Source organism: Pseudomonas sp. 43A, assembly GCF_013363935.1.
GTDB lineage: Bacteria > Pseudomonadota > Gammaproteobacteria > Pseudomonadales > Pseudomonadaceae > Aquipseudomonas > Aquipseudomonas crudilactis.
Map to the genome: position 1 here is coordinate 1,940,413 of NZ_CP054880.1, position 54,451 is coordinate 1,994,863.

General features: G+C 58.9%; 57 protein-coding genes and 3 pseudogenes (2 of these 60 running past the window's edge). 34 read left to right on the forward strand and 26 right to left on the reverse strand.

Going from position 1 to position 54,451, the window contains the following annotated elements; all coding sequences use genetic code 11:
* Together HUW52_RS08520 and HUW52_RS08525 are read left to right on the forward strand one after the other, a co-directional pair.
* On the forward strand, positions 1–928 hold the 3' portion of the coding sequence (locus tag HUW52_RS08520; RefSeq protein ID WP_016983697.1) for a carbohydrate porin. Its footprint begins 422 nt before the window's first position; the window shows 928 of its 1,350 coding nt (coding positions 423–1,350); the start codon falls outside the window, past its left edge; its stop codon occupies positions 926–928.
* A 113-nt stretch (positions 929–1,041) separates the two neighbouring features.
* Positions 1,042–1,896, forward strand: a complete 855-nt coding sequence (locus tag HUW52_RS08525) for a D-hexose-6-phosphate mutarotase (RefSeq protein WP_175553397.1) — start codon at positions 1,042–1,044, stop codon at positions 1,894–1,896.
* A gap of 208 nt (positions 1,897–2,104) precedes the next feature.
* Here HUW52_RS08525 and HUW52_RS08530 read toward each other — a convergent pair whose 3' ends face one another.
* Positions 2,105–2,965, reverse strand: a complete 861-nt coding sequence (locus HUW52_RS08530; RefSeq protein ID WP_171057240.1) for a MurR/RpiR family transcriptional regulator — start codon at positions 2,963–2,965, stop codon at positions 2,105–2,107.
* 226 nt (positions 2,966–3,191) lie between these two features.
* Here HUW52_RS08530 and zwf point away from each other — a divergent pair, with 226 nt between their 5' ends.
* The 4 genes from zwf to HUW52_RS08550 all read left to right on the forward strand — a co-directional run bounded on the left by zwf (position 3,192) and on the right by HUW52_RS08550 (position 6,788).
* Complete coding sequence (gene zwf / locus HUW52_RS08535) at positions 3,192–4,658, forward strand: glucose-6-phosphate dehydrogenase (protein WP_175553398.1); 1,467 nt, start codon at positions 3,192–3,194, stop codon at positions 4,656–4,658.
* Positions 4,645–5,358: a 6-phosphogluconolactonase gene (gene pgl, locus HUW52_RS08540; RefSeq protein WP_016983694.1), complete on the forward strand. Its 714-nt coding sequence runs from the start codon at positions 4,645–4,647 to the stop codon at positions 5,356–5,358. The genes zwf and pgl overlap by 14 nt, the downstream gene beginning before the upstream one ends.
* 17 nt (positions 5,359–5,375) lie before the next feature.
* Positions 5,376–6,041, forward strand: coding sequence for a bifunctional 4-hydroxy-2-oxoglutarate aldolase/2-dehydro-3-deoxy-phosphogluconate aldolase (locus tag HUW52_RS08545; RefSeq protein WP_008082815.1), 666 nt, complete (start codon positions 5,376–5,378; stop codon positions 6,039–6,041).
* 171 nt (positions 6,042–6,212) lie between these two features.
* Positions 6,213–6,788: a hypothetical protein gene (locus HUW52_RS08550; protein ID WP_175553399.1), complete on the forward strand. Its 576-nt coding sequence runs from the start codon at positions 6,213–6,215 to the stop codon at positions 6,786–6,788.
* Here the strand turns inward: HUW52_RS08550 and HUW52_RS08555 are convergent.
* Together HUW52_RS08555 and HUW52_RS08560 are read right to left on the reverse strand one after the other, a co-directional pair.
* Entirely contained in the window at positions 6,785–7,966 is a 1,182-nt protein-coding gene (locus tag HUW52_RS08555) for an aminotransferase class V-fold PLP-dependent enzyme (RefSeq protein ID WP_175553400.1), read from the reverse strand. The two genes, HUW52_RS08550 and HUW52_RS08555, sit on opposite strands and share 4 nt — an antisense overlap.
* 29 nt (positions 7,967–7,995) lie before the next feature.
* A complete protein-coding gene (locus HUW52_RS08560) occupies positions 7,996–8,232 on the reverse strand; it encodes a DUF3820 family protein (protein WP_003227425.1) in 237 nt (78 codons plus the stop codon).
* A 205-nt stretch (positions 8,233–8,437) separates the two neighbouring features.
* On the opposite strand from HUW52_RS08560, the gene HUW52_RS08565 reads away from it, so the two are divergent.
* The gene (locus tag HUW52_RS08565; RefSeq protein ID WP_016983691.1) at positions 8,438–8,905 is read left to right on the forward strand and encodes a PA2169 family four-helix-bundle protein; all 468 of its coding nucleotides are present in this window, start codon (positions 8,438–8,440) and stop codon (positions 8,903–8,905) included.
* Between the two features lie 236 nt (positions 8,906–9,141).
* On the opposite strand, the gene HUW52_RS08570 is transcribed toward HUW52_RS08565, so the two are convergent.
* Together HUW52_RS08570 and HUW52_RS08575 are read right to left on the reverse strand one after the other, a co-directional pair.
* A complete protein-coding gene (locus HUW52_RS08570; RefSeq protein ID WP_016983690.1) occupies positions 9,142–9,612 on the reverse strand; it encodes a MaoC family dehydratase in 471 nt (156 codons plus the stop codon).
* A 42-nt stretch (positions 9,613–9,654) separates the two neighbouring features.
* Complete coding sequence (locus HUW52_RS08575) at positions 9,655–10,599, reverse strand: alpha/beta hydrolase (RefSeq protein WP_175553401.1); 945 nt, start codon at positions 10,597–10,599, stop codon at positions 9,655–9,657.
* 199 nt (positions 10,600–10,798) lie between these two features.
* Between HUW52_RS08575 and fadD2 the strand changes: the two genes are divergently transcribed.
* Both fadD2 and fadD1 read left to right on the forward strand, forming a co-directional pair.
* Positions 10,799–12,487 (forward strand): long-chain-fatty-acid--CoA ligase FadD2, encoded by a 1,689-nt coding sequence (fadD2, locus tag HUW52_RS08580; RefSeq protein WP_175553402.1) that lies wholly within the window; start codon positions 10,799–10,801, stop codon positions 12,485–12,487.
* 354 nt (positions 12,488–12,841) lie between these two features.
* Positions 12,842–14,539 (forward strand): long-chain-fatty-acid--CoA ligase FadD1, encoded by a 1,698-nt coding sequence (gene fadD1 / locus HUW52_RS08585; protein ID WP_016983687.1) that lies wholly within the window; start codon positions 12,842–12,844, stop codon positions 14,537–14,539.
* A 233-nt stretch (positions 14,540–14,772) separates the two neighbouring features.
* Here the strand turns inward: fadD1 and HUW52_RS08590 are convergent, their stop codons facing one another.
* Positions 14,773–15,150 (reverse strand): hypothetical protein, encoded by a 378-nt coding sequence (locus tag HUW52_RS08590; protein WP_007917843.1) that lies wholly within the window; start codon positions 15,148–15,150, stop codon positions 14,773–14,775.
* 197 nt (positions 15,151–15,347) lie between these two features.
* On the opposite strand from HUW52_RS08590, the gene HUW52_RS08595 reads away from it, so the two are divergent.
* The 3 genes from HUW52_RS08595 (at position 15,348) to def (ending at position 17,196) form a co-directional block, all read left to right on the forward strand.
* On the forward strand, positions 15,348–15,539 hold the full coding sequence (locus HUW52_RS08595; protein ID WP_008082339.1) for a CsbD family protein: 192 nt from the start codon (positions 15,348–15,350) through the stop codon (positions 15,537–15,539).
* A gap of 164 nt (positions 15,540–15,703) precedes the next feature.
* Positions 15,704–16,654: a YihY/virulence factor BrkB family protein gene (locus HUW52_RS08600; protein ID WP_016983686.1), complete on the forward strand. Its 951-nt coding sequence runs from the start codon at positions 15,704–15,706 to the stop codon at positions 16,652–16,654.
* A gap of 2 nt (positions 16,655–16,656) precedes the next feature.
* Complete coding sequence (gene def / locus HUW52_RS08605; RefSeq protein ID WP_016983685.1) at positions 16,657–17,196, forward strand: peptide deformylase; 540 nt, start codon at positions 16,657–16,659, stop codon at positions 17,194–17,196.
* Positions 17,197–17,223: 27 nt separating this feature from the next.
* Here def and HUW52_RS08610 read toward each other — a convergent pair whose 3' ends face one another.
* Positions 17,224–17,640, reverse strand: coding sequence for a GNAT family N-acetyltransferase (locus HUW52_RS08610; RefSeq protein ID WP_175553403.1), 417 nt, complete (start codon positions 17,638–17,640; stop codon positions 17,224–17,226).
* A 324-nt stretch (positions 17,641–17,964) separates the two neighbouring features.
* On the opposite strand from HUW52_RS08610, the gene HUW52_RS08615 reads away from it, so the two are divergent.
* The 6 genes and pseudogenes from HUW52_RS08615 to HUW52_RS30715 all read left to right on the forward strand — a co-directional run.
* Positions 17,965–18,906 (forward strand): fatty acid desaturase, encoded by a 942-nt coding sequence (locus HUW52_RS08615; protein ID WP_016983683.1) that lies wholly within the window; start codon positions 17,965–17,967, stop codon positions 18,904–18,906.
* Positions 18,907–19,046: 140 nt separating this feature from the next.
* Positions 19,047–19,838, forward strand: coding sequence for a phosphate/phosphite/phosphonate ABC transporter substrate-binding protein (locus tag HUW52_RS08620; RefSeq protein ID WP_175553404.1), 792 nt, complete (start codon positions 19,047–19,049; stop codon positions 19,836–19,838).
* A 189-nt stretch (positions 19,839–20,027) separates the two neighbouring features.
* Positions 20,028–20,555 (forward strand): sigma-70 family RNA polymerase sigma factor, encoded by a 528-nt coding sequence (locus HUW52_RS08625; RefSeq protein ID WP_175553405.1) that lies wholly within the window; start codon positions 20,028–20,030, stop codon positions 20,553–20,555.
* Positions 20,552–21,565, forward strand: coding sequence for an ABC transporter substrate-binding protein (locus tag HUW52_RS08630; RefSeq protein ID WP_175553406.1), 1,014 nt, complete (start codon positions 20,552–20,554; stop codon positions 21,563–21,565). Before HUW52_RS08625 ends, HUW52_RS08630 begins: the two co-directional genes overlap by 4 nt.
* Positions 21,566–22,131: 566 nt before the next feature.
* Positions 22,132–22,908 (forward strand): annotated as a pseudogene (locus HUW52_RS30710) (PAS domain-containing protein); the annotation flags it as partial.
* 117 nt (positions 22,909–23,025) lie between these two features.
* Positions 23,026–23,451: pseudogene (locus HUW52_RS30715) on the forward strand (methyl-accepting chemotaxis protein); the annotation flags it as partial.
* A 135-nt stretch (positions 23,452–23,586) separates the two neighbouring features.
* Here HUW52_RS30715 and HUW52_RS08640 read toward each other — a convergent pair.
* From HUW52_RS08640 to HUW52_RS08650, 3 genes are all read right to left on the reverse strand, one after another.
* A complete protein-coding gene (locus HUW52_RS08640; RefSeq protein ID WP_175553408.1) occupies positions 23,587–24,132 on the reverse strand; it encodes a hypothetical protein in 546 nt (181 codons plus the stop codon).
* 155 nt (positions 24,133–24,287) lie between these two features.
* Entirely contained in the window at positions 24,288–25,712 is a 1,425-nt protein-coding gene (locus tag HUW52_RS08645) for an MFS transporter (protein ID WP_175553409.1), read from the reverse strand.
* Between the two features lie 125 nt (positions 25,713–25,837).
* On the reverse strand, positions 25,838–26,278 hold the full coding sequence (locus HUW52_RS08650) for a PACE efflux transporter (RefSeq protein ID WP_016983676.1): 441 nt from the start codon (positions 26,276–26,278) through the stop codon (positions 25,838–25,840).
* Positions 26,279–26,399: 121 nt separating this feature from the next.
* On the opposite strand from HUW52_RS08650, the gene HUW52_RS08655 reads away from it, so the two are divergent.
* Complete coding sequence (locus HUW52_RS08655; RefSeq protein ID WP_175553410.1) at positions 26,400–27,272, forward strand: LysR family transcriptional regulator; 873 nt, start codon at positions 26,400–26,402, stop codon at positions 27,270–27,272.
* Between the two features lie 250 nt (positions 27,273–27,522).
* Here HUW52_RS08655 and HUW52_RS08660 read toward each other — a convergent pair whose 3' ends face one another.
* Positions 27,523–28,554 carry a LacI family DNA-binding transcriptional regulator gene (locus HUW52_RS08660; protein WP_016983674.1) on the reverse strand — a complete coding sequence of 344 codons (1,032 nt, stop codon included), beginning with the start codon at positions 28,552–28,554 and terminating at the stop codon, positions 27,523–27,525.
* 215 nt (positions 28,555–28,769) lie between these two features.
* Between HUW52_RS08660 and HUW52_RS08665 the strand changes: the two genes are divergently transcribed.
* Positions 28,770–29,303 (forward strand): gluconokinase, encoded by a 534-nt coding sequence (locus HUW52_RS08665; protein ID WP_007917804.1) that lies wholly within the window; start codon positions 28,770–28,772, stop codon positions 29,301–29,303.
* Between the two features lie 82 nt (positions 29,304–29,385).
* Entirely contained in the window at positions 29,386–30,741 is a 1,356-nt protein-coding gene (locus HUW52_RS08670; protein WP_175553411.1) for a GntP family permease, read from the forward strand.
* 181 nt (positions 30,742–30,922) lie between these two features.
* Here HUW52_RS08670 and alaC read toward each other — a convergent pair whose 3' ends face one another.
* Positions 30,923–32,140 carry an alanine transaminase gene (gene alaC, locus HUW52_RS08675; RefSeq protein WP_127929470.1) on the reverse strand — a complete coding sequence of 406 codons (1,218 nt, stop codon included), beginning with the start codon at positions 32,138–32,140 and terminating at the stop codon, positions 30,923–30,925.
* Positions 32,141–32,279: 139 nt separating this feature from the next.
* On the opposite strand from alaC, the gene HUW52_RS08680 reads away from it, so the two are divergent.
* The 3 genes from HUW52_RS08680 to HUW52_RS08690 all read left to right on the forward strand — a co-directional run bounded on the left by HUW52_RS08680 (position 32,280) and on the right by HUW52_RS08690 (position 34,318).
* Positions 32,280–32,942: a LysE family translocator gene (locus HUW52_RS08680; protein ID WP_175553412.1), complete on the forward strand. Its 663-nt coding sequence runs from the start codon at positions 32,280–32,282 to the stop codon at positions 32,940–32,942.
* 67 nt (positions 32,943–33,009) lie between these two features.
* On the forward strand, positions 33,010–33,504 hold the full coding sequence (locus tag HUW52_RS08685) for a GyrI-like domain-containing protein (RefSeq protein ID WP_016984181.1): 495 nt from the start codon (positions 33,010–33,012) through the stop codon (positions 33,502–33,504).
* A 325-nt stretch (positions 33,505–33,829) separates the two neighbouring features.
* On the forward strand, positions 33,830–34,318 hold the full coding sequence (locus HUW52_RS08690; protein ID WP_175553413.1) for a GNAT family N-acetyltransferase: 489 nt from the start codon (positions 33,830–33,832) through the stop codon (positions 34,316–34,318).
* A 121-nt stretch (positions 34,319–34,439) separates the two neighbouring features.
* On the opposite strand, the gene HUW52_RS08695 is transcribed toward HUW52_RS08690, so the two are convergent.
* The gene (locus tag HUW52_RS08695; protein WP_175553414.1) at positions 34,440–35,045 is read right to left on the reverse strand and encodes a pyridoxamine 5'-phosphate oxidase family protein; all 606 of its coding nucleotides are present in this window, start codon (positions 35,043–35,045) and stop codon (positions 34,440–34,442) included.
* Positions 35,046–35,063: 18 nt separating this feature from the next.
* On the reverse strand, positions 35,064–35,549 hold the full coding sequence (locus HUW52_RS08700; protein ID WP_016984185.1) for a GNAT family N-acetyltransferase: 486 nt from the start codon (positions 35,547–35,549) through the stop codon (positions 35,064–35,066).
* A 141-nt stretch (positions 35,550–35,690) separates the two neighbouring features.
* On the opposite strand from HUW52_RS08700, the gene HUW52_RS08705 reads away from it, so the two are divergent.
* Genes HUW52_RS08705 through HUW52_RS08715 form a run of 3 tightly spaced genes read left to right on the forward strand, consistent with a single transcriptional unit; the run spans position 35,691 to position 37,735 of the window.
* Positions 35,691–36,116 carry a nuclear transport factor 2 family protein gene (locus HUW52_RS08705; protein WP_016984186.1) on the forward strand — a complete coding sequence of 142 codons (426 nt, stop codon included), beginning with the start codon at positions 35,691–35,693 and terminating at the stop codon, positions 36,114–36,116.
* A 40-nt stretch (positions 36,117–36,156) separates the two neighbouring features.
* A complete protein-coding gene (locus HUW52_RS08710; protein ID WP_008081988.1) occupies positions 36,157–36,501 on the forward strand; it encodes a YciI family protein in 345 nt (114 codons plus the stop codon).
* Positions 36,494–37,735 carry an RNA polymerase sigma factor gene (locus HUW52_RS08715; protein WP_175553415.1) on the forward strand — a complete coding sequence of 414 codons (1,242 nt, stop codon included), beginning with the start codon at positions 36,494–36,496 and terminating at the stop codon, positions 37,733–37,735. The genes HUW52_RS08710 and HUW52_RS08715 overlap by 8 nt, the downstream gene beginning before the upstream one ends.
* Positions 37,736–37,963: 228 nt before the next feature.
* Here the strand turns inward: HUW52_RS08715 and HUW52_RS08720 are convergent, their stop codons facing one another.
* On the reverse strand, positions 37,964–38,818 hold the full coding sequence (locus HUW52_RS08720) for a LysR family transcriptional regulator (RefSeq protein ID WP_016984800.1): 855 nt from the start codon (positions 38,816–38,818) through the stop codon (positions 37,964–37,966).
* A gap of 89 nt (positions 38,819–38,907) precedes the next feature.
* Between HUW52_RS08720 and HUW52_RS08725 the strand changes: the two genes are divergently transcribed.
* A complete protein-coding gene (locus tag HUW52_RS08725) occupies positions 38,908–39,345 on the forward strand; it encodes a multidrug/biocide efflux PACE transporter (protein WP_175553416.1) in 438 nt (145 codons plus the stop codon).
* Positions 39,346–39,392: 47 nt separating this feature from the next.
* Here HUW52_RS08725 and HUW52_RS08730 read toward each other — a convergent pair whose 3' ends face one another.
* Positions 39,393–40,151, reverse strand: coding sequence for an SDR family NAD(P)-dependent oxidoreductase (locus tag HUW52_RS08730; protein WP_175553417.1), 759 nt, complete (start codon positions 40,149–40,151; stop codon positions 39,393–39,395).
* Positions 40,152–40,271: 120 nt separating this feature from the next.
* Here HUW52_RS08730 and HUW52_RS08735 point away from each other — a divergent pair, with 120 nt between their 5' ends.
* Positions 40,272–41,168 (forward strand): LysR family transcriptional regulator, encoded by an 897-nt coding sequence (locus HUW52_RS08735; RefSeq protein ID WP_175553418.1) that lies wholly within the window; start codon positions 40,272–40,274, stop codon positions 41,166–41,168.
* A gap of 122 nt (positions 41,169–41,290) precedes the next feature.
* Here HUW52_RS08735 and HUW52_RS08740 read toward each other — a convergent pair whose 3' ends face one another.
* Both HUW52_RS08740 and HUW52_RS08745 read right to left on the reverse strand, forming a co-directional pair.
* Positions 41,291–42,904, reverse strand: a complete 1,614-nt coding sequence (locus HUW52_RS08740) for an inorganic phosphate transporter (RefSeq protein ID WP_175553419.1) — start codon at positions 42,902–42,904, stop codon at positions 41,291–41,293.
* 248 nt (positions 42,905–43,152) lie between these two features.
* Complete coding sequence (locus HUW52_RS08745) at positions 43,153–44,175, reverse strand: transporter (RefSeq protein WP_007917764.1); 1,023 nt, start codon at positions 44,173–44,175, stop codon at positions 43,153–43,155.
* Positions 44,176–44,452: 277 nt separating this feature from the next.
* Between HUW52_RS08745 and HUW52_RS08750 the strand changes: the two genes are divergently transcribed.
* Both HUW52_RS08750 and HUW52_RS08755 read left to right on the forward strand, forming a co-directional pair.
* Entirely contained in the window at positions 44,453–46,075 is a 1,623-nt protein-coding gene (locus HUW52_RS08750; protein ID WP_175553420.1) for a methyl-accepting chemotaxis protein, read from the forward strand.
* 110 nt (positions 46,076–46,185) lie between these two features.
* Entirely contained in the window at positions 46,186–46,632 is a 447-nt protein-coding gene (locus HUW52_RS08755; RefSeq protein WP_175553421.1) for a hypothetical protein, read from the forward strand.
* 266 nt (positions 46,633–46,898) lie between these two features.
* On the opposite strand, the gene HUW52_RS08760 is transcribed toward HUW52_RS08755, so the two are convergent.
* Positions 46,899–47,204 carry a PepSY domain-containing protein gene (locus tag HUW52_RS08760; RefSeq protein ID WP_007917758.1) on the reverse strand — a complete coding sequence of 102 codons (306 nt, stop codon included), beginning with the start codon at positions 47,202–47,204 and terminating at the stop codon, positions 46,899–46,901.
* Between the two features lie 162 nt (positions 47,205–47,366).
* A complete protein-coding gene (locus HUW52_RS08765; protein WP_175553422.1) occupies positions 47,367–48,494 on the reverse strand; it encodes a glycerophosphodiester phosphodiesterase in 1,128 nt (375 codons plus the stop codon).
* Positions 48,495–48,715: 221 nt separating this feature from the next.
* On the opposite strand from HUW52_RS08765, the gene HUW52_RS08770 reads away from it, so the two are divergent.
* The gene (locus HUW52_RS08770) at positions 48,716–49,042 is read left to right on the forward strand and encodes a DUF2025 family protein (RefSeq protein WP_016984808.1); all 327 of its coding nucleotides are present in this window, start codon (positions 48,716–48,718) and stop codon (positions 49,040–49,042) included.
* A gap of 124 nt (positions 49,043–49,166) precedes the next feature.
* On the opposite strand, the gene HUW52_RS08775 is transcribed toward HUW52_RS08770, so the two are convergent.
* Positions 49,167–49,472 carry an antibiotic biosynthesis monooxygenase gene (locus HUW52_RS08775; protein ID WP_016984809.1) on the reverse strand — a complete coding sequence of 102 codons (306 nt, stop codon included), beginning with the start codon at positions 49,470–49,472 and terminating at the stop codon, positions 49,167–49,169.
* Entirely contained in the window at positions 49,472–50,176 is a 705-nt protein-coding gene (locus HUW52_RS08780) for a CTP synthase (protein ID WP_175553423.1), read from the reverse strand. The genes HUW52_RS08775 and HUW52_RS08780 overlap by 1 nt, the downstream gene beginning before the upstream one ends.
* 15 nt (positions 50,177–50,191) lie before the next feature.
* Between HUW52_RS08780 and HUW52_RS08785 the strand changes: the two genes are divergently transcribed.
* Entirely contained in the window at positions 50,192–51,133 is a 942-nt protein-coding gene (locus tag HUW52_RS08785) for a LysR family transcriptional regulator (protein ID WP_175553424.1), read from the forward strand.
* Here the strand turns inward: HUW52_RS08785 and HUW52_RS08790 are convergent, their stop codons facing one another.
* The 4 genes and pseudogenes from HUW52_RS08790 to HUW52_RS08800 all read right to left on the reverse strand — a co-directional run bounded on the left by HUW52_RS08790 (position 51,134) and on the right by HUW52_RS08800 (position 54,183).
* On the reverse strand, positions 51,134–51,667 hold the full coding sequence (locus HUW52_RS08790) for a DUF1003 domain-containing protein (RefSeq protein ID WP_016984812.1): 534 nt from the start codon (positions 51,665–51,667) through the stop codon (positions 51,134–51,136).
* A 107-nt stretch (positions 51,668–51,774) separates the two neighbouring features.
* The gene (locus HUW52_RS30720; protein ID WP_371929257.1) at positions 51,775–52,335 is read right to left on the reverse strand and encodes a methyl-accepting chemotaxis protein; all 561 of its coding nucleotides are present in this window, start codon (positions 52,333–52,335) and stop codon (positions 51,775–51,777) included.
* Positions 52,321–53,094 (reverse strand): annotated as a pseudogene (locus tag HUW52_RS30725) (PAS domain-containing protein); the annotation flags it as partial. The gene HUW52_RS30720 and the pseudogene HUW52_RS30725, both read right to left, overlap by 15 nt.
* 480 nt (positions 53,095–53,574) lie before the next feature.
* On the reverse strand, positions 53,575–54,183 hold the full coding sequence (locus HUW52_RS08800) for a TetR/AcrR family transcriptional regulator (RefSeq protein WP_175553426.1): 609 nt from the start codon (positions 54,181–54,183) through the stop codon (positions 53,575–53,577).
* A gap of 216 nt (positions 54,184–54,399) precedes the next feature.
* Here HUW52_RS08800 and HUW52_RS08805 point away from each other — a divergent pair, with 216 nt between their 5' ends.
* Positions 54,400–54,451: the start of an MBL fold metallo-hydrolase gene (locus HUW52_RS08805; protein ID WP_175555655.1), read on the forward strand. Its footprint extends 1,004 nt past the window's final position; 52 of the gene's 1,056 nt are visible here — the first part of the coding sequence; the start codon lies at positions 54,400–54,402; its stop codon lies beyond the right edge, outside the window.

The window sequence follows — 54,451 nt, forward strand, 5'->3', positions numbered from 1 at the left end:
GGTGCGTCTGACCCAGTTGTGGATTCAGCACCAGTTCTTCGACAACAAACTCGACGTCAAGGCCGGTTACTTCGGTGAAGGCGAAGACTTCAACACCTTCCCGTGCGACTTCCAGAACCTCGCGTTCTGCGGCTCCCAAGTGGGTAACTGGGCGACCAACATCTGGTACAACTGGCCGGTCAGCCAGGCCGCGATCCGCGTGAAGTACAACATCAACGACGAGCTCTACGCGCAAATCGGTGCGTACAACCAGAACCCGTCGCAGCTGGAACACGGCAACGGCTTCAAACTCAGCGGCAGCGGCACCAAAGGTACTGTGTTGCCGGTTGAGCTGGTCTGGTCGCCGAAGGTCAACAGCCTGCCGGGCGAATACCGCGTCGGTTACTACAAGAGCACGGCCGATGCCGACGACGTTCGTGAAGACGTCAACGGTTTTGACGCAGCCACCACTGGCGACGCGTACAAAACCCACAGCAGCAAAAGCGGCTACTGGTTTGTGGCGCAACAGCAGCTCACCAGCCACAACGGTGATGCTTCTCGCGGTCTGAACATCGCGGCCAACGCCACGTTCCACGACAAAGACACCAACTTCATCGACAACTATCAGTCGGTGATGTTTGTCTACAAAGGCCCGTTCGACGCGCGTCCGAAGGATGACGTCGGTATCGGCGCGGCGCGTATCCACGTCAACGATGACGTGAAGAAAAACGCCGAGCTGCTGAACGCTTCCAACGGTGTTTCGGACTACGACAATCCGGTGTTCTCGCCGATTCGTGAAACCGAATACAACTACGAGATCAACTACGGCTTCCACGTCACCAACTGGCTGACCGTACGTCCCAACCTGCAGTACATCACTCACCCGGGTGGTGTGGATGAAGTGGACAACGCATTGGTCGCTGGCCTGAAAATTCAGTCTACGTTCTGACGCGTCTGCGATAAGCTCCTCTCTATGTGCGCATATTTGCGGACAGCCAAGGCTGTCCGCTTTTTTTTGGGGCTGGCGCCGCCCGGTGAAAGTCGAGTTCAGGATCGTGGCAAATGCATGAGCATCCGCTGCAACGCTTCTTCAAATCCCTGCGTGAACAACCGGTGTTCGCCTGGGAGCGCTATCAGATGCGCGATGTGTTGGTGATCGATCATCCGCTGTGTCAGGCGGTGTTCAGTCGTCAGGGCGCGCAGTTGCTGCACTTTCAACCGCGCGGGCAAAAGCCGTGGTTGTGGTGTGCGGCGAAGTGGCCGCATGTCGGCGCTATTCGCGGTGGTGTGCCGGTGTGCTGGCCGTGGTATGGCCGTCATCCGAGCGAAAACGCCTGGCCGTCGCATGGTTGGGCGCGTTTGCTCGACTGGAAGTTGCTCGACAGCAGCAGCGCCGACGACGGCGTGCGCCTGCACTGGCAATTGCAGCTGTGCGACTGGCAAGTTGACCTGCATGCCCATCTGGGCGAACGCATGGAACTGCGCCTGAGCACCGAGCATCAGGACGACATGCCGTGCCAGTTGAGCCAGGCTTTGCACGCTTACTGGCGTATTGGCGATGTTGGTGAGATAGCGCTGTCTGGGCTTGAAGGTGCGCAGGGTTATGACCAGTTGAATCGGCAGGTTTGCCAGCAGGAAGGTGAGTTGCGGGTGGATGGCGGCTGTCAGCGGGTGTTCCAGCATGACGGCGAATTGCAGCTGAAAGATCACGCTTGGCAACGCGAGTTGTGCATCGATACCGGGGACAGTGCCGACACGGTGGTGTGGCATCCCGGGGCGCGGCCGTTGTTGGGCGTGACGTGGGATGAGATTTCGGAGTTTGTCTGTGTGGAAGCGGCGGCGGGCGGGACGGACAGTCTGCATCTGGCGCCGGGGGAGAAGGCGCATTTGAGTTTGCAGGCGTGGGCGGCGGCTTGAGTTTGTCAAGTACACCGCTACCCTCACCCTAGCCCTTTCCCGGAGGGAGAGGGGACCGAATCGGGGATATTCGAGAGATTCACCGACCTGAACGAATGTCGGTGAATCCATAATCGACTCGGTGTTTCAGGTCGATGTACCGCGCAAGACACCTCGGTCGGCTCCCTCTCCCTCCGGGAGAGGGCTGGGGTGAGGGTGCTTCTGATCTTTAGTTGAATTCATCCCCAACCGGATACCGGCTGGCATTCAAGCTCTCTTTGATCTTGCGCAAATGCGGCTGGAAGTCCACGCCACGACGCAACGTCATTCCCGTCGCCAGCACATCCAGCACCGTCAACTGAATGATCCGCGAAGTCATCGGCATATAAATGTCGGTGTCTTCCGGCAACGGAATGTTCAGGCTCAGCGTACTCGCCTTGGCCAGCGGCGAATTCTCCGCCGTCAAACCCAACACCGAAGCACCGTTCTCACGAGCAATACGTGCCACCTCGACCAACTCGCGGGTGCGGCCGGTGTAGGAAATGATCACGAACAACTCACCGGTGTGCGCCACCGACGCAATCATCCGCTGCATCAGCACATCCGCGTGCGCGGTGACGGCGAGGTTGAAACGGAAGAACTTGTGCTGCGCATCCAGTGCCACCGGTGCCGAAGCGCCGAGGCCGAAGAAGTGAATCTGCCGCGCCTGAATCAACAGGTCGACGGCGCGGCTGATCAGGTTCGGATCGAGCGCCTGGCAAGCGCTGTCCAGCGACGCAATGGCGCTGCCGAAAATCTTCTGCGTGTACGCCTCGGGATTGTCGTCGGCCTCGACCGCGCGGCTGACATACGCCGCGCCGCTGGCCAGGCTCTGCGCCAGTTGCAGTTTGAGTTCGGGATAGCCGCTGACACCGAACGAACGGCAGAAACGGTTGACCGTCGGCTCGCTCACCGAGGCCGCCTGGGCGAGGGCGGCGATGCTGAAGCGGGTGGCCTGCTGCGGGTTGAGCAGGATCACCTCGGCGACTTTGCGTTCGGCCTTGTTCAGGTCTTCAAGGCGACTCTGGATCTGTTCCAGTAAATTTCGCACGCGGTCCATATGGAATTCCTAATTCACCTGCGCAAAGGTGCGCCGGGCTATGCAAATTGGGCCTTTGATATGGCCCGTAACGGTGGCCTATCCTACTGATGGCTCCGACTGACCACCACTCGGAATCTGTATTTTGCGAAAATGTTGTGGTTATTACTACATTTTCCCTTGAGTGATGCCTTGAAAAAAGGTATTTGTAGCTTAACTTGATAAAAGAACAAACATCATGCCTTCGATTACGGTTGAACCGTGCACCTTTGCCTTGTTCGGCGCGCTTGGCGATCTGGCCCTGCGCAAGCTGTTTCCTGCCCTTTATCACCTCGATGGCGCCGACCTGCTGCACGAGGACACGCGCATCATCGCGTTGGCCCGTGAAGAAGGATCCCAGCAGCAGCACATGGCGTTCATCGCCGCCGAACTGCGCCGCTACGTGGGCAAAGAGCTGGACGAAGCGGTCGCCGAGCGTTTTCTCGCACGCCTGACCTACCTGCACGTCGACTTCCTCAAATCCGAAGATTATTTAGCGCTGGCCGAACTGGCCGGCAGCACGCAACGCATGATTGCCTACTTCGCCACACCGGCAGCGGTGTACGGCGCGATCTGCGAGTACCTGGCGAAAGTCGGTCTGGCGGAAAACACCCGCGTGGTGCTGGAAAAACCAATCGGCTCCGACCTCGAGTCGTCGCGCAAGGTCAACGACGCCGTGGCGCAGTTCTTCCCGGAGAACCGCACCTACCGCATCGACCACTACCTAGGCAAAGAAACCGTTCAGAACCTGATCGCCCTGCGTTTCGCCAACAGCCTGTTCGAAACCCAGTGGAACCAGAATTACATCTCCCACGTGGAAATCACCGTGGCCGAGAAGGTTGGCATCGAAGGCCGCTGGGGTTACTTCGACAAGGCCGGCCAGCTGCGCGACATGATCCAGAATCACCTGTTGCAGCTGCTCTGCCTGATCGCCATGGACCCGCCGGCCGATTTGTCCGCCGACAGCATCCGTGACGAAAAGGTAAAAGTGCTCAAGGCCCTGGCGCCAATCAGCCCGGAAGGCCTGACCACACAAGTGGTGCGCGGCCAGTACATCGCCGGCCACAGCGAAGGCAAATCCGTACCGGGTTACCTCGAAGAACCGAATTCCAACACCCAGAGCGACACCGAAACCTTCGTCGCCCTGCGCGCCGACATCCGCAACTGGCGCTGGGCCGGCGTGCCGTTCTACCTGCGTACCGGCAAGCGTATGCCGCAGAAACTGTCGCAGATCGTCATCCACTTCAAGGAACCGTCGCACTACATCTTTGCCCCCGAGCAGCGCCTGCAGATCAGCAACAAACTGATCATCCGCCTGCAACCGGACGAAGGCATTTCCTTGCGCGTGATGACCAAAGAGCAGGGCCTGGACAAAGGCATGCAATTGCGCAGCGGCCCGCTGCAACTGAATTTCTCCGACACCTGGCGTAGCGCGCGGATCCCCGATGCCTACGAGCGGTTGTTGCTGGAAGTGATGAACGGCAATCAGAACCTGTTTGTCCGTAAAGATGAAATCGAAGCCGCGTGGAAATGGTGTGACCAGCTGATCGCCGGGTGGAAAAAATCCGGTGACGCGCCCAAGCCGTATGCGGCCGGGTCGTGGGGGCCGATGAGCTCCATTGCATTGATCACGCGGGACGGGAGGTCATGGTATGGCGATATCTGATGTGCAACTGCCTGCGGGCGTGAACGCTCATGAATTCAAGAGCCCGGTGCTGTTGGCCGAAGGTCTGGCGCTGAACGTCGCCAAGCAATTGAGCGAAGCCATTGCAGCACGCGGCAACGCGGTGCTGGTGGTGTCTGGCGGTCGTAGTCCGGTGGCGTTTTTCCAGCACCTGGCCAAGCAGGAACTGGACTGGTCGAAGGTCGTCGTGACCCTCGCCGACGAGCGTTGGGTGCCAGTTGAACACGCCGACAGCAATGCCGGCCTGCTCAAGCAATACCTGCTCAAAGGCCCGGCGGCGAAAGCCCAGTTCCTCAGCCTTTATAGCGCGGCGGCCAACGTCGAGCAGGCGGCTGAACAGGCTGACCGCTTGCTCGCCGAATTGCCGCCGATTGACGTGCTGGTGTTGGGCATGGGCGATGACGGCCACACCGCGTCGCTGTTCCCCGACAGCCCGAACCTCGCCGAAGCCTTGCAGGCTGATGGCACGCGCCGTTGCTGGCCGATGCTGGCGCCGAGCGTGCCGCGTCAGCGCCTGACCATGAGCCGTGCGCTGCTGGCCTCGGCCAAGCACAAGATTCTGTCGATTTCCGGTCAGTCGAAACTGACCACCCTGAATGCCGCACTGGCATCCGACGACGTCGCCGCCATGCCGGTGCGCGCGTTTCTGCAACCTACGTTAGAGATTTACTGGTGCCCATGAGCCAAGGAACAGCCGCTATGACAACCCCATCCCCGACCGTTTCCATGGCGGACAAAGTTGCCCTGATCGACAGCCTCTGCGCCAAGGCGCGGATCCTGCCGGTGATCACCATCGCTCGCGAACAGGACGTGCTGCCACTGGCTGACGCTCTGGCCGCCGGTGGTCTGACCGCGCTGGAAGTGACCCTGCGTTCGCAGTTCGGCCTCAAGGCCATTCAGATCCTGCGCGACCAGCGTCCGGAACTGATGACCGGTGCCGGCACCGTGCTTGATCGCAACATGCTCGCGGCTGCCGAAGCTGCCGGTTCGCAATTCATCGTCACCCCGGGCATCACCCGTGACCTGCTGGAAGCCAGCGTCGACAGCCCGATTCCGCTGTTGCCGGGCATCAGCAACGCCTCCGGCATCATGGAAGGCTACGGTCTGGGGTATCGCCGCTTCAAGCTGTTCCCGGCTGAAGTCAGCGGTGGCGTAGCAGCCATCAAAGCCCTCGGCGGCCCGTTCGGCGAAGTGAAATTCTGTCCGACTGGCGGCGTCGGCCCGGCCAACATCAAGAGCTACATGGCGCTGAAAAACGTCATGTGCGTGGGCGGTAGCTGGATGCTTGATCCGGAGTGGATCAAGAACGGCGACTGGGCCCGTATTCAGGAATGCACCGCCGAGGCGTTGGCGCTGCTGGACTGATTGTTACCAGACACTTCGTTGTGTGTTCTACGGCTTTACGGTGCGCTTGGTCGGTGCACCGTTTTTTTTGCCTTGAAGAAAGTGCGAGGACATCACGCGATACATAGTTACCGCACAGCCGCGTTTGCGTGGCGCTAATCTGCGTTCATCTTACGGAAGAGAGAACGCCTCATGGACGACCATCAATCTGTCGCTTTATCAATCAACGCTCTGCACCCGCGGCAGTTGCCCGTGGTTGGCAGTTTCGATTGGCACAACAGCAAGGGCAAGGTGCGCAACATCAGCGCGGGCGTCGAAGGCTTGCCTCTTCTATTGCGGCTGACCCTGGTCGATGCCATGACCGGCGAGCCGGTCAGTGGCGCCGTGGTCCGCATCGAGCAGCACATTGGCACCGACACACTGTGCGGCAGTCAGTCGACCGACACTAAAGGCATCGTTCGTTTCACCAGCCTTTACCCGGATCGGCAAACTGCCTTTTCGTGCATCGCTCTGAGCGTCGCCATCGCCAATGACGATCAACAGCCGCAGTTGTATCAGGAGACCTGGGCGGGGCGTCTGCATTTGCCATGTGCCTGCAATTGCACAGCCACTGATAACGATGCCGTTCGGCTGGCGTTGCGGCCGATCACGGACAATGATCCGGAGGACGGCTACTTCGGCAACCTGACGATCGGCGTCGACACCTTTGCCCTGTCATCGCAGATCGGCGTGGCGGGCTATGACAAATACCTGATCACGGTGTTTTAGCGCAGCTCGTTCAGCGCGCGGACCAGCAACTGCATGTCGGCAGCGGTGGTAGTCAGCCCCGGAGTAATGCGGATGCTCGGCCCGCTGGCCGCGCCGTTGCGCACCACGGTGAACAGGTTGTAGTCGTTGAGCAGGCGCTCGGCCATCGACTGTTGATCATCGTGACGGGTGAAGCGCAGCGAGGTGATGCCGCAATACAGCCGTGGATCATCTGGCGTCATCACCTCGATACCCGGCAAGTGTCGCACCGCGCTGACCCACAGATTGCGCAGATAATTGACGCGAGCGCCTTTGGCCGGTGCGCCGCCGAGAGAGCGATGCTCCTCGAACACCAGCGGCAAGGTCATCAGCGCGGGAATGTTAGGTGTGCTGTACGACGTGCGCGCGCGGATGTCATTGGCCGGGTAATGCATTTCACCCATGTCCGGATCAATGTCGGCCAGGCGTTGCGGCGCGATATAGAGGAAGCCGAGGGTGAGCGGCGCGCCGATCCATTTGTGCAGGTTATAACCCGCGAAAGCGATGCCCAGTGCTTCAAGATCGAACTCGATCTGGCCGAGCGCATGGGCGCCGTCGAGGATGACGTCGACGCCGTGCTCTTTGGCGAGCGCGGCGATGGCTTGTACCGGCATGACCAGGCCGGTGCGGTGAGTGACATGAGTAAGGGCCATCAGCTTGACTTTCGGATGGCCGACGAAGGCTTCGCGGTAAGTCTCCACCAAGCTGTCGTAGCTCGCCGGGTGCGCATGAGCAATCTCGATCACCTCAGCGCCGCGATGTCTGGCCAGCCAGCGCATGGCGCCTTTGACCGTGTCGTATTCCAGATCACTGATCAGCACCTGATCGCCCGGCTGCAAGCGGTTGTAGTTGCGGATCAGCGATTGCAGACCTTCGGTGGCGTTGCGGGTGAACGCCACGCTCTGTGCACGTACGCCAATCAGCTCGGCGAGTTGCGCGCGGATATCGAGGTTGTCGTGCTGCTCGAAACGCTGGCGCACGTACACCGAATTACTCGTGTTGATCAGCTCGATATTGCGTTGGTACTCCTCGATCACCGTGCGCGACATGCGCCCGAAGTAACCGTTCTCCAGGTTCACGGGGCCAGGTTGAACATCGTATCTATCGCCAAACGTTTGCCAAAAGGCTTCGTCACGGGCGCGGCGGGTGTTATCGGGCATGGTCGGCTGACTCTAGAGAGGAGGGCGCTTCAATGGCGCGGGGCAGGTTTGCCGTGTTTGGCGCGCAGCGGTTCGAGCAGGTCCGAGAGGCCGTTATGGTCGATTTCCTGCATCAGCGCGAGCAAGCCACCGAGTTCGCCGTGGGGGAAACCTTCGCGGGCAAACCAGTTCAGGTATGGCCCCGGCAGGTCGGCAATGATCCGGCCCTTGTACTTGCCGAAGGGCATTTCGCGGGTGATCAGCAATTCGAGTTTTTCGGGATTCATCAGGGATTTCGTCTGGCTTCAAATCAGCTTGGAAAATACAGGCATTCTGCATGCAGGCCAAATGACAGATCATGCAAATAACCGTGATACAGATAGTTCACTTATCTTTAACTTGTTGATAAATAACGAAATTTTATAAATAAAAAAGCTGGCACGCACACTGCAATATCCCTTGCATCTTCAACCAATCGCAAGGAATTGAAAAATGACCGACATGAATAAAGAAGCCATCTCTGTACTCAATGACCTGATTGAAACCAGCAAGGACGGTCAGGAAGGGTTCAAGACTTGCGCCGAAGACATCAAGCATCCAGAACTGAAAACCCTGTTTGTGACTCGCTCCGCTGATTGCGCCACCGCTGCAGCAGAACTGCAAGCCGAAGTTCGCAAGCTGGGCGGCGATCCGGAAACTTCCACCAGCGTCAGCGGTGACCTGCACCGTCGCTGGGTCGACGTCAAAGCCATGTTCACCGGCAAAGACGAAGAAGCTGTGCTGAACGAAGCCGAGCGCGGTGAAGACCATGCGCTGAAGGCTTACAAAGAAGCCCTCGAGAAAATCAGCAAGCACAATCTGGTAGGTATTCGTGACCTGGTTGAACGCCAATACCACGGCGTACAACGCAACCACGACCAGGTGAAAGCCCTGCGTAACCAGGCTCGCGCTCGTTCTTAAGCGCTTGTCGGTAACAAAAAACGCCAGCTAGTCTGGCGTTTTTTTTGTGTATGGGGGAAAGCCAAAGCAAGAGCCCCTCACCCTAGCCCTCTCCCGGAGGGAGAGGGGACTGAACGAGGTGTTCTTTCGAGCTACATCGACCTGAAATATCCAGTCGAACTCAAGATCTTAAAACAGCGGAGATCGGCTCCCTTTCCCCCTCGCCCCCTTGGGGGAGAGGGCTGGGGTGAGGGGAATCAGCCAATGCTGATCGGCGGCAAAGTCGGCAACGTCACCGTCTGCTGCTTGCGCGGTGCGAGGATTTCAGCCTCGCCATCCACCACCAGCTCATCCTTCTGGTTGAACACGCGAGTGGCAATGCGCACCCGAAACTTCGGCAATTTCTCGAGAATTTCCAGGCGCACGGTCAACGTGTCGCCAATCTTCACCGGCTTCTGAAAACTCATCTGCTGGCCGATATAAATGGTGCCCGGCCCAGGCAGTTCGCAGGCCACTGCGGCACTGATCAACGCACCGCTGAACATACCGTGAGCAATACGCTCCTTGAACATGCTCGCGGCGGCGAACTCGGCGTCCAGGTGCACCGGGTTGTGGTCGCCCGACATCGCGGCAAACAGTTGAATGTCGCGCTCTTCGACGGTCTTGCTGTAGCTGGCGGTCTGGCCGACTTCGAGGGCTTCGTAAGGGATGTTGGTAACCTGGGTCATCGGTTTCGATTCCTGTGACGGATTCAGTGAATCCACAAAAAATTATTCGCTGCGCTGAGGGCGCGGATGGCTCAGGGCCTGATCGATCCAGGCCAGCACATCAGCGATCACTTCGTCGCGGTTGGTTTCGTTGAACAATTCGTGCCGCGCCTGCGGGTAGATCTTCAGTTGCAGGTGCTGGCTGCCGGCCGTGCGCAAGGCATTGGCCAGATCTGTCAGACGCTTGCCTTCACTCACCGGATCACATTCGCCGCCGATTACCAGCAGCGGCAGGCCCGGGTCGATCTGGGCGAGATTGGACGCTTTGCTGATCTGCTGCAAGCCGCCGAGCAGGTCGATCCACAGTTGATTGGTGCAGCGAAAGCCACACAGCGGGTCGTTGGCGTACAGGTCAACCTCGGCCGGATCGCGGCTCAACCAGTCGAACGGTGTGCGCGCCGGTTTGAATTTGTTATTGAACGAGCCGAACGACAGCCATTCGATCAGCGCACTGCGGCCCTTGCCACCCTGACGGAGTTTTTCCAGGCGGGCGATCTGCCGCGCAGCGCGATACAGCGCAACGGGCTGAAAGTTGGAACCACTGAGAATCGCCCCGTGCAGGCTGGCGCTGTGGTGCAGTAGATAGCCTTGGGCAAGATAGCTGCCCATGCTGTGCCCCAGCAGAATGATCGGCACGCCGGGGTGCTGCTGGCCGATGTGCTGGTTGAGGCTGGCCAGATCGCCGAGCACTTTGCACCAGCCATCATCATCGGCGAAGTGGCCGAGGGTGCCGTGATTGGCGGTTTTGCCATGTCCGCGCAGATCCGGGGCATACACGCCATAGTCTTTGTCGCAAAACGTGTCGGCCAGTCCTGCGTAGCGACCACTGTGTTCCGCCATGCCGTGGGCCAGCAGGATCACCGCTTTCAACGGCGCCGTAGGCAGCCATTGATTGACGAACAGGCGGCTGCGGTCATTCGCGTCCAGCCATAGGGTGTCGTGGATCATGGCGATTCCTTTGCTCAGAGTCGGAACATTGTATAGCGCGTCTGATCAGCCCACGCCACGGCAGGAAGATTCACACGATCAATGACGGCTTTGCCCATATTTGCCTCGATGGCCATTGCTGCTAGTGTCCGTGAAGCTCCGCTTTTTCAGAAATGACAGAAAGCGGCCCGGATCGGCTCAGGTAAAGAGGACAAGAACAATGCAACCTGATTTCTGGAACGACAAACGCCCGGCCGGCGTACCGCTGGACATCGACATGGGTGAGTTCAAGTCGGTGATCGAGGTGTTCGAGCGTTCCTGCAAGAAGTTCGCCGATCGCCCGGCGTTCAGCAACATGGGCATCACCCTGACCTACGCTGAACTTGAGCGTCAGAGCGCTGCCTTCGCCGGTTACCTGCAGGCGCATACCGATCTGGTGCCGGGGGATCGCATCGCCGTGCAGATGCCCAACGTCCTGCATTACCCGATTGCCGTGTTCGGTGCATTGCGCGCCGGGCTGATCGTGGTCAACACCAACCCGCTGTATACCGCGCGGGAGATGCGTCATCAGTTCAAGGATTCCGGGGCGCGGGCACTGGTGTACCTGAATATGTTCGGCCAGAAAGTCCAGGAAGTGCTGCCCGACACCGATATTCAATACCTGATCGAAGCGAAGATGGGCGACCTGATGCCCACCGCCAAGGGCTGGCTGGTGAATACTGTGGTCAGCAAAGTGAAGAAGATGGTCCCGGCGTATTCGCTGCCGCAGGCGATCTCCTTCAAAAGCGCACTGCGCATGGGCCGCGGCTTGGGGATCAAGCCGCTGAAGGTCAGCCTCGACGACATCGCCGTGTTGCAATACACCGGCGGCACCACCGGCCTGGCCAAAGGCGCGATGCTCACTCACGGCAATCTGGTGGCGAACATGCAGCAAGTACGCGCCTGTCTCGCGCAACTCGGCCCGGACGGCCAGCCGCTGCTGCGCGAAGGCCAGGAAGTGATGATCGCGCCGCTGCCGCTGTATCACATCTATGCCTTCACCGCGAACTGCATGTGCATGATGGTGTCCGGCAACCACAACGTGCTGATCACCAACCCGCGCGACATTGCCGGCTTTATCAAAGAGCTGAAGAACTGGCGGTTCTCGGCGCTGCTGGGGCTGAACACTTTGTTCGTGGCGCTGATGGAGCACGCGGATTTCAAGACCCTCGATTTCTCCAGCCTCAAGCTCACCAACTCCGGCGGCACCGCGCTGGTCAAGGCTACCGCCGAGCGTTGGGAGCAAATAACCGGTTGCCGCATCACCGAAGGTTACGGCCTGACCGAAACCTCACCGGTGGCCTGCACCAACCCGTACGGCGATCATTCGCGGCTGGGTACGGTCGGTTTGCCGGTGCCTGGCACGTTACTGAAAGTCATCAACGATGACGGTGTCGAGCAGCCGATGGGCGAGCGCGGCGAGTTGTGCATCAAGGGCCCGCAGATCATGAAGGGCTACTGGCACAAACCGGAAGCTACGGCCGAAGTGCTGGATGCCGAGGGCTGGTTCAAGTCTGGCGATATTGCGTTGATCGAACCGGACGGTTTTGTGCGCATCGTCGACCGCAAGAAGGACATGATCATCGTCTCCGGTTTCAACGTTTATCCGAATGAAATCGAAGACGTGGTGATGGCTCACCCGAAAGTGGCCAACTGTGCGGTCATCGGCGTGCCGGACGAGCGTTCGGGCGAGGCGGTGAAGCTGTTTGTGGTGGCGCGGGAAACCGGGGTCAGTCTCGAAGAACTCAAGGCTTACTGCAAAGAGAATTTCACTGCGTATAAGGTGCCGAAACACATCGTGTTGCGTGAGTCATTGCCGATGACGCCTGTCGGGAAAATTCTGCGGCGCGAGTTGCGCGATATCGCGTAGCCCTTAACCGCTGCGCTTCGCGCATTCGCGAGCAAGCTCGCTCCCACAGGGAAAGAGTAATCCTTGTGGGAGCGAGCCTGCTCGCGAATTTTTTGTTTGATGTCCCCGAAAACCGGGGCTTTCAAGGAGGTCTAGGATTTTTGCTCTAAAATGACTGCTAGATAGTCTTGAGTCATGAATATGACTGTAGGGGCCGCTTTTGGCTCTAGTCGACCCTTGGCAAAGCTGCTACTCTCGGCGCGCTTTGTGACTTCTCGGCCTATGTAAAAGCCAGATTCACCAATACCAAACACACACCAATAATAATCGCATCAAATGCGGTGAAGAATTCGCGTTGCTGAGGAGTGGGCTTCCATGATCGAAGACTTTTGGAAGGATAAATACCCGGCTGGAATTGCTGCCGACATCAATCCGGACGAGTATCCGAACATTCAGGCAGTGTTGAAGCAATCCTGCCAACGCTTCGCCAACAAACCGGCTTTCAGCAACCTGGGCAAGACAATCACCTACGGTGAATTGTACGAATTGTCCGGTGCGTTTGCCGCGTATCTGCAACAGCATACCGATTTGCAGCCCGGCGATCGAATCGCCGTGCAACTGCCCAACGTTCTGCAGTACCCGGTGGCCGTCTTCGGTGCGATTCGCGCCGGGCTGATCGTGGTCAACACCAATCCGCTGTACACCGCGCGGGAAATGGAACACCAATTCAACGACTCCGGCGCCAAAGCCCTTGTTTGCCTGGCGAACATGGCGCATCTGGCTGAAACCGTGGTGCCGAAAACCGGCGTCAAACACGTCATCGTCACCGAAGTCGCCGACCTGCTGCCACCGATCAAGCGCCTGCTGATCAACAGCGTCATCAAGTACGTGAAGAAGATGGTGCCGGCCTATCACTTGCCAAAAGCTGTCAAGTTCAACGACGTGCTGAGCAAGGGCCAGGGTCAGCCGGTGGCCGAAGCCAATCCGCACAGCGGCGACGTGGCGGTGCTGCAATACACCGGCGGCACCACTGGCGTGGCCAAGGGCGCAATGCTGACCCATCGCAACCTCGTCGCCAACATGCTGCAATGCAAAGCGCTGATGGGCTCCAACCTCAACGAAGGTTGCGAGATCCTGATCACGCCGCTGCCGCTGTACCACATCTATGCGTTCACCTTTCATTGCATGGCGATGATGCTGATCGGCAACCACAACATCCTGATCAGCAATCCGCGCGACCTGCCGGCGATGGTCAAGGAATTGTCGAAGTGGAAGTTCAGCGGTTTTGTCGGCCTCAACACGTTGTTCGTGGCGCTGTGCAACAACGAAGGTTTCCGCAAGCTGGATTTCTCCGCGCTGAAAGTCACCTTGTCCGGCGGCATGGCCCTGCAACTGGCCGCTGCCGAGCGTTGGAAAGCGGTCACCGGTTGCGCCATCTGCGAAGGTTACGGCATGACCGAAACCAGCCCGGTGGCCACTGTCAACCCGATCCAGCACATTCAGATCGGCACCATCGGTATTCCGGTGCCATCTACTTTGTGCAAAGTCATCGACGATAACGGTGTCGAGCAGCCGCTGGGTGAAATCGGTGAGCTGTGCGTCAAGGGCCCGCAAGTGATGAAGGGCTATTGGCAGCGTCAGGAAGCCACCGATGAAATGCTCGACAGCGAAGGCTGGCTGAAGACGGGCGATATCGCGCTGATCCAGCCGGACGGCTACATGCGCATTGTCGATCGCAAGAAAGACATGATTCTGGTCTCCGGTTTCAACGTCTACCCGAACGAACTGGAAGACGTGCTGGCGACCCTGCCTGGCGTGTTGCAGTGCGCGGCCATCGGCGTGCCGGACGAGAAGTCGGGCGAGGCGATCAAGATCTTCATCGTCGCCAAACCGGGCGTGACCCTGACCAAAGAGCAGGTAATGGATCACATGCGTGCCAACGTCACGGGTTACAAGGTGCCGCGTTCGGTGGAGTTCCGCGATGCGCTGCCGACCACCAACGTCGGCAAGATCCTGCGTCGCGAGTTGCGGGATGAAGAGCTGAAGAAGATCAAGGCCAAGTCCGCCGCTTAAAACACCAAGCCCCGCAGATGCGGGGCTTTTTGTTGGGGCAGCAGGGTTTGAGATATCTGTTGTTCGGTTAAACCAGCCCCTCACCCCAGCCCTCTCCCAATGGGAGAGGGGGAAAGGGAGCAGATCTTCACGCTGTTCAGAACCTGAGTTCGACTCGATATCTCAGGTCGGTGTATCTCGCCTGAACACCTCGGTCAGTCCCCTCTCCCTTTGGGAGAGGGTTAGGGTGAGGGCTATTGACGAAACGGCGCGAAATTCACGTTAGTCCCCGCCGGACGCATGTCCTGCAGATACGAGTCCTTGTCCGCACTCAATTCCAGGCTCAACGCGGCTTTACGCTTGCCTTCATTACGAATCACCAGCCCTTCGAGCTTTTCACGCAAAAACACCGTCGGCACTTTCAGGTGCAGCAGTTCGTCGGTGGCCGGGGTGTGCATCAGCAGGTGAATCCACTCGTACTGACCGATGGCCAGGCGCGACACCGGCAGGTCGAACCACCAGATGTTGCGGTTACGGTTCAGTTCGGCGAAGTGGCAGTTGTTGGTGCCGAGCACAGCGCCGCCCAGTTCCTTGTTGCGACGGGCGATGGCCTGCGTTTTATCGAGTTTCATAACATTCCTGCGGGATCGGTTCCTGGCGCTTGGCGCCCATATGTTGCGCATTCTCGGGGCTACGCACACAAACATAAAGCCCAACCTGCACGCCACGACGAAATGAACCCCCGAAAATAAATGAAACTTGGCGCAAACCCGGCCAGTCAATCATTACGTACTGACTTTTCCCCCTAATTGCACCAAGGAGAAACACCATGAGTAGCACAGGCGATAAAGTAAAAGGCATGGCCAACGAAGCGGTCGGCAACGTCAAGCAAGGCGTCGGCAAAGCCACCGACAACACCAAGCTGCAGGCCGAAGGCAAGATTCAAGAGAAAAAAGGCGAAGCCCAGCAAGCTGTCGGCAAAGCCAAAGACGCCGTCAAAAAAGGTGTCGACAAGGCGTAATCCAGCCTTGAACGAAATACACGAGCGGCCATCCAAGGATGGCCGTTTTTGTGTCGAAATCCTGCTGAAACCCGGCAAGGTTCGCCAAACAGGCTACCTTGATGTAAAAAACGGCCCCTGAGTCGCCACGACTTCAACCTGTACTGCGGCGAAAGGAGACGCGAATGATATTTCCAGACATGAAAGGTCTGCCCCTGCATCGGGTGATGATGCGCACGGTCACTGAATTCGTCGACGACGAAATGTCGACCTACGCCTCGGCACTGGCCTACCAGATGCTGTTTTCGCTGTTCCCGTTCATTCTGTTTCTGATTGCCTTGATCGGTTTCCTGCACTTGCCGGACTTCTTCTCCTGGCTGCGCCTGCAATCAGAACTGGTCCTGCCGCCGCAGGCACTGGAACAGGTCAATCCGGTGATCGACCAGTTGCAGCAGTCCAAGGGTGGCCTGCTTTCAGTCGGTATCGTGATCGCCCTCTACACCGCTTCCGCCGGTGTGCGCTTGATGATGAGTGCGATGAACGCGGCGTACGACGTGGTCGAAGGCCGACCGGTCTGGAAGCGCTTCCCGTTGTCGATTTTCTACACCGTCGGCATTGCCGGGATGCTGCTGGTGGCCGCCGCGCTGATGGTGCTCGGGCCGCAGGTGATGGGCTGGATCGCCGCGCAGGTCGGGCTGGAAGACTTCATCGTCACCGTGTGGACCATCGCGCGCTGGCCGGTGATCGTGATTTTGATGATGGTCGCCGTTGCCCTGATTTACTACGTCATGCCCGACGTCAAACAGGAATTCCGCTTCATCACACCCGGCTCGGTATTGGCGGTAGTGGTGTGGATCATCGCCTCGCTGGGTTTCGCGTTCTACGTGAAAACCTTCGCCAACTACAACGCGATGTATGGCAGCATCGGGGCGATCATCGTGCTGTTGCTGTACTTCTACATTTCCGCTGCGGTGCTGTTGCTCGGCGCCGAGATGAACGCGGTGATCGAGCACATGTCCAGCGAGGGCAAGGACGCGGGTGAGAAAGTCCCCGGCGAACTCGATGAACATCCCAAACAACACGTCTCGGGCCTGGGCCGCGATCATTCGCTCAAGCCGGACACTGACGAAGTCTGATCATGATCCGTGAAATTCTGAAAATGGGCGACGAGCGCCTGCTGCGTATTGCCCCGCCAGTACCGGCCGAGATGTTCGACAGCCCTGAGCTGTGGCAACTGATCGACGACATGTTCCAGACCATGGAAAGCGTCGGTGGCGTCGGCCTGGCTGCGCCGCAGATCGGCGTCGACTTGCAACTGGTGATCTTTGGTTTCGAACACAGCGAACGTTACCCGGACGCTGAAGCGGTGCCGCAGACGATCCTGATCAATCCGCTGATCACACCGTTGAGTCCGCTGACGGAAGAGGGTTTTGAAGGCTGTCTGTCGGTGCCGGGTTTGCGTGGCGCGGTGGATCGTTATCAGCAGATTCGCTACGAAGGATTTGATCCGAAGGGTGAGCCGATTGTGCGCGTAGCATCAGGTTTCCACGCACGGGTTGTGCAGCACGAATGCGATCACCTGATCGGCCGGTTGTACCCGTCGCGCATTACCGATTTCAGCAAGTTCGGTTTTACCGAAGTGATGTTCCCGGATCTCGATCCCACCGCTGACGACTGATCCCCGAGAACACCACAGGGTTTTGTATTAGGCGGAGGGTCTCAGCTCCATCGCAATCATCGGCTTGCTCCGCGCATACCGGCTCAATCGCTCCGCCATCGCCTGGGGCAGCGCCGGGTCGAAGGTGAACCCGCGTCGCTCATAAAACTCGCGCAGATCCGGATGACAGAAGAGCCACACCGGCTCGCTCACATCCTGCACCGCCGTCGCGATCAACTGCGCGGCAACGCCCTGTTCGCGACACCCCGGCTCAACAAACAGCCCGGTCAACCAGTGCCCGCCAGACACCGGCCGCAAGCACAGCGCGGCAACAATCTCTCCCCGCCGCGCGACCCACAATTGCGCATCGCGAACCGCTTTCATCGAGGACTGGTGGCTGCGGTAGAACTTGTTCATCAACGGCCATAACGACTCGTCGAGCAAGGTGTAATGGGTGTCAGGCATGGGTTCGGACTGTCGGTGGGCAAAGCGGCGATTATAAAAGAACGCACGGCTCTGGATAGGTGTATACCTGACCTCACATCCCCTGTGAGTGGAGTACGCATCATGTCCAAAGGTATGGATTCAAAGAAAGCCGCGAAGAAGAAACCGGCCAAGACTGCGATTGAAAAACGCGCAGAGAAGAAAGCCAAGAAAGTCGACATCTTCGGTCATTGATCACGCCTTTCCGGAGCCCGGTTCTCGGGCTCCTGCCTTGACCTGAAAATAATCTGCAAGATCCAGCATCGTCGTTGCACAGAAGGGCAAGACTCCCGTTTGAGCAACGCCATGCCTCATTACTTCGACGCCGCCCATCGTCAGCAGATCGACACCCTGCGCCAACGCTTTACTGCCCGCACCGAATGGCCGACCTGGCTGTTGCTGATCGGCGTCTATGCAGGCTGGTTTGCCATTGTGCTCAACAGTCACTGGCTGGGCCGTGCCTTGAGCACGCTGTTGCTGATTCCGCTGGTGGTGTTGTGGCTGTCGGTGCAGCACGAGTTGCTGCACGGGCATCCGACGCGCTGGGTGCGCCTCAACAAGATACTTGGCTACGCGCCCTTTGCCGTGTGGTATCCGTACACGCTGTATCGCGACAGCCATTTGCTGCATCACCGCGATGAGGATCTGACCGTACCCGGGCTCGATCCGGAAAGCCGTTACCTGAGCCGCGCTGGCTGGCAGGGCAGTTCGCTGTTCGAACGGAGCCTGCACTGGCTGAACAAAACCGTGCTCGGGCGTTTCGTGCTCGGCGCACCGCTGGCGCTGATGGCACTGGCCCAAGAAGAGTGGCTGCGGCTGAAGAATGGTGAGCGCCCGGCCTGGTCGATGTGGCTGACCCACGGGCTGTTCACGTTATTGATGCTGTGGTTCATCGCCCGTTTCAGCGCGCTGCCCGTCTGGCATTACCTGCTGTTGATCAGTGTGCCGGCGCTGTCGATCGCGATGATCCGCTCCTATTATGAACATCGCCCACATGCGCAACCGGAACAGCGCACAGTGCTCAATGAGGCCGGTTGGCCTTGGCGCTGGTTGTTCCTGAATCTCAATTTTCATCTGGTGCATCACGATTTGCCCAAGCTGGCGTGGTACGACTTGCCGAAGGTTTACCGGATGCATCGCGAGCAATGGATCGCGCGCAGTGGCGGGTTTCTGGTGCGCGGATATGGCGAGTTCTGGCGGCGCAATGGCTTCAAGCCGATTGACAGTCCCGAGCATCCTTACCACTAACCCGAGAACACTACCGCCCCCTGTGGGAGCGAGCTTGCTCGCGAATGCGGCTTATCAGTCCAAAATGTTTTGAATGACTCACCGCTTTCGCGAGCAAGCTCGCTCCCACATTGGCTATTTGTTACTCGGGGAAAATGTGTATGACCCAACACCACACCGAATTTCTGATGTACGTCGCCCCCGAACCGATCCGCGTGGCGAATGAGCGCTGGATTGCACGCATTCTCGAGCAACTTGGCCACACTCGCCTGAGCGCTGAAGGCCTGTCACTGCCAGAACTCTGGTTATCCCCCGATCTGCTGCTCACGCAAACCTGCGGCTACCCGCTGATGACTGCATTGCGCGGACACGTGCGCATCGTCGGCCGCCCCCGTTACGAACTCCCCGACGCCAGCGCCGGCAACCATTGCAGCCTGATCCTCAGCCGAGTTGACGACCCACGCAAAACCCTGGCGGACTTTCACAACAGTCGCGGGGTGATCAACAGCGAAGACTCCAATAGCGGAATGAACCTGTTGCGCCAGCGCTTGGCGCCACTGAATCAGGACGGACAATTCTTTGCCTCGGTCGGCATCAGCGGCGGCCATCGCGAGAGCCTGCGCTGGCTGCGCGAAAACCGCGCCGATCTGGCCGCCATCGACAGCGTCACCTACGCCTATCTGGCGCAACATGCGCCGGAAGACGTCCGTGCCTTGCGGGTGGTCGCGCGCAGTGCCCTGAGCCCGACCTTGCCGTTCATTACCGTCGCCAGCGCCACGGATGAGCAGATCGAGCAGCTCCGACAGGTAATGAATGAAACCTTGCGCGAACTCCCTGATGTCGCACAGACCTTGGGATTGCCTGAGGTGTTTGCGGCCAGTGAGCGCGATTATCAAATCCTGCTCGACTATCAGCGTGAGGCTGAAGAACTTGGCTATGGCCGCTTGCGCTAAAAGATCGCAGCCTTCGGCAGCTCCTACAGGGGATCGGTGTAGGAGCTGCCGAAGGCTGCGATCTTTTGATCTTTTATTTGTAAATGGAATATAAAAATTCGTTTTAAGTATTTTTAACGAATAAGGCGCCTTGTTACGATCGCGCCACCGGAACACCGGACATTCAGCGAGCCTTAACCAGGAGCCCCTATGTCCGGCGCCGAGCTTTCCCATCGCAACACCGTGGACGATCTGTTTCGCGCTCACTATCGCTGGCTCTGTGCTTACCTGCGCGGTCATCTGCACGACGCGGCCGGCAGCGAAGACATCGCTGCTGAGACCTTTGCGCAATTGCTCGAAGCCCCGTCGCTGAGGGCCATCCGCGAACCCCGCGCCTTGCTGACGACCATCGCCCAGCGCCTGCTCTATCAACGCTGGCGGCGCGGTGATCTGGAGCGTCGTCATCGCCAGCAACTCGATGTCGATTACGCCGTTTCGCCTGAAGATCTCGTCACCCTATCGCAAACCCTCAACCGCCTCGATCACAGCTTGAAACGCTTGCCTGACAAGGTCCGCACGACGTTTCTGCTGGCCCGCATCGACGGCCTGACCTACCCGCAAATCGCTGCCGAACTGGGCATTTCCCAGCGCTCGGTCAGCGAGTACATGAACCGTTCCCAAGCGCTGTGCGATCGCCACAGCGCCAACCAATCCCTGCAAGACAAGAGGTCCGCATGAGATCGATCAAAACCCTGCTCGGCACGTCGCTGCTGGCGTTGAGCCTGAGTGTCGGCGCTGTTTCGGCGACGGAAAAAACCGCGCCGATCCACTTCGGCGACATCACTTGGGAAAGCGGCAGTTTCATCACCGAAGTGCTGCGCCTGATCGTTGAAAAAGGCTACGGCTACCCGACCGACACGTTGCCCGGCAGCACGGTCAGCCTGGAGGCCGCGCTGGCGAAAAATGACATTCAGGTGATCGGCGAGGAATGGGCCGGGCGCAGTCCGGCGTGGGTCAAGGCGGCCGCCGAGGGCAAGGTGTTCGGTTTGGGCGACACGGTCAAAGGGGCCACCGAAGGCTGGTGGGTGCCGGAGTATGTGATCAAGGGCGACCCCGAGCGCGGCATCAAAGCGTTGGCACCAGAGTTGAAATCGGTGGCCGATCTGCCGCGCTACAAAGACGTGTTCCGCGACCCGGAAGATCCGTCTCGCGGGCGTTTCCTCAACAGCCCGACCGGTTGGACTTCGGAGATCGTCAACAGCCAGAAGCTCAAGGCCTATGCGCTGAACGACAGCTTCGTGAATTTCCGCACCGGTTCCGGCGCTGCACTGGATGCCGAGGTGGCATCGTCGATCAAACGCGGTAAACCGGTGCTGTTCTACTACTGGTCACCGACGCCGCTGCTGGGGCGATTCAAACTGGTGAAACTGGAAGAACCGCCGTTCGATGCCGAGGCCTGGAAGACTTTGGCCGATGCCAACAACCCGAATCCAAAAGGCACCCGGTCGATGCCGGCGAGCCTGGCGATTGGCGTGTCAGCGCCGTTCAAGACGCAGTATCCGGAGCTGGTGACATTCTTTGAAAAGGTCGATTTGCCGATTGATCTGCTGAACCAGACTTTGGCGGGGATGAGTGAAAAACGTTTGCAGCCGAGAGTGGTGGCGCAGGCGTTTTTGCGTGATCAGCCGCAGGTCTGGAAGCCTTGGGTGCCAGCTGAGGTGGCGACCAAGGTGAGCGGAAGTCTGTAAGTCATTTCTGTTGTTTTTGTAGTGCTTCTCATGGCGCCTTCGCGAGCAGGCTCGCTCCCACATTGCAATGCGTTTCTCCTGTGGGAGCGAGCCTGCTCGCGAAAGCGCCCGCTCCGGCAACAATTCTCCCCGCGCTGAACCGTTTCTTGTGCAAAAAGTGCCAGATACTGGCCGACTAGTGGCCTTGCGCAGGTCTTTGCACTGGCTATGCTTCCCGTAACTAACTATGTCGACCGTCATGTCAAAACGTGGCTGAAACGCAGGGTTGGTCCGTGAATTCATGCTGCCAGAGTGCGCAACCCAAGGCACCGACACTGAACCAACAAGGAGCGTCGCTTACATGGAAGTTCTTCAACGCGTTAGGGCTGGCCCGCGTGCGGGCTATCAAGAGAAGGATGTCTTGATTAGAGCGTCGCTGCATGGACTCTCCGATTGATCATCATTTATCACCTGACAACTTCCTCCCGTGGAGGAATGCGTGTGCCTGTTCTGTGGAACGTAGTGGTGGATCGTGAAAGAACTGAACTTTCATCAAATCAAAAGTCCGCGCGGAAGGTGATACAACCATGTTCAACCTACATCACAAGGCTGACCTGCAGCAGATCGAGCGATTCAGCTGCGCCTTGACCGAGGCCAACGCTAAGCTGGAAGCGATCAGCCGTTCAATGGCAATGATCGAGTTCACCCCTGAGGGCATCGTCCTGGATGCCAATGAAAATTTCTGCAAGACCATGGGCTACAGCGCCGATGAAGTGCGCGGCAAACATCACCGGGTGTTTTGTGAAGAGGCTTTCTATCGCAGCGAGGAGTACGCCAAGTTGTGGCGTGATCTGGCTCGCGGTGAGCCGATCAGCGGCACTTTTCTGCGCTTGAACAAGGCCGGCAGGGAAGTCTGGCTCGAAGCCAGTTACATGCCGGTGTATGGCCCGGACAAGCAAGTTCAAAGCGTGATCAAAGTGGCGGCGGACATTACCGCGCGGATCAACAAGGAACATGAAGAAGAAAGCATGCTGGCCGCGATCAGCCGCTCGATGGCGGTGATCGAGTTCACCCCGGAAGGCAATGTCATCGCCGCCAACGACAACTTTCTGAAGACCATGCAGTACTCGCTCAACGAAATCGTCGGGCATCACCACAGCATGTTCTGCCACCGCGCCGAAGCCGAGTCTTCGCAGTACAAGGCATTCTGGGCCTCACTCAATCGCGGCGAATATCACTCGCATCGTTTCGAGCGCAAGAACAAGTCGGGGCACATGGTCTATCTGGAAGCGTCGTACAACCCACTGTTCGACGCCAAGGGCCGCCTGTACAAGGTGGTGAAATTCGCCAGCGACATCACCCATCAGATGACCACGTTGCAGAACGCCGCCGAATCGGCCCACAGCACCTCGGTACAAAACGACGCCTGCGCGCAAAAAGGCTCACAGGTCGTGCAGCAAACGGTGCAGATCATCCAGGACATTTCCCGCGACCTCAACGAAGCGGCGGCGAGCATCGATGCGGTGAGCAAACAGTCAGACATCATCGGCACCATCGTGCAGACCATTCGCGGGATTGCCGATCAGACCAATTTGCTGGCGCTTAATGCTGCGATTGAAGCGGCACGGGCCGGGGAGCACGGACGGGGTTTTGCGGTGGTCGCGGACGAAGTGCGCAGCCTCGCGGCAAGGACAAGTCAGGCGACCCTGGAAATTGTCGATGTGGTGCGCAAGAACCATGACCTGTCGCTGAGTGCGGTATCGAGTATGCAATCAAGCCTGAGCCGCACCGGACTGGGAGTGGAGCTGGCGAATGAGGCGGGGGAGGTGATTCTGGAGATTCAGCAGGGCTCAAGGCATGTGGTGGATGCGATCAGTCAGTTCAACGAAACCCTGCAACTGAACTGATTTCTTCAGCTGGATACAATCAATGTGGGAGCGAGCTTGCTCGCGAAAGCGATGTGTCAGTCGGTGGAAATTTCACTGATACACCGCCTTCGCGAGCAAGCTCGCTCCCACATTTGATTTCAGGCGACCTGGAGATCACAGCGCGGCGAGAAACTTGTCCGCCTGCTTGTCGCTGTCCTTCACGTCGTTGTCTTTCTCCGCCTGCGCCAACTTCATCTTGTCCTGCAAGCGCTCGGCGATCTCTTTGCCGATGGCCAGTTGTTTCTCCGGCGGCATGGCTTTGATGTCGTCTTCGGTCAGCCCCATCGACTGCAGGATACTGTCGCGCAGACGCTGTTCCGGCGTCTTGCTCATGTAGTCCTTGAATTCATCGGTGGCGGATTTTGCCGAGGCCGTGGTGGCATCGGTGGCTTGCAGGTTGACGCGGGTCTTGGCGAACGCTTCGTCGACGTTGTCGCTGATGCGTGTGGCTTCGCTGACTTGCTGGGTGGCGATCTGCGTGGCCGAGTCCTGCACCTTGGCGGTGGCTTCGGCGGTTTGCGCCTGGGTCTGGTTTTGCAGGGTTTGCAGCATGGCGCCGTGCAGGCCACCTTGCAGACCGGCCGCAGCGGTGGACGTCGCATCGTCATTCAGCGCTTTTGGCAGATGAATGATTTGCTGTTGTTTGGCACTGATCAACATGATGTGTGGACCTGTAGTTAATTGCTGACTGGCGTAGCGGAGCAATTACCGTGCCTTCTGAATGAATCCTTTTATTTCAACAAGTTGTTCGTCAGTCAGGTGTTGGTGGCGGTCATCCCTTGCCGATAAGCGGCAGGGGATGACCGTTGCCACCCTCAGCGATGGGCAATGTTCTCCAGCGCCAGATTGCGTGTATGCGGGCCGAACCAGCCGATGGTCAACATCACGATCAGCATGCTGCTGACGATAAATGCCAACACTCCCGGTGTGCCGAAGTTGTCGAGAAACAGACCGATCAACAGACTGCTGAACACCGTCGACAAGCGACTGAACGAATAACAGAAACCCACAGCGCGGGCGCGGATGTTGGTCGGGAACAGTTCGCTCTGGTACGAGTGATAACTGAAGCTCAACCAGGCGTTGCAGAAGGTGATCATCACCCCGCAGAAGATCAGCCCGAACGCGCTGGTCTGCAAGGCGAACAAGGTGCCGAAGGTCATAGCACCGAGGGCCGAGCCGACGATCTGCCACTTGTTCTCGAAGCGGTTGGCGAATTTCACGAACAGCAACGGGCCGAGCGGGTAGGCGAGGGTGATGATGAAGGCGTACATCAAACTGTGAGTGACGCTGACGCCCTGACCGGACAGCAGCGCCGGCAACCAATTGCCGAATCCGAAGAAACCGATGGCCTGGAAAATGTGGAAGACGATCAACATCAACGCGCGACGGCGATACGGCGGCTGCCAGATATCGGCGAAGCGGCCCTTGCCTTCGACGTCGACCGGTACGGTTTCCGGCGTATCCAACGGTTTGCCGTGATCCTTCGCGCAGCGTGCTTCGATGCCATCGAGAATCCGGTTGGCTTCATCAAAGCGGCCATGCTGCGCGAGCCAGCGCGGCGACTCCGGCAGACGCTTGCGCAGCCACCAGATAAACAGCGCAAACACCGCACTGGCCAACACCACCCAGCGCCAGCCGCTGATGCCGAACGGCGCTTGCGGCACCAGCCACCACGACATCAGCGCCACGGCCGGCACCGACAAGAACTGTATGAAAAACGCGAAGGCAAACGCCGAACTGCGCATGCGCTTGGGCACCAGTTCCGAGAGGTAGGCGTCGATGGTCACCAGTTCGATACCCAAACCGATGCCGACCAGAAAGCGCATGCAGATGATGCCCAGCGCCGAACTCTGAATCCCCATCAACACCGTCGCCACCGTGTACCAGACCAAGGCGAAGGTGAAGATCGCGCGGCGGCCAAAGCGATCGGCCAACGGGCTGAGCAGGCTGGCGCCGAGGAACAGGCCAAGGAACGTCGCCGAGGCAAACGCCGCTTGATCGGAGAAACCGAACACACCCTGATTGCCGGTGGCAAAGATGCCGTCGCGGATCAGACCGGGGCTGATGTAGGCGGTCTGGAACAGGTCGTACAGTTCGAAAAAACCACCGATCGACAGTAGCGCCACTAGCCGCCAGATCGTTGCGACCGCCGGAAGGCGATCGATGCGGGCGGACACCTGAGCGGCGCGGATCGGGTCGATGCCGTCGCTTTGCGCGGCGGCGGGGGCGTGAGCAGTCATGGGCTGATCCATTTTTTATTGATGGAAAAGCTTAGCCTGCTATCGGAGTTAACGGATTGTGAATATCGGCGGTTTATCCGGGTAAACCGCTGATTTCTCGCAATATCTGCTTACGAATTAACGATTTATGCCGCAGCCGCCGAATCGGGCAGCGCCGAGGCCGGCAAACCGAAAATCCGGTCAAACAGCCAGTTGAAGGCGAACGTGTAGCACGGAATGAAAATGATCAGCGCCAGATCCAGCAGAAACGCCTGCACCAGGCTGATGTTCATCCACCAGGCGATCAACGGAATCAGGAACACGATCAACGTCAGTTGAAAGCCGACGGCGTGAGCGATGCGCCGTTTCACTGTGCGGGTTCGCGATACCTGCCGACTCTCCCAGTGTTCGAACATCGAGGTGTAAATGAAATTCCAGGTCACGGCGATCGTGGTGATGATCACCGCCAATGGCCCGGTGCTGCCCGGGGAGGTGCCGGACAACAGCGCCAGACCGAGGGCGGAGAAGGTCATGCCGATCACTTCGTAGAGCGACACGTAGACCAGTTTGCGTTTGACGCCTTGCATGGGGTTTGCCTCTTTCTTGCCATTTGTTGGCCAGCGGGACTGGCGAAGGCGGCGAAAGATAGCTTCAATAGGGCTGACAGAAAAAGTCAGTAGCTTTCAGTTTTGTTGATAGGTGTGGAAAGTGAATTTCAACAGCGACAGCATCGAGCTGTTTCTTGCGGTGATTGAGCGCGGCTCGTTTTCGGCGGCGGCGCGTGCGTTAGGTCGGGTGCCTTCCGCCGTCAGCATGAGCATTGGCAACCTTGAAGCCGAACTGGGTTATCTGCTGTTCGACCGCAGCCATCGCGAACCGCAACCCACGGCAATGGCTCTGTCGCTGGTACCCCATGCGCGGCTGATTGCCGAGCAGCTCAAACAATTGCAAGTGCACGCGGTGCAGTTGTCGCTGGGGCTGGAAAGCAAGTTATCGATCGGCGTGGTCGCGGACATCGACCGCCGGCGTTTGCTGGCTGCGATCAAGGTGATCGCCGAGCGGCATCCGCTGCTCGACATCGAAGTGCTGACCGCGCCGCAGGATGACGTGCTGGCGATGTTGCACAGCGGTCGGGTCAGCATGTGCCTGGCGTTCGCCGGGTTGAGCATGAACGTGCTGGAGCGTTTTCAGTTTGTCGGCAGCGAACGGATGATCGCCACGCTGGCGGCGGACAGTCCGCTGTTGCAGGGGCAGGATGTGTTTCTTGAAGACCTGGTGCATGTGCGGCAGATCATCGTCGCCAGTCGCGACTTGCCGATCAGTGAAACGCGGCCGTTGGTGGCAGAGTCGTACTGGCGCACCGACAGCCTCGAGACAGCGATGGAGATGGTTGAGGCGGGGTTGGGCTGGGGTAATTTTCCGCTCTCGGTGGTGCATGCGCGGATTGCATCCGGGCGGCTGAAGCGCCTGAATTTTCGCAACATCGAAAACGGACTGGTGATGCCGGTGCATGCGGTGTGGCTCAAGAGCCAGCCCTTACAAAAAGGCGCACTGGCCTTGGTCGACCTGCTCAGCCACTGAACCCGCCGCAGATCCCCTGTAGGAGTGAGCCTGCTCGCGATAGCGTTGTGTCAGGCGATGCATGTGTTGAATGACACACCGCTATCGCGAGCAGGCTCACTCCTACAAGGGTTGTGTTTCAACTCAGCATTTGTGAGCACCACATAAAACTGTAGGAGCTGCCGAAGGCTGCGATCTTTTGATCTTGTTTTTAAGAGCAAAATCAAAAGATCGCAGCCTTCGGCAGCTCCTACAGGGGATCGCGACAGTTTCAGGTACTTTCGCGGATCTTCAGTTCGAAACCCATATCTTCAACTGGACGGGCAACGCTGTTACCCGCCATCAACGTCAGCATCTGCTCCGCCGCGCGCCGGCCAATCGCTTCACGCGGGGTGTTGATGCTGCTCAGGCGCGGCACCATGTGCTCGGACATCGGCAAGTCGTTGAAACCGAGAATCGCCACTTGCTCGGGAATCTTGATGCCGTGGCGCAGCGCTTCCAGCAACGCTCCCTGCGCCAGGTCGTCGTTACCAAAGAAGATCGCATCGACATCCGGATGCGCCGCGAGCAACTGCATAAACAATTCCCCACCCAAGCCCACCGATGAAGAGCGAGGCGTCAGCACTTCCAGATCCGGGTCGTAACGACCGGCCTTCTGCAACGCTTTGCGGAAACCTTCGCCACGCAACAAGGTGCGCTGATCGAGTTGCGCACCAATGTAAGCCAGACGTTTGCGCCCACGCGAAAGCAAATGCTCAGCCGCCGTTTCACCGGCACTCAGTTGCGAAAACCCCACGCAATTCACGCCAGCGGCACTGTCCAGCTCCATCATGTACACGCAGGGAATGTTGCTCGCCTCGATCATCCGCCGCGAACTTTCCGTGCGGTCAAACCCGGTCAGCAAGAAACCACGTGGCTGATAGGCCATGTAGTTGCGCAGCAGGTTTTCTTCTTCATCGCGCGAATAGTGGAAGTTGCCGATCAGCACTTCAAAGCCTTTGGGCGTGAGCACCCGATGAATGGCTTCCAGCGTATCGATGAACAGCAAGTTGGATAACGAAGGCACCAGAACCACCACCGAATGGCTCTGCGCCGAGGCCAAAGCACGGGCGGCAGGGTTCACTACGTAGTTGAGTTCACTGGCTGCTTTCTGCACTTTTTCCACCAGTTCGGTGGCGACCGTGCTGACCCCACGCAAGGCGCGCGAGGCGGTAATCGGGCTGACACCGGCCAAGCGGGCAACTTCGTTCAGGGTGGGACGGCCGGTGGTGCGGGTATTTTTATCGTTTTTAGGGGTGGTCATCGACGGCTTGCCAAACAAAAATCAAGGCACTAAGGTAGCGCTGTCCTGATGCAGCTGTAAATGCGTAAGCGAGGTCCTGCCTGATCTTCGCTTTTTGGCGTTGGGAACAAACCTGCTGCAACCCAAAAAAACGACAAGAAGGCGTCGGCAACTTCTGCCTGTGCACTAGAGTCATAGCTAGCAAAGGTAGCGCTGTCTGCGCGCTGAGGTGTTATATGAGTCATCCCATCACCGCCCTGGTCATCATGGGCGTTGCCGGTTGCGGCAAGACGTGCGTCAGCGAGGCCCTGTGCCAATTGAGCGGCGCCACTGCCATTGAAGGCGATACTTTCCATCCGGCCGCGAACATCGAAAAGATGAGCGCGGGGATCCCCCTGAACGACGACGACCGTGCCGGCTGGCTCGACAGCCTGTGCGATGAACTGCGTCGCGTCGATGCATCGGGCAAACGCCCGGTGCTGACCTGCTCGGCCCTTAAACACAGTTATCGCGAAGTGTTGCGCAGTGCCTTGCCGGGCCTGGGCTTCGTGTTTCTTGAATTGACCCCTGAAGTCGCCGCTGAGCGTGTGTCCCATCGTCCGGGCCACTTCATGCCGGCCACGTTGATCGAAAGCCAGTTCGCCACCCTCGAATCGCCCAAGGGCGAGCCGTTGACGTTGGCCCTGAATGCCTCGATCCACAGTGTTGAAGAACTGGCGTCCCAGGCTCACGTCTGGTGGCAGGCCCACGGTCTGAAGCAGGCGGTATGAGTGTGTTGAAAGAGCTAGCGCGGTCCTCCCGACTTCTGTTTAACCCGCTTTAATAACAACAACAATCCAGGAGACACCCCCCATGTTTGGCATGTCCCACGACGCGTTTCTGCTGCTTGATGCAGTGGTCACGGTGATCGGACTGATTGTCCTGATCACCAAGTTCAAGCTGCACCCGTTTATTTCCCTGACCATCGCCGCCGCGTTCCTCGGTCTGACTTCCGGTATGCCGGTCGGCACCATCATCAAGTCGTTCCAGGACGGTTTCGGTGGCGTACTCGGTTTCGTCGGCATCATCCTCGCGCTGGGCACCATGCTCGGCAAAATGATGGCCGAATCGGGCGGGGCGGATCAGATCGCCCAGACCCTGATCCGTGCGTTCGGTAAAGAAAAAGTCCAGTGGGCAATGATGTTCGCCGCGTTCCTGGTGGGCATTCCGCTGTTCTTCGAAATCGGCTTCGTCCTGCTGATTCCACTGGTGTTCATCGTTGCCCGTCGCACTGGCGTGTCGATCATCAAGATCGGTATCCCGCTGCTCGCCGGTCTGTCCGCCGTGCACGGTCTGGTGCCGCCGCACCCGGGCCCGCTGTTGGCCATTGGCGTGTTCGGCGCTGACATCGGCAAGACCATTCTCTACGGTCTGATCGTTGCGCTGCCGACCGCGATCATTGCCGGTCCGATCTTCGGTACGTTTATCGCCAAGCACATTCCGGGTCACCCGAATCAGGAACTGGTCGATCAACTGGCCCGCGAAAATGACGACTCGGCCACGCTGCCGAGCTTCAGCATCACCCTGATCACGGTGCTGTTGCCGGTGTTCCTGATGCTGCTGAAAACCTTCGCTGACGTGGCGTTGCCGGACGGTCACTTCTTCCGCACCTGGATGGACATGATCGGTCACCCGATCTCGGCGTTGCTGCTGGCGTTGCTGCTGTCGCTGTACACCTTCGGGCACAAGCAGGGCATCGGTTCCCAACAGATGCTCAAGTGGCTCGACGCAAGTCTGGCGCCAACCGCCGCGATCATCCTGATCATCGGTGCCGGCGGTGGCTTCAAGCAGATGCTGGTCACCAGCGGTGTGGGCGACGTGATCGGCCACATGGCGGTCAGCGCACAGATCTCGCCGATCCTGCTGGCGTGGCTGGTGGCAGCGGTGATTCGTATCGCTACCGGTTCGGCGACTGTGGCAACCATTACTGGCGCGGGCATTGTGGTGCCGGTGGTGGGGATGATCCCGGGCGTTAACCGTGAGTTGTTGGTACTCGCTACGGGCGCCGGTTCGTTGATTCTGTCGCACGTGAATGACGCCGGTTTCTGGCTGGTGAAGCAGTACTTCAACATGACCGTGGCCGAGACGTTCAAGACCTGGACGGCGATGGAAACCATCCTCTCGGTGGTTGCGTTGGGCTTTATCCTGCTGTTGTCGCTGTTCGTTTAAGCGGCTTCACGCAGGCACAAAAAAACCGCAGCGATGCGGTTTTTTTGTGGGTGGAGATATCACGGCTGAACACACAACCAGTGTGGGAGCGAGCTTGCTCGCGAACGCGGTGGGTCAGTCAGCATTGTTGTAGCTGACACGACGCCTTCGCGAGCAAGCTCGCTCCCACAGGGGATAGGTGTCAGGCAGTGGTTTTCGGGGCCAGGCCATCCGCCCGGAACATCCCGCGAATCCCGCGTACAGCCTGACGAATGCGGTCCTGGTTTTCGATCAGCGCGAAGCGCACGTGATCATCGCCATACTCACCAAAACCCACCCCCGGCGAGACGCACACCTTGGCCTCGGCCAGCAGTTTCTTGGCGAATTCCAGCGAACCCAGATGCGCATACGCCTCGGGAATCTTCGCCCAGACATACATCGACGCCTTCGGATTCTCGACCATCCAGCCCAGCTCATGCAGGCCTTTAACCAGCACATTGCGACGCTGGCGATACTGCTCGGCGATGTCGCGCACGCATTGCTGATCGCCTTCCAGCGCGGCAATCGCCGCGACTTGCAGCGGAGTGAAGGTGCCATAGTCGTGGTAGCTCTTGATCCGCGCCAAGGCGTTGACCAGTTCCGGGTTACCGACCATGAAACCGATGCGCCAGCCGGCCATGTTGTAGCTCTTGGACAGGGTGAAAAACTCCACCGCGATGTCCTTGGCGCCCGGCACCTGCATGATCGACGGGGCTTTCCAGCCGTCGTAGACGATGTCGGCGTAGGCCAGATCGTGAATCACCAGCACGTCGTACTGCTTGGCGAGGGCGATCACTCGCTCGAAGAAATCCAGCTCCACGCACTGCGCGGTCGGGTTCGACGGGAAGCCGAGGATCATCATTTTCGGCTTCGGGATCGAACCGCGAATGGCCCGTTCCAGTTCATCGAAGAAGTCCACGCCCGGCACCAGCGGCACCGAACGCACCTGGGCGCCGGCAATCACCGCACCGTAGATGTGAATCGGGTAGCTCGGGTTCGGCACCAGCACTGTGTCGCCCTGATCCAGGGTGGCCAGCATCAAATGCGCCAGGCCTTCCTTGGAACCGATGGTGACGATGGCTTCGCTTTCCGGGTCGATATCGACCTCGTAGCGTTGCTTGTACCAGTTGGAAATCGCCCGGCGCAGGCGCGGAATGCCCTTGGATGTGGAGTAACCGTGGGTGTCTTCGCGTTGGGCAACCTGGACGAGTTTTTCGACAATGTGCGGCGGCGTGGCGCCGTCGGGGTTGCCCATGCTCAAGTCGATGATGTCTTCACCACGACGACGCGCGGCCATCTTCAGCTCGGCGGTGATGTTGAAAACGTAAGGGGGGAGTCGATCTATGCGCGCAAAGCGGCGCGGCGAACCTTGTTCAGCCATTGTTGCCTCGGATAACGTAAGCGCCCGGAACCGTCCGAGCGACGCTGGTCACTGCGGTGACCTGTGGCGGAAGATAAGGTCAGTGATGGCATACTGTCCAGCCCGTTTGTAAACAATTTTGTCCCAAGGAAATCGGTAGATGGAATTCACCAGCGGCTTCTTGCTGAGCCTCTCGCTGTGCCTGGATATCGGCGTGGCCAACATCGCCATGATCACGCTGGCGATGCAGCGCGGTTACTTTCAGGGCTTTGCACTGGGCCTCGGCACCTGTGTCGGCGACCTGATTTACGCGGTGCTGGCGCTGGCCGGCATGACCGTTTTGCTGCAATACGAAAGCGTGCGTTGGGTGTTGTGGATCGGCGGTGCGGCGCTGCTGATCTACTTTGCGGCGAAGATGATTTACTCGGCGATTCACCACGAGGCGCAGTTGGCGGCCACGGCGGAAGTGGGGCAAAACTCCCATCGCAAGGAGTTCTTCCGGGGGATATTTCTCGCGATGTCGTCGCCGAGCGCGATTCTCTGGTTCGCCGCTGTTGGCGGTACGTTGATCGCCCGTTCCGGTGGCGGTGGGCCGGTGAGTTCGGCGCTGTTCCTTGGCGGATTCCTTTGCGCCGGGCTGCTGTGGTCGGCGGGTTTATGCTTTGCCGCAAGCCATGGTGGCAAGCTGTTGGGCGACAAGCTGTTGCGCTATTCCTACATGGCATCTGCGGCGATCTTCTGCTATTTCGCGGTGTATGTGATCGTATCTGGCTATAACGAATTCGTTGGTTCGGGCGCCGTCGAGCAGTTGCACGCGCTGTAAACGTGCGAATCGGCTTTGGCTTTCTATACTCCCAGCCGAACCCCTCTTTTGTTCCAGGAGTCGAGTCATGGATGAGCAAAAACGCGTCGAAGTGGCTGAACCTCGCTTCGAACATGGACACTTCCTGCTGATTGCAGGCTTTCGCGGTCGATTTACTCAAGACACAGCAAAAAACATCCCGGCGCTGTGGGAAAAGTTCTTGCCGCACCTGGGAAAGATCCAGGGACAAAAAAACGAAGTGACCTACGGCGTCTGCAGTAATTTCGACGACAAGGGTGGCTTTGATTACACCGCCGGGGTGGAAATCAGCAAGCTTGATGACCTCGACCAGAAGGTCTACCAATGGATCGAAGTGCTGCCTCGCCAGTATGCAGTGTTCGAGCACAAAGGACCGCTCGAACAGTTGCCGCAAACCCTGCAATACATCTACAAGACCTGGTTGCCGACCTCTCATTATGTGGAGCTCAACGCCCCGGAACTTGAGCGTTACAGCGCCGACTTCAACCCGAAGAAGCACACCGGCAAACTGGAAATCTGTGTACCGGTCGATACCAAGGCCTGAGCGGGGCAAGCCTGAGGCGGATCATTAATCCGCCTCATGGTTTTTAACCCCGCTTGCCTTTGCCCAACCGTCGCGCCCGCAACAGGTCGATGCCTAACGTGATAAAGCCGAACGTACTGATGCCCAACACCATCAACAGGCCGATTTCAACGCTGCTCATAAGCGGTTTCCCCCAAGGGTGATCAGAGATACACCGCAGAAATAGCCCGGCCCGCCCCCGAAGAAAAGCACTTATACGCAGGCTTTACGCCGCCCGTGCGCATCGATATGCAGGCCTTATTCCTTTATGCTTTCGGCACTTTCTTCTGCTGATTTCCGAGCTGCCATGAACACCGTCATCCGCAACGTCACCGCCGCCGACCTGGACCGCTGCTACGCCATCGAAACCGTTGCCTATGAGGGTGACGAAGCGGCTACCCGCGAAAAAATCGCCACGCGCATCGCCACCTGGCCGGAAGGCTTTGTTGTGGCTGAGGTCGATGGCATCGTCGCAGGCTTCGTCAATTCCGGTGCGGCGTTTGACGTGCAGATGTCGGACGAGGCGTTCAAGGAACTGATCGGCCACGACCCGCAAGGGCCGAACGTGGTGATCATGTCGGTGGTGGTGCACCCGGATTATCAGGGGCAGGGTTTGGCCAAGCGTTTGATGGGCGAGTTCATCGAGCGTATGCGCGGGATGGATAAAGCGACGATTCATTTGATGTGCAAGGAACAGCATATTCCGCTGTATGCCGGGTTTGGTTTTGCCTACATCAAACCGTCGGAGTCGGATCACGGCGGCATGGCGTGGCACGAGATGATCCTGACTCTCTGACTTTATGGATGATTACCCCTGTAGGAGCTGCCGAAGGCTGCGATCTTTTGATGTTGCTTCTTAAAAGATCAGGATCAAAAGATCGCAGCCTTCGGCAGCTCCTACAGGGGGCCGTGTTGTGTCAGTAGAGAGTATCGGTGACCCGTTTAGGCGCTTCGCGGTCGTAGGTTTCGGCGTCGAACTCGCCATCGTTCAGGCGCTTGTGGAAAGCGCCGGCAGAGGGCAGGGCCGAGCGCGGCAGGTGGGTTTCCGGGTTCCACGCATCCGAGCGTACAAACGCTTTCGAGCAATGAAAAAACGCCGCTTCCACCGTCACCAGCAACACCGTTTTCGCCGGTTTGCCATTCACCGCAAAGCTTTCCAGCAGCTGTGGATCTGCGCTGATCGTCGCCGTACCATTGACCCGCAACGTCTCGCCAATCCCCGGAATGATGAACAGCAGCGACACCCGAGAATCCTGCAGCACATTGCGCAAGGTATCGATGCGGTTGTTACCCGGGCGATCCGGCAGGGCCAGGGTGTTTTGATCAATGATCCGCACAAACCCCGGCGTATCCCCACGCGGCGAATTATCCAGGCCATCGGCCCCCACCGAGCTGACAATCACCAGCGGTGACAGGCGCACCATCGCCTGATAATCCTCGTTGAGAAAACCGATCTGCTTGCGCACCGCCCGCTCGTGGGGCAGTCCGTAAATCGCTTCCAGCGCTTCGATTGAGTCGATCATCGTGCATTCCTCGATGACTTAGAAAAACAGCCCCATACGCCGCTCGTAACCGATCCGGCCCTTGTACGCTTCACCGCTGTCGACGTAACCGTGTTTGGCGTACAGCGCGATGGCCGCGTCGTTATCCGCGTCGACCGACAATTCCAGTCCTTTGATCTCCGGCCACGCCTGACGCGCAACTTCGGGCAACGCTTGCAGACAGGCCTTGCCGTAGCCCTTGCCTTGTGCGCGGCGATCGACCTGCAACGCATGCAAGGTGGCGCTGTGTTCATCGGCCCAGGCCGGCAAGACCGGCGGGCGCTTGAGCAGCAGAAACGCTACCGGCACGTCATCCGCCAGCAGCGCAAAGCCTTTTACGCCGGGGCCGGGCTTCGACAGCAGCGTGTGCAACGCGCCATGGATATCACCGGAGAACTTGATCTGCTCGGCATGGATTTCAATTGCCTCGACTTGCTCACGCTGTAAAGCGTTGAGGCTGTCGTACGGCACGAGTTGGGCTGACACGGGAATTTCCTTTTTCCTACAAAGATAAGCCTCGGATTCTAGCGATTTTGGCCTCAGTGGAAATTTTTTGTTTCGACTGTCGATCTGCCTGTTTGCCGAACGACTAAGGGGGTCTTCACAACAAAAACCACGGAGAACACCATGAGCGCACAAACCGAGATCCAGACCCTGATCAACACCTACCGCGAAGCCGTCATGACCAAGGACGTGGAGAAAGTCATGGCGTTGTACGCCGACGACATCGTCTCTTTCGACGCGATCAAGGCCCTGCAATTCAAGGGCAAACCGGCCTACCGCGCGCACTGGGTGGCGTGCATGGAAATGTGCCCCGGCCCGCACGTCTTCGAATTCCACGAAATCGTCATCGAAAACGCCGACAACATCGCCTTCGCCCACTGGGTGGCCAACTGCGGCGGCACCAACGACAAGGGTGAAACCCAGAGCTGCTGGATGCGCGTCACCGCCTGCTATCGGCAGATCGGCGGGGCGTGGAAAATCGCCCATGAACACTGGTCGGCGCCGTTCGATCCGATGAGTGGCGCAACCCTGTTCGATGTGACTCCCTGATCTTCAGCCATAGTTGAACCGTCCGATTCAGGAGAACGCCATGAAGTATTTATGCCTGGTCTACAGCGATGAACGCCTGCTGCATTCATCCCCCGACAGTCCGGAAGACGCTGAGTGCTGGGCTTATGCCGAGTCGATTCAGGGCAGCGGCCGGATGGTTGCCGCCGAGGCACTGGAGTCGGTGCAGACCGCCACTACCGTCAGGATGCGCAACGGCAAACTGTCGATCACCGATGGCCCGTTCGCTGAAACCAAGGAGCAATTGGCCGGTTTCTACCTGATTGACGCCAAGGATCTCAACGAAGCGATTCAGGTCGCCGGCAACATTCCGGCGGCGCGGGTGGGCAGCGTTGAAGTGCGCCCGGTGCGGCAGTTGAATGTCTGAAGTCCGGGCGCGGGTCGAGCAGGTCTATCGCGAAGACTCGCGGCGGGTACTGGCGACGCTGATTCGCCTGCTCGGCGATTTCGACCTCGCCGAAGAAGCCTTGCATGAGGCGTTCTTCGTCGCGGTCGAACGCTGGCAACGCGACGGCGTGCCGGACAATCCGCGCACCTGGCTGGTCTCGACCGGGCGCTTCAAGGCGATTGATGTATTGCGCCGCCGCGCGCGGTTCAAGGCCTCGCAACCCCTGTTGCTGGCGCAACTGGAAGAACTGGAACAGGCCGACTGGAGTGGCGAGGACGTGGAAGACGATCGCCTGCGGCTGATCTTCACCTGTTGTCACCCGGCGCTGGCGGCGGATGCGCAAGTGCCGCTGACCTTGCGTGAAGTCTGCGACCTGACCACCGAGGAAATCGCCCGCGCCTTTCTCTCGGCGCCAGCGGCGATTGCTCAACGCATCGTGCGGGCGAAAGCCAAGATCCGTGACGCGAAAATCCCTTATCAAGTACCGAGCCTGAGCGAATTGCCCGAGCGCCTCGACAGCGTGTTACGGGTGATTTATCTGGTGTTCAACGAAGGGTATTCGGCGTCGGTCGGGGCTGAATTGACGCGTGAGGATTTGACCCGTGAGGCGATCAGGCTGGGGCGGTTGTTGATGGAGTTGCTGCCGGAACCGGAGGTGATGGGGTTGCTGGCGATGATGTTGTTGCACGAGTCGCGGCGTCTGGCGCGCACTTCGTCGAGTGGTGAACTGGTGCTGCTGGATGATCAGGATCGCTCATTGTGGGACAGCGCGTTGATAGCTGAAGGCTGTGCGCTGGTTGAGCGTGCGCTGACCACGCGGCGGTTTGGGCCCTATTGCCTGCAAGCGGCGATTGCCGCGGTGCATGCCGAGGCGCCAACGGCGGCGGAGACGGATTGGGAGCAGATCGTTGGTTTGTATGACGTGCTGCTGCGGGCGGTGCCTTCGCCGGTGATCGAGTTGAACCGGGCGGTAGCGGTGGCCAAGCGCGATGGGGCGCTGGCGGGGTTGAATTTGATTGAGGGGATTTTGGCCCGGGGTGAGCTGCAGGATTACCACTTGGCGCATTCGGCGCGGGCGGAGTTTTGTCGGCAGTTGGGCAGGGTGGAGGCGGCGCGTTCGGCGTATTTGCGGGCCTTGGAGTTGACCCGACAAGAGCCGGAGCGGCGGTTTATTGAAGGGCGGCTCATGGCGCTGGAATCGCCCTCACCCTAGCCCTCTCCCAAGGGGAGAGGGGACCGATTGGGGGATGCTGTAGAAGTACGCCGACCTGAACGCTCAGTTGGGAATCCATGATCGAACCAAATTTCACGACCCTATATACCGCAGCAATCAATCCATAATCGACTCGGTCTCTCAGGTCGATGTATGACGCAAGACACCTCGGTCGGCCCCCTCTCCCTCCGGGAGAGGGCTGGGGTGAGGGTGGCTCTATCTTCAACGCTATTCCAGCATCTTGCTCAACAACCAACTCCCCGCCGGCCCCGGCGGATACAGGCGCGACCACAACGCATCAACAAACACCGGCTTAGGCCAGCCGCGCACTTTCAACTCCACCAACAGATCATTGCCAAAGCGCTGCGCCAGCCAACGTGGCAACGGCGCCCAGCCAAAGCCCTTCTCGGCCATTTCCAGCAGCATCAGGTAACTCGGCGCCGACCACACCCGACCTTTGCCGCGACTGTCATACGGATTGACGATCGTCGCCAGACGCAATTCGCGATGCTGCTCGAGGATCTGCTGATCAATGTGATCAAGCTTGGCCAACGCATGGTCGCGATTGACGAACAAAGCGATCTCCGTGCGTTCGGCCACGGTCGAGGTGACCAGATCCGGCGGATAGTTCTCTTGCATTTCGGCGAACGCCAGATGCGCGCGACCGCGCTGTACCAGCTCGATCAGGTCATCGCACTCAGCGATCAGGCATTCCAGTTCCAGATCCGGATAACGCTGCTCAAACCCGACCAACGCCGCTTCAAAACGGTCCGACTGATAGGTGTCGGAAATCGCCACGGTCAGCTTCGGTTCGACGCCTTGGGAAAGTTGCCGCGCAGTCATCTCGAGGCGACTGCTGGCCGCCAGAATCGCCTCGGCACGTTGCAGCATCACATGCCCGGCCGGGGTCAGCGTCGGTTTGCGGCTGCTGCGATCAAACAGCTGCAGATCCAGATCGATCTCGAGACTGGCCACCGCCGCGCTGATGGTCGACTGGCTGCGCCCGAGCTTGCGCGCCGCTGCGGAAAACGAGCCTTGCGTGGCGGCCTGGACAAACGCCAGCAGTACTTCCTGCGAGATCATCAACTATCGCCTTGATCGATGGTTATTGGTTATGAAGTATCGGTATCAAGATAGATCATGGCAACCATCTTCACTCAAGGAGTCAGGCCATGACTGCCAACAAATCCATCACTGAACGTATTTTCCAGGCCATCGGTTTCGAACTGCTGGCGATTCTGATCTGCACCCCGTTGCTGGCGTGGATCATGCAAAAACCGATGCTTGAAATGGGCGCGGTGACCGTGTTGATCGCCCTGTTGGCGTTGGGTTGGAACGTAGTGTTCAACCGCTTCTTCGACCGTATGCTTGCGCGCATGAACGTGGCGCACAACGCCTGGGTACGGGTGGTGCACGCGCTGCTGTTCGAGGGTGGTTTGATCGTGATGGGCGTGCCGCTGATTGCCTGGTGGTTGTCGGTCAGCCTGTGGCAGGCGTTTTTGCTCGACATCGGTGTGCTGCTGTTTTTCCTGCCGTACACCTATGTGTATCACTGGGGATATGACGTGGTGCGTGAGCGCGTGATGATGCGTAATGCGTGTCAGGGTTAAACAAAAAAATCGCAGCCCGAAAGGCTGCGATTTTTTGTGCCTGGTATTTAGAGAAACATCCCGCCGGATGCCTCGACCCGCTGACCATTGATCCACTGCGCACCCGGCGACAGCAACAGTGCCAACGCCCCGCCAATGTCATCCGGCTGACCGGCACGACCCAGCGCAGTGTTGTCGGCGACCATCGCATTCACTGCCGCGTTGTCGCGAACGGTGCCGCCGCCAAAGTCGGTTTCAATCGCACCTGGCGCCAAGGTATTCACGGCAATCTGCCGTGCGCCCAGCTCTTTCGCCTGATAGCGGGTCAGGACTTCAATAGCGCCTTTCATTGCGGCATAAGCGCAGGCGCCGGCAATGGTGAAACGCGCTAGACCACTGGAAATGTTGATGATCCGCCCGCCGTCGTTGATCAGTGGCAGCAGTTGCTGGGTCAGGAAGAACGGCCCTTTGAGATGGACATTCATCAGCAGGTCGAATTGCTCGACGGTGGTCTCGGCGAAACCGGCATGCAAGCCGACCCCGGCGTTGTTGATCAGGAAATCAAAGCGCTGGCGGTCGAAGGTCTGCTGTAACGCTTGCTCAACACGTGTAGCGAAATCGGCAAAGCTCTCGCTACGGCCAACGTCCAGTTGCAGCATCACGGCTTTGCCGCCGAGAGCCTGGACATCTGCGACCAGCGCTTGGGCTTCATCGGCACGGCTGTTGTAGGTGCCAATGATGTCGATGCCTTGAGCGGCGAGGTGCAGAGCGGCGTTCTTGCCCAGGCCACGACTGGCGCCGGTAATCAATGCGATTTTGCGATTCATGGAGGCTTCCTCGATTGCGGTGAGTGGTGATGAACTCAGTTTATTTGTCCGCCCTGAGGTGATAAACAGAGTGAATCCGGAATCACTGATCGGCTCAGCCGAACAATCGACAGGTGCCTAATGAACAAACTGGAACTGCTGCGCACCTTCGTCCGTGTCAGCGAACTGTCGAGTTTTACCCTCGCCGGGGAAAATCTCGGTCTCCCGCGATCGACCGTTTCCGAGCATGTGCAAGCGCTCGAAGTGCTGCTCGGCACGCGCCTGCTGCAACGCACCACGCGCAAGGTGCAGGCAACTCAGGACGGTCTGGTGCTGTACGAACGCAGCAAGGATCTGCTCTCGCACATGGACGAGATCGAAGGGTTGTTCCGACAGGACGAGGCGTCGCTGACCGGGCGCATTCGTGTCGACCTGCCGAACATTCTCGCGCGGCGCCTGGTCATGCCGCACCTGCCGCAGTTCATGGATCGGCACCCGAATCTGGAACTGGAAATCAGCAGCACCGATCGCCGCGTCGACCTGCTCAGCGAAGGCTTCGATTGCGTGGTGAGGATTGGCGCGCAACCGGATCAATCAGTGGTCGCGCGGCACCTCGGTGACTTCCCCATGGTCAATTGCGCCAGCCCCGCCTACCTCGAACGCTACGGTGTGCCGCAGTCGCTGGAAGATCTCGCGCAGCATCGACTGGTGCATTATGTCGGCGTGCTGGGTTCGCGTTCGGAAGGGTTTGTGTACGAGGAGGGCGGGCAGGTTAAGCGCTTGCCGATGGCAGGCAGCATTACTGTCAACAGCACTGACGCTTACGAGTCGGCGTGCCTCGGCGGCTTCGGTCTTACTCAGGTGCCGCGTACCGGCATGCAACCGCATCTGGCTAACGGCGAACTGGTGACAGTGTTGCCGCAATTCACAGCGCCGGCGATGGGCATTTCATTGCTGTATGCGCGACAGCGGCATTTGCCGTTACGGGTGCGGGTGTTTATGGATTGGCTCGGCGATCTGATTCGCTCCGCGCTCTGAACCTGAATACAAAACCAATGTGGGAGCGAGCTTGCTCGCGAAGACTGCGTGTCAGTCAATTCAGAGTTGACTGATCCACCGCTTTCGCGAGCAAGCTCGCTCCCACAAGGATAGTTGTGCGGTCAGAAGATCTGGGTGAACAGCCAATACAGGCTGCCCGACAGCAGAATCGCGGCCGGCAGCGTCAGCACCCACGCCATCAACAGATTGCGGATGGTCCTCATCTGCAACCCGCCACCGTTGGCGACCATGGTCCCGGCCACGCCCGAGGACAACACATGCGTCGTCGATACCGGCAAGCCAAACATGTCCGCCGCGCCAATGGTCAGCATCGCCACGGTTTCCGCCGAGGCACCCTGCGCATAGGTCAGATGGGTCTTGCCGATCTTCTCGCCAACCGTCACCACAATCCGCTTCCAGCCGACCATGGTGCCCAGCCCCAGCGCGATGGCCACGGCGATCTTCACCCACAGCGGAATAAACCGCGTGGCGTTGTCGATCTGCTGCTTGAACAGTTGCAGTTTGCTGCTGGTGTCGGCGTCGAAATTGCCGACTTTGTTCTTGTCCATCAGGCGAATGCTTTCGCTGGCCAGGTACATGTCATTCCGCACGTTGCCCATGGCTTCAGCCGGGACTTTCGCCAGCGAACCGTAGCCTTTGACTTCTTCACCAATGTGTCCGGTGAGGGCGGCGAGGGCGGGGATCAGTTGCGGCGTGGCTTCCTTGCTGCGCACGTATTCGGAGAGGACGGGACGCGGATCGGCCGGCGCCGGCAGCGGTGCACTTTTCACCAGCGCTTGTTGGGTGACTTGCGCCACGGCGGCAAACTGCAGCGATTGTTCTTCCGGCATCGTACGGTTGAGTGCGTAGGCCATCGGCAGCGTGCCGACCAGAATCAGCATGATCAGGCCCATGCCTTTCTGGCCATCGTTGGAGCCGTGAGCGAAGGACACGCCGGTGCAGGTCAGAATCAGCAGACCGCGAATCCACCACGGCGGCGGGGTGTTGCCTTCCGGGGCCTTGTACAGCGAACGATTCTTCACGAATGCGCGCAGCGCCAGCAGCAACAGCGCCGCGCAGCCGAAACCCACCAGCGGCGACAGCAGCAAGGCGTAACCAATCTTGGTCGCCTGCGCCCAGTCGACACCGCTGGTGCCGTCACGGCCATGCATCAAGGCATTGGCCACGCCGACGCCGATGATCGAACCGATCAAGGTGTGCGATGACGAGGCCGGCAAACCCAGCCACCAGGTGCCGAGGTTCCACAGGATCGCCGCGATCAGCAGGGCGAAAATCATCGCGAAACCGGCGGACGAACCGACCTGCAGAATCAGCTCCACGGGCAGCAGGGCAATGATGCCAAACGCCACCGCGCCACTCGATAGCAGCACCCCGAGAAAGTTGAAGAAGCCCGACCAGACCACCGCGACATTCGGCGGTAGCGAGTGGGTGTAGATCACTGTCGCGACGGCGTTGGCGGTGTCGTGGAAGCCGTTGACGAACTCGAAGCCCAGGGCAATCAGCAGCGCCACACCGAGCAACAGGAACGGCGTCCACGTAGTCACTACCGTGCCGAGTTCGTGCATGTCGTGCATCAGGCTGTAGGCGGTGAACAACATCCCCATCGCCAGCACGGCGAAAAAGATCACGTAGGTAAACGGGCTGGTTTTCTTGTCGAGGGCTGGCCTGCCGCTGGCGGCGGACGCGGGGCTGGCGGTCAGGGAGGGAGTAGCCATGAGCGGACAATCCTGAGCGAGGGAAGGAGTGTCGCCCATGATCGTTGCAGAATGTTACAGAGAGACTGCGTCAGGTCAGTGTTTGCGGTTTTAGCTCCACCGCTGATCCGAAGACTAAAGAAGATCCCTGTGGGAGCGAGCTTGCTCGCGAAAGCGGTGTGTCATCCGACAATGATGGTGCCTGACACTCCGTCTTCGCGAGCAAGCTCGCTCCCACAGGGGATCTGCGGTGGTAGTGCATTTCGTGGTCAATAATCCCCGCGCTTACGAAACGCCCAACGCCCGGCAATCACGGTAAACGTCGCCACCAGCGCAACCAATATCCAGAACCCCTCCGGATCCTGCGACAACGGCACGCCACCCACATTCATCCCGAAGAAACCGGCAATGATGTTGATTGGCAGCGCCAGCACCGTGACCACGGTCAGGGTGAACAGCGTGCGGTTGCTCTGTTCGTTGAGGTTGGCGGCGATCTCTTCCTGGAGCAGTTTGATCCGCTCACCCAGCGCAGTGAGGTCGTTGATGATCAGCGCAAACTCCTCGGTGGACTTGCGCAGCTCCTTGACGTCCTCCTTCTGCAACCACGGCGGCGGCCGGTTGAGCAGACGCAACAACGAACCCGGTTCCAGCGCCAACAGCCGTTGCAGACGCACCAGCACCCGCCGGTTGGCACCGAGTTCGGCACGGTTGGTCGACAGCCGTGAGGAAAGCAATTCGTCCTCGACCTGATCAACGCTCATGCTGGTCTTGCGCACGATCTGCGTCAGCACCTCGCCCTGATCACGGAGCAGATGCACGAGCAATTCCGAGGGCGAACGAAAGCGTTCGCCGGCCTTCACTGACGAGCGCAATTTATCCACCGAGTGCAGCGGTTGCAGGCGCGCGCTGACGATCAGTTTGCTGCGCACGCAGACCCACAGCGTCGACACGTCCGAGGAGACCATGCTGCTGAGGTTGAACACCACGTCGTTGACCACCGCCAGCAACGCCGAGTCGACATGCTCGATGCGCGTCGACCGTGAGCCTTCGTGCAGCGCCTCGAAAAACTCTTCGGGCAATTGCAGATGACTTTTCATCCAGCGCTCGCACGCCGCATGCGCCAGATTGAGGTGCAGCCAAAGGAATTCGCCACTGTCGCTGTCGTCCTGCAAACAGCGCAATGCCGTCGCCGAGTCAACTTCGCGACCGCGTTCGCCGGGGAGGAAGCGATAGCCGTAGAGCAGGCCAAACAGATCGGGATCGCGATGGCTGATATCGAGGCTGTGGTTCATGAAGGCTCGCTGCGAGGAGGGTGTGTCGGTCGCGCAAATGGCAGGTTCACTGAGCCGCATCATCGCAATGTCACATGACGTTTATGTGACAGCAAAGTGACGTCAAATCAGCAACTTACCGACGGTCGGAATTTCTTCAAGAAGCGCTCTGGTACGCCGATCACGCTTAGGTTACGTTGCGCGCGCTTGGCCATGAGCCAAGGCTCGCCGACATGGATGTCCGGCACAATTTCACGCCTTACCGGGCGTGCCTCATCCTTGTTCTGAGTATCTTTCGATGCTGCAAAAATCCCTGAGAGCGCAAATTCTCGCCCTGCTGAGCGGCAGCCTGCTGGCGGTGCTGTTGATCGCGCTGGCCTGTTTTCATTTCCTGTCCAACGGCGTGCAAAGCTACAGCCAGTTGATCGCCGGTCCCTTGCACACTTCACAACTGATCGATGAAGCCAACCTGCAATTCAAGGTGCAGGTGCAGGAATGGAAAAACGTCCTGCTGCGCGGCAAGCAACCGGCGGATCTGGCCAAGTACTGGGGCCAGTTCGAAGATCGTCAGCGCGATGTGCAGAATATTCTCGGCGAACTGGCTGGCCAGAAAGGCCTCGAGCCGAGCCTGAAAAACCGTATCGAACGCCTGCGCGATGAGCATCGTCAGCTCGGTTCTGCCTACCAGAAGGGCCGCGATGCCTACGTGGCTGCCGGTGGTGATCCGACGGCAGGTGACGCGGCGGTCAAAGGCGTTGACCGTGCCGCCAGTGATCAGATGAGCGAACTGGTCGCCGAGTTGCGCAAGCAAGGCACCGCGCAGTCGGCGCTGATCAGTGCCGAGGCCGATCGCACCGTGTGGCTGGGGCTGCTGGTGATGCTCGTGTCGGGTCTGTTGATCGGCCTGCTCAGCCTGTGGCTGGTCAACCGCAACCTGGTCGAGCCGATCCGCAAACTGATCGATTACGTCACTCAGTTGAGTCGCGGCAAACTCGCCGAGCGTGTGGTCAGCGACCGTCAGGATGAACTGGGCAATCTCGCCGCTGCGGCCAACACCCTGCGCGATTTCCTCGCCGACACCTTCACCCGTTTGCAACGCAGTGCGTCGGATCTGGACAGCGCCAGCGGCGAGTTGAACGCCATCGCCACGACCATGGCCGGCGGCACCAACGAGCAGTTCAACCGCACCGATCAGGTGGCCACGGCGATGAACGAAATGTCCGCCACCGCGCAGGAAGTGGCGCGTCACGCCGCAGACGCCGCACGTGCGGCCGACGATGCCGACCAGTCCGCCCAACAGGGTGAAAAGGTCATGCAGAGCACCATCCACTCGATCACCCAGATGCGCGGCGAAATCGCCAACACCGCCACGGTGATCCGTCGTCTGGAAGCCGACAGCGGTCGTATCGGCAAAGTGCTGGAGGTGATTCGCGGCATCGCCGAACAGACCAACCTGCTGGCGCTCAACGCTGCGATCGAAGCGGCGCGCGCCGGTGAAGCCGGGCGTGGTTTTGCCGTGGTCGCCGATGAAGTGCGCAACCTCGCGCAACGTACGGCTGAGTCAATCATCGAGATCAACCAGATCATTCAGAGCGTGCAGACCGGTGCGGTGGATGCGGCGCATGCCATCGACAGCGGCCAGACGCGCAGCGAAGAAAGCGTTGAGCAGGTGACTCAGGCCGGCGCGATGCTGGAGCGCATCACCCACGCCGTGGAAGCGATCCGCGACATGAACCGTCAGATCGCTACTGCTGCCGAAGAGCAGACCTCGGTGGCCGAGGACATCTCGCGCAACCTCACCGAGATTACGTCGATTGCCAGCACCAACCTCGACAACGTGCAGCGCACCGAAAGCGCCAGCCAGAATCTGCATAGCCTGTCCGGGCAACTCAATGAAGTCACCGCTCGCTTGAGCGCCTGACGCTATCGGACGTGTACCGGTTCGGATACCGAGTCGGTACACAGTCGATCTCAAATCGGTACGGGCGTGGTCGATGACCGGTTATCTATAACCGGCATTGGAGCCTTTCCATGGTCAGCATCACTTCTGTTTCGATCAATCAGACCGTCACCACACCCACCAGCAAAACGTCGATCAGTGACGTTGGTGACGACACGTCTACCTCAGCAACCGCCAGCACGGGTGCGACTGCCGATACCGGTAAAGTCGCCGCCGGTGGTGGTGCCGCTCCGGCGGGTGACAGCGGTTCCAGCAGCAGCGAGGAGTCGGATTCGGTGAAAGAACTGCGCAAGCAGATTGCCGAGTTGCAGAAGCAATTGCAGGAACAGCAACAGGCGTTGCAAGCGGCGCAGGCGAAGCAGGAACGTTCGGATGCGAAGGTCGCCGAAGTGGCTGCCGCACAAGCGCAGATCACTGCCACCTCGGCCTCCCTGTCCACCGCCACCGCCTCGCTGTTGCAGGCGTTACAGGATTCCGACTCGAGCACCTCGGGTTCTTTGGTCAGCACCTCGGCGTGATGCCCTTTCCCCTCACCCTAGCCCTCTCCCAGAGGGAGAGGGGACTGACCGTGGTGGATGTTGGAGGTACATCGACTTGAGAGACCTGAGTCGAACTCAGGTTTTGAAAGGTTTGAAGATCTGCTCCCTTTCCCCTCGCCCCCTTGGGGGAGAGGGCTGGGGTGAGGGGGAGAAAATCTCACTGACAACACATCAACCATGCCAAACACCAGACACAAAAAAGCCGCACGATCTTTCAATCGTGCGGCTCTTGGTGGTGCGTTCAATCAAGTGTCTTGCTTGTTGCTCAACACCTTGCCAGTGGTCGCATCAAAGTCCACGTCGAACTCTTTGCCATCAGCCGTCTTCAGCTCAACTTCGTACTCATAACCATTGAAGTGGTTATCCAGGTCGGTGTCAGTAATAGTCGCACCCGGATGCAGTTTCAGCGCTTCGGCGTTCATCGATTCCAGCGACTTGATCTTGCCCGACTTGACCAGTTCAGGAATCTGGTCAACGCGAACATCAGCCTGGGCCAAGCCAGCGGTAAGGGTCAGGGCAGCGGCGGTAAACAGGGCAGTCAAAGTTTTCATCGGTTCATTCCTTGGGGTGATTCGTTTAAGTGGCCTCAGGTTAACCGGCACAACTTAACTCACCCTTAAAATCCCAAACCCAAACAAAACGGGCAAGCCCTGCACCTGCACAGAACCTGTGGAAGTGTGGCTTGCCCGCGATGAAGGCGCCTCGATTTCAGATCAGAAGCCGTTGTTCTTCAACACCTGATCAACACTGACGGACGCCGGGCGTTTATAGAATTTCAACAGTTCGCTGGCGCGGTTGGTAAAGATGCCGTCGACACCGGCCGACATGACTTTCTCGAAGTCCACCGGCTCGTCGACGGTGTAGACGTGCACCAGCATGCCCTGGTCGTGGGTGTATTGGTTCATCCACGGTTGCACCAGATCCGAATAGCTCTGATCGCCGCCCTTGGTCAGCTTCGCCGATGGGCCGGTGCCGATCGCACCCTGGGCCTTGGCGTAATCCACCCATTGTTTGAATTCGGCTTCGGACTTCGGCTCTTGTTTACCGTAGAAAACGTTTTTGTCCTTCTCGCCGGATTCGGCAAACGTTACTTTCGATTTCGGCTCGATGCTGCCTTCACCCACCCACAGCAGGAGGATCTTCGGCACCTGCGGCATTTCTTTTTCCAGCAGTTCGAGGCTGTTTTTCTCGAAGGTTTGCAGGATCACTTTGCCTTTGCCCTGACCGACACCCAGCGCACTTTTCGCCAGTTTCGAACCGGCCGGGCTCAGCCAGCCACGATCCTGCAGTTTTTCCTTGAGGTCTTTTTCGATCCCGGGAAACAGCTGCGGCTCTTTGGTCTCGATGTACAGGCCCGGTTTGTGTTGCGGGTTGGCCTGGGCGATGTCGATGATTTCATCGAGGGTCAGAATTTTCAGCCCGGCGTAGGACGGGCGCGCGCGATCCGGGTACTTGGCGTTGAACCAGCTGCCAGCGTCGAGGGTTTTCAGTTCTGCCATGGTAAACGCGGTGGCCGAGGCGTCCTTGCGCTCCGGAAACTTGCTGGCGACGTCGGTGGTGCGTTGCAGGTTGTTGTCGTGCAGGGCGAACAGCACGCCGTCCTTGCTGCGCTGCAAGTCCATTTCCAGGTAATCGGCACCCAGATCGCGGGCCAGTTTGTAGGACGCTGCGGTGGATTCCGGTGCATCGAAGGACGCACCACGATGAGCGATTACCGCCGGGTGCGGGATGCCGTGGGCCGCGGCGACGGCGGCAGGATCCGTCTGGCTGGCGGCGTGCGCCTGACCGAGGCCGAGCAGCAGGCTCAGGACCAGAGCGCTTTTGGTGAAAGTGGCGGGCATGTTCGAGTTCCTTTCGCAGGGCATTTTCAAAGACGTATCTTTTAACAACTGAATCGATTGCATGCTATCGCCAGACCGACATAAACGTATTAAAAGCGATTTTTCCTGCACTTTTGTGGCGCCGTTTGCAGTACGCTTGCCCTCGGCAGACGTCCCGGCAGAGGGCTCGCCGTGCAGTTGCCCTGCGTGTAAACCATCGATCACCTTTCGTGAGGTTTACCATGCGCATCACCTCCCAACTCATCTGCCAGGCTGCTGACGATCTCAAAGGATTTGTCGGCCTTAACCGTAAAACCGGTCAGTACATCGTGCGATTTAGCGAAGATTCGTTCGGCATGGACGTGGCGGATGACGGCATTATTCCTGTGAATGAATTTGTCTGGGCGCCGGCGACAGCGCAGACCATGACGCTTAAACGCGAGTTGATTCAGTTGTTGCTGGATCAGCATATCGATGAGCGGATCAACATCACCGAGCCGTTGCGGGTGTATATGAGCAAGGTTGACGTGCCGGAGATTGTGGCGGTGCGCAGTCTGGTGCGCGGCTGAGACGCTCTGTGACAGTGCAGTCCTCTTCGCGAGCAAGCTCGCTCCCACATTGGATCTGCGTCGATCACAAATCCACTGTGGGAGCGAGCCTGCTCGCGAAGGCGGCCGCCAATGCGCCGCCCTTTTATTGGCCGAACCGATACTCCCGCTCCACCCGACACACCCGCGTATGAAACGCCGAATACCATTGCGAACGACCACGCGCCTGAATCTCCCGATGCTCAGGATGCTGCCGCCACGCCAGAATCGCCGCTTCGCTCTGCCAATACGACACCGTAATCCCGACGCCATCCGCCCCTCGAACCGACTCCACCCCAAGAAACCCCGGCTGCTCACTGACCAACGCAGCCATGCGCTCGGCCGCCTCGGCATAGCCGTTGTCACCTTCGGTTCGAGTCGAAGTAAAAATCACCGCAAAGCAATCAGTCATCAACGTGACTCCCCACAAGCGTCAACAAACGCGCGCACCAGCGGCGGCATCAACCCTTTGAGCGCGGCACGTTCCGGCTGGAACAACGTCGCGACAAAGAAGCGGTGATCCTTGAGCTCAATCGCGCGCAAATCCCCTGACGAATCATGCCCCACTGCCTGTAGCCGATCGTTCAACAGTTCCCGTTCGAACAGCGGATTCACACCGAAGCGGCAGCGATAACCTTCACGAATCTGCGACGTTTCGTACGCCTTGGCGATCAACGAACCGGGCACCAAATGAATACTGTCCACCGCTTCGACCAGCGAACAGGTCAACGGCGTGAGTACAGCTCGCTCTGAGTTGGGCGACGTTTCACCATGCTCGGCATCCGTCCAGCCCAGCACGTTGCGGGAAAATTCCAGCACCGCATGTTGAAAACCGCCGCAGGTGCCGAGGAAAGGGCGCTGCTGTTCGCGGGCAAAACGGATCGCCCGCAACGCGCCGGCTTCACTTTTGTAAGGACTGGCGGGGACGCACCAGAAACCGTCGAAGCGCTCGAGCGGCGTATCGGCGTGGATCTGCTCGGTGGGCAACCATTCGAATTGCACGTTGCGGTTGAGGTGTTCGGCGACCAGCCCGAGGGCGACGGGAATGGCTTGGTGAGCGGTGACCTGCGGGTCGTAATCGCCAATCAGGGCGATACGGATGGCGCTGTTTTCCATGGAGGTTCCCTGCGCTTGTTGATTGATGGCCCTCACTATAGATTGGCGTTCACGCACTCAATATGGGCGTTTCCCCAAGTGATCAATGCAGCGACGCACTATCAGCTCGACTACCCCGATCTCGCCCTGATCCTCGCCTTGGTGCGTGGCGGCTCGCTGGCCCGGGCCTCGCAGTTGTTGAAAGTCGACGTGTCGACGGTGTTCCGCGCCGTGCGCCGTCTCGAAGCTGCGCTCGGCCAGCAACTGTTCGAAAAAATCCGCGCCGGTTATCTGCCGACAACGTTGGCACAAACACTGGCCGAGCAAGCCGAACGCGCCGAACAGGCGCTGGAAGCCGCGCGCATCGGCGTGGAGCAGGGCGGTGAAGTGGTCAGCGGCACGGTGCGCCTGACCTGCACCGATTCGGTCTTGCAAGGTTTGCTGCTGCCGGCGCTGGCGCAGTTCATGCCCAATTACCCGGCACTGACCATTGAGCTAAGCACCTCCAACGATTTCGCCAACCTCAGTCGCCGCGATGCTGACATCGCCCTGCGCCTGACGCGGACACCGCCGGAGCATCTGGTCGGACGACAACTGGCGAAGATTTCCTACCGGGTCTGCGCCAGTACGCGGTATCTGCAGAATGTCGATGCATCGGATCTGACGGCGCTGACGTGGATAGCTCCGGACGACTTTTTACCCGATCACCCAACCATCGCCTGGCGTCGTCAGCATCTACCCGGCGTCACCCCGGGCTATCGTTGCAACAGCATGTTGTCGGTGACAGAGCTGGTTCGCGCGGGCCTCGGCGTGGCGGCGTTACCGGACTTTCTGATCACCGAGGGTGTGCAGGCGTTGAGCGAGCCGCTGCATGGTTATGACACCGCGCTGTGGCTGCTGACGCGCCCGGATTGCCGCGCCTTGCGCTCGGTAGTGACGCTGTTCGATGAGTTGGGGCGGGCGCTGCGGTTGCCGTAATCAGCGCTGCGGGTTCTGGCGCATGTGATCGTGCAACTCGCTGGTCAGGCTGGCGATGCGTTCGGTGAGGTTTTTGGTCATCTCGGTGAGGCGGGTGTTCTGCTCCAGCAGCTCAAGCAGTTGCGCGGTGTTCTTCGCCGCTTGGGCCTGACGCTCGGTATTGGCCTGTGCCAGGTCTTCACGATGTAGTGCGTCAGCATCGGCCTGCGCCTTGTCGCGGGCAGCCTGGCGTGTTTGTGCGAGCAGAATCAGCGGCGCGGCGTAAGCCGATTGCAGGCTGAAAGCAAGGTTCAACAGGATAAACGGGTAGACGTCGAAGGTGGTCACGCCAAACACGTTGAGACAGATCCACAAGAGCACGATCAGGGTTTGCGCGCCGAGAAACATCGGCGTGCCGAAGAACCGTGCAAATGCCTCGGCGCGCAGGGCGAACGTGTCGTTACCGAAGGTGGTGCTGAGGTGGGCGTGGGGGCGGTGGAAGCGCAAGTGATCGACGGGAGCTGTTTCAGGCGATGCGGGTTTTTCAGTGGTCATGATGCACTCGGCAGGGCGTGGGACGTGTAGTCACTATAGCCCTGCGTTGTGGTGACCGGCCCCTTCGCGAGCAAGCTCGCGAAGGCCGCGACGCGGTCTACCTGCCTTTAACCCGGCACTCGCTCATTGGCAAACATGCTCACCGCATCCACCGCCTCGCTGGCGCCATCACGAATCTGCAAAATCACAGTGCCTGCCTGATTCGCCAACTCGACCCCTTCCGCCGCGCGCCCCCGGGTGCCTTCCATGCTCTTGATGGCCTGGCGGGTCTCGTTCTGGATCAGCCCGATCATGCTGGAAATCTCCGCGGTCGAGCCGCTGGTTCGAGCCGCCAATTGCCGCACTTCGTCAGCGACCACGGCAAACCCGCGCCCCTGTTCACCGGCGCGCGCTGCTTCGATCGCAGCGTTGAGCGCCAGCAGGTTGGTCTGATCGGCAATCGCGCGGATGGTGTTGACGATGGCGGTGATCTGCTCGGAGCGTTCGCCCAGTTGTGCAATCAGCGTTGAAGACTCAGCAATGTCTTCGGCGATTTCACGCATTTCGCTGGCGGCTTGCTGGATCACCTGCGTACCTTGCTCGGCGACTTTTCGGGTTGCCACGGAGATGTGATACGCCGCGCTGGCACTGCGTGCGTCCTGTTCGTGTTGCTCGACGCGGGTAGTCACGTCGGAGGCGAACTTCACCACTTTGCACAAGCGCCCGGCTGCGTCATAAACCGGGTTGTAGTTGGCTTCGAGCCATACGGTTTGCCCGCGTTTATCGACGCGTTCGAACTGACCCTGGAAAAGCTCGCCCTGGTTCAAGCGCCGCCAGAAGTCTTCGTAGGCGCTGCTGTTGACCAGTGCCGGCGTGCAGAACAAACGGTGATGTTTACCTTTCAGCTCGGCGAGGGTGTAACCCATGCGCGTCAGAAAATTCTGATTGGCTGTGAGAATACTGCCGTCGAGGTTGAATTCGATGACCGCCATTGCCCGGTCAATCGCCTGCAACTTGGCGTTGGCTTCGCTTTCCTGCTGCACCTTGGCGGTCACGTCCATGGCGTACTTGACCACTTTCACCACCCGTCCCGAAGCATCCTTGATCGGGTTGTAACTGGCCTCCAGCCAGATTGGGTGGCCCTTGCCGTCGACGCGTTCAAACGTACCGGACTGAAACTGGCCGTTTTTCAGGCGTGACCACAAATCAGTGTACTGAGCACTACGGCCGAACTCTGGCGTGCAAAAGCGTCGATGCGGTTGGCCGATCGCTTGTTCGGCGGTGTAACCCATGGTCTTGAGAAAGTTGTCATTGGCACGCAGCACCACGCCGTCAAGGTCGAACTCGATCACCGCCATCGAGCGATTGATCGCATCGAGCAGGCCGGCTTGTTCGGTGAGGGTGCGCTGAAGATCGTCGATGACGGATTTGTGGCGATTGAAGAACATGTTCGCACTACTCTGGAAGTGGGGAGGATCGAGAATTCAGTCCCTATTTCCGCGCCGGCAGACCGAATGCGCGGACGGCATTCGGCAATGTCTGCTCAATACCAGTATTCCTTAGCTGGCAGATGGCTACTTATACAAAACTTCATAAACTTGTACAAGAAAGTAATTATTTGTAATTTTGTATAACTTTTCGAGCGTCGGCGTTGTCCGTCGCGGTCCTGCTCAGGGCAACGCTGATGGTGTTGAGGCCCTTGTGTTTAGCGGTATAGAGCGTTTTATCGGTGTCATCCCGCCAGTCGAGGACATCCTTGTACAAGGATTGATAGCGCGCCAAACCGATACTAAGGCCCACTCGCAACTCTGGCACCCGCGGATGACAGCATGAATTCAATGCTTGACCCATCGCGCCATCAACCCTCCAGGCCTCATGCAGCGGCAACTGGCGGGGTCACACAGAGCGGGTTACAGGAGGAGGGCTGATTAGCGTTGATAGCAGGTTAGAAACATTTCCAGTGCGGATTCGGCGACGGTGTTCTGCATCTCGACATCGAGGGCTGCGCGGCCCATCGACATCTGTGGCCAGAAGGCAAAGGTCTTGAGCAAGCCTTGTACTTGATGGGCGGCGAATTCCGGATCGACCGGTTTCAGTCGACCGTCAGCCTGCGCAGCGCGAATCCACACGGTCAGGCCTTCCTCGCGCTCGCCCAGGCGCTCGATCATGTTCTGCGCGCGCTCCGGCGAATGAATGGTCGCAGCAATTGCCACTCGGGCCAGGGTCAGAAAGTTTTCGTCGGCCATCAACTGCACTTTGGCCTGAAGCATTTGCCGCAACTGATCACGTAGAGGCTGATCGCGGTTATAGACGACCGATTGCTCGGCGCTGATTCGTGCCCACAACTGGTTGAGAATTTCGGCGAACAGCTCTTCTTTACTGGGGAAATGGTTGTACACCGTGCGCTTGGATACACCAGCGGTGGCCGCGATTTTGTCCATGCTGGTGATCTCGAAACCGTGGGCACGGAATTCGGCAATCGCCGCCTGAATAATGGCTTCGCGTTTACGGTCGGTGAGGCGCTGTGGAGCTGTCATAAGTACGCTTTGGCAGAGAAAAGATGAAATTACACTTGGCAGTTTACTTGTCATCCGCTTTGATGCAACCTAGAAACTACACCGAGCAGTGTAATGTTGCGTTAATCCTCGCAGCCTAAAAACCAGAGAGTTCGGCCTATGCGTGCAGCTTTGGCCATTTATCGTCCCACCGTGGAAAAACCGCGAATTGCGCGGTTTTTCTGGAGTCATTCAGTCATGGCCAATCCAGTTTCGCTCCCGGATAACACATCCACGCCTGAAGCCTCGC

Excerpts from the sequence above, each read along its gene's own strand:
- HUW52_RS08770 (WP_016984808.1), top strand. The coding sequence starts at position 48,716 with ATGCGCATCACCTCCCAACTCATCTGCCAGGCTGCTGACGATCTCAAA.
- zwf (WP_175553398.1), top strand. The coding sequence starts at position 3,192 with ATGCCTTCGATTACGGTTGAACCGTGCACCTTTGCCTTGTTCGGCGCG.
- HUW52_RS08685 (WP_016984181.1), top strand. The coding sequence starts at position 33,010 with ATGGATGAGCAAAAACGCGTCGAAGTGGCTGAACCTCGCTTCGAACAT.
- HUW52_RS08565 (WP_016983691.1), top strand. The coding sequence starts at position 8,438 with ATGACCGACATGAATAAAGAAGCCATCTCTGTACTCAATGACCTGATT.
- HUW52_RS08660 (WP_016983674.1), bottom strand. The coding sequence starts at position 28,554 with ATGACCACCCCTAAAAACGATAAAAATACCCGCACCACCGGCCGTCCC.
- HUW52_RS08525 (WP_175553397.1), top strand. The coding sequence starts at position 1,042 with ATGCATGAGCATCCGCTGCAACGCTTCTTCAAATCCCTGCGTGAACAA.
- HUW52_RS08790 (WP_016984812.1), bottom strand. The coding sequence starts at position 51,667 with ATGACCACTGAAAAACCCGCATCGCCTGAAACAGCTCCCGTCGATCAC.
- HUW52_RS08620 (WP_175553404.1), top strand. The coding sequence starts at position 19,047 with ATGACCCAACACCACACCGAATTTCTGATGTACGTCGCCCCCGAACCG.
- HUW52_RS08645 (WP_175553409.1), bottom strand. The coding sequence starts at position 25,712 with ATGACTGCTCACGCCCCCGCCGCCGCGCAAAGCGACGGCATCGACCCG.
- HUW52_RS08775 (WP_016984809.1), bottom strand. The coding sequence starts at position 49,472 with ATGACTGATTGCTTTGCGGTGATTTTTACTTCGACTCGAACCGAAGGT.
- alaC (WP_127929470.1), bottom strand. The coding sequence starts at position 32,140 with ATGGCTGAACAAGGTTCGCCGCGCCGCTTTGCGCGCATAGATCGACTC.
- HUW52_RS08695 (WP_175553414.1), bottom strand. The coding sequence starts at position 35,045 with ATGATCGACTCAATCGAAGCGCTGGAAGCGATTTACGGACTGCCCCAC.
- HUW52_RS08680 (WP_175553412.1), top strand. The coding sequence starts at position 32,280 with ATGGAATTCACCAGCGGCTTCTTGCTGAGCCTCTCGCTGTGCCTGGAT.
- HUW52_RS08710 (WP_008081988.1), top strand. The coding sequence starts at position 36,157 with ATGAAGTATTTATGCCTGGTCTACAGCGATGAACGCCTGCTGCATTCA.
- HUW52_RS08705 (WP_016984186.1), top strand. The coding sequence starts at position 35,691 with ATGAGCGCACAAACCGAGATCCAGACCCTGATCAACACCTACCGCGAA.
- HUW52_RS08730 (WP_175553417.1), bottom strand. The coding sequence starts at position 40,151 with ATGAATCGCAAAATCGCATTGATTACCGGCGCCAGTCGTGGCCTGGGC.
- HUW52_RS08545 (WP_008082815.1), top strand. The coding sequence starts at position 5,376 with ATGACAACCCCATCCCCGACCGTTTCCATGGCGGACAAAGTTGCCCTG.
- fadD2 (WP_175553402.1), top strand. The coding sequence starts at position 10,799 with ATGCAACCTGATTTCTGGAACGACAAACGCCCGGCCGGCGTACCGCTG.
- HUW52_RS08640 (WP_175553408.1), bottom strand. The coding sequence starts at position 24,132 with ATGTTGATCAGTGCCAAACAACAGCAAATCATTCATCTGCCAAAAGCG.
- HUW52_RS08625 (WP_175553405.1), top strand. The coding sequence starts at position 20,028 with ATGTCCGGCGCCGAGCTTTCCCATCGCAACACCGTGGACGATCTGTTT.
- HUW52_RS08755 (WP_175553421.1), top strand. The coding sequence starts at position 46,186 with ATGGTCAGCATCACTTCTGTTTCGATCAATCAGACCGTCACCACACCC.
- HUW52_RS08595 (WP_008082339.1), top strand. The coding sequence starts at position 15,348 with ATGAGTAGCACAGGCGATAAAGTAAAAGGCATGGCCAACGAAGCGGTC.
- HUW52_RS08745 (WP_007917764.1), bottom strand. The coding sequence starts at position 44,175 with ATGAACCACAGCCTCGATATCAGCCATCGCGATCCCGATCTGTTTGGC.
- HUW52_RS08780 (WP_175553423.1), bottom strand. The coding sequence starts at position 50,176 with ATGGAAAACAGCGCCATCCGTATCGCCCTGATTGGCGATTACGACCCG.
- HUW52_RS08630 (WP_175553406.1), top strand. The coding sequence starts at position 20,552 with ATGAGATCGATCAAAACCCTGCTCGGCACGTCGCTGCTGGCGTTGAGC.
- HUW52_RS08690 (WP_175553413.1), top strand. The coding sequence starts at position 33,830 with ATGAACACCGTCATCCGCAACGTCACCGCCGCCGACCTGGACCGCTGC.
- HUW52_RS08720 (WP_016984800.1), bottom strand. The coding sequence starts at position 38,818 with ATGATCTCGCAGGAAGTACTGCTGGCGTTTGTCCAGGCCGCCACGCAA.
- HUW52_RS08610 (WP_175553403.1), bottom strand. The coding sequence starts at position 17,640 with ATGCCTGACACCCATTACACCTTGCTCGACGAGTCGTTATGGCCGTTG.
- fadD1 (WP_016983687.1), top strand. The coding sequence starts at position 12,842 with ATGATCGAAGACTTTTGGAAGGATAAATACCCGGCTGGAATTGCTGCC.
- HUW52_RS08570 (WP_016983690.1), bottom strand. The coding sequence starts at position 9,612 with ATGACCCAGGTTACCAACATCCCTTACGAAGCCCTCGAAGTCGGCCAG.
- HUW52_RS08560 (WP_003227425.1), bottom strand. The coding sequence starts at position 8,232 with ATGAATCCCGAAAAACTCGAATTGCTGATCACCCGCGAAATGCCCTTC.
- HUW52_RS08765 (WP_175553422.1), bottom strand. The coding sequence starts at position 48,494 with ATGCCCGCCACTTTCACCAAAAGCGCTCTGGTCCTGAGCCTGCTGCTC.
- HUW52_RS08800 (WP_175553426.1), bottom strand. The coding sequence starts at position 54,183 with ATGACAGCTCCACAGCGCCTCACCGACCGTAAACGCGAAGCCATTATT.
- HUW52_RS08550 (WP_175553399.1), top strand. The coding sequence starts at position 6,213 with ATGGACGACCATCAATCTGTCGCTTTATCAATCAACGCTCTGCACCCG.
- HUW52_RS08750 (WP_175553420.1), top strand. The coding sequence starts at position 44,453 with ATGCTGCAAAAATCCCTGAGAGCGCAAATTCTCGCCCTGCTGAGCGGC.
- HUW52_RS08735 (WP_175553418.1), top strand. The coding sequence starts at position 40,272 with ATGAACAAACTGGAACTGCTGCGCACCTTCGTCCGTGTCAGCGAACTG.
- HUW52_RS08575 (WP_175553401.1), bottom strand. The coding sequence starts at position 10,599 with ATGATCCACGACACCCTATGGCTGGACGCGAATGACCGCAGCCGCCTG.
- HUW52_RS08555 (WP_175553400.1), bottom strand. The coding sequence starts at position 7,966 with ATGCCCGATAACACCCGCCGCGCCCGTGACGAAGCCTTTTGGCAAACG.
- HUW52_RS08760 (WP_007917758.1), bottom strand. The coding sequence starts at position 47,204 with ATGAAAACTTTGACTGCCCTGTTTACCGCCGCTGCCCTGACCCTTACC.
- HUW52_RS08665 (WP_007917804.1), top strand. The coding sequence starts at position 28,770 with ATGAGTCATCCCATCACCGCCCTGGTCATCATGGGCGTTGCCGGTTGC.
- HUW52_RS08650 (WP_016983676.1), bottom strand. The coding sequence starts at position 26,278 with ATGCAAGGCGTCAAACGCAAACTGGTCTACGTGTCGCTCTACGAAGTG.
- HUW52_RS08590 (WP_007917843.1), bottom strand. The coding sequence starts at position 15,150 with ATGAAACTCGATAAAACGCAGGCCATCGCCCGTCGCAACAAGGAACTG.
- HUW52_RS08740 (WP_175553419.1), bottom strand. The coding sequence starts at position 42,904 with ATGGCTACTCCCTCCCTGACCGCCAGCCCCGCGTCCGCCGCCAGCGGC.
- pgl (WP_016983694.1), top strand. The coding sequence starts at position 4,645 with ATGGCGATATCTGATGTGCAACTGCCTGCGGGCGTGAACGCTCATGAA.
- HUW52_RS08600 (WP_016983686.1), top strand. The coding sequence starts at position 15,704 with ATGATATTTCCAGACATGAAAGGTCTGCCCCTGCATCGGGTGATGATG.
- HUW52_RS08615 (WP_016983683.1), top strand. The coding sequence starts at position 17,965 with ATGCCTCATTACTTCGACGCCGCCCATCGTCAGCAGATCGACACCCTG.
- def (WP_016983685.1), top strand. The coding sequence starts at position 16,657 with ATGATCCGTGAAATTCTGAAAATGGGCGACGAGCGCCTGCTGCGTATT.
- HUW52_RS08715 (WP_175553415.1), top strand. The coding sequence starts at position 36,494 with ATGTCTGAAGTCCGGGCGCGGGTCGAGCAGGTCTATCGCGAAGACTCG.
- HUW52_RS08670 (WP_175553411.1), top strand. The coding sequence starts at position 29,386 with ATGTTTGGCATGTCCCACGACGCGTTTCTGCTGCTTGATGCAGTGGTC.
- HUW52_RS08725 (WP_175553416.1), top strand. The coding sequence starts at position 38,908 with ATGACTGCCAACAAATCCATCACTGAACGTATTTTCCAGGCCATCGGT.